The organism is Flavobacterium chungangensis (assembly GCF_042654045.1).
Taxonomy (GTDB): domain Bacteria; phylum Bacteroidota; class Bacteroidia; order Flavobacteriales; family Flavobacteriaceae; genus Flavobacterium; species Flavobacterium chungangensis.
The window spans coordinates 1-57,671 of sequence record NZ_JBHSFY010000009.1 but is presented as its reverse complement, the minus strand read 5'-3'; the positions used below and the strand labels follow the sequence as shown (position 1 = coordinate 57,671).

52 protein-coding genes and 1 tRNA gene (1 of these 53 running past the window's edge) are annotated in these 57,671 nt (G+C 33.9%); 22 read left to right on the top strand and 31 right to left on the bottom strand.

Translation table 11 applies throughout. The features are described from left to right. Positions 1–1,698 carry the 3' portion of a RecQ family ATP-dependent DNA helicase gene (locus ACFO3N_RS15235; protein WP_379799029.1) on the top strand. 3,159 nt of this gene lie to the left of the window's left edge, so 1,698 of the gene's 4,857 nt are visible here — the last part of the coding sequence; the start codon falls outside the window, past its left edge; it ends in the stop codon at positions 1,696–1,698. Positions 1,699–1,898: 200 nt separating this feature from the next. On the opposite strand, the gene ACFO3N_RS15230 is transcribed toward ACFO3N_RS15235, so the two are convergent. Continuing rightward, a complete protein-coding gene (locus tag ACFO3N_RS15230; protein WP_379799027.1) occupies positions 1,899–2,711 on the bottom strand; it encodes a formylglycine-generating enzyme family protein in 813 nt (270 codons plus the stop codon). A gap of 366 nt (positions 2,712–3,077) precedes the next feature. Between ACFO3N_RS15230 and ACFO3N_RS15225 the strand changes: the two genes are divergently transcribed. The 9 genes from ACFO3N_RS15225 (at position 3,078) to ACFO3N_RS15185 (ending at position 11,319) form a co-directional block, all read left to right on the top strand. Then, the gene (locus tag ACFO3N_RS15225; protein WP_379799025.1) at positions 3,078–4,214 is read left to right on the top strand and encodes a helix-turn-helix domain-containing protein; all 1,137 of its coding nucleotides are present in this window, start codon (positions 3,078–3,080) and stop codon (positions 4,212–4,214) included. A gap of 88 nt (positions 4,215–4,302) precedes the next feature. Then, positions 4,303–4,857: a porin family protein gene (locus ACFO3N_RS15220; protein ID WP_379799023.1), complete on the top strand. Its 555-nt coding sequence runs from the start codon at positions 4,303–4,305 to the stop codon at positions 4,855–4,857. A gap of 233 nt (positions 4,858–5,090) precedes the next feature. Next, positions 5,091–5,630: a DUF3575 domain-containing protein gene (locus ACFO3N_RS15215; RefSeq protein WP_379799021.1), complete on the top strand. Its 540-nt coding sequence runs from the start codon at positions 5,091–5,093 to the stop codon at positions 5,628–5,630. A gap of 271 nt (positions 5,631–5,901) precedes the next feature. Further along, the gene (locus ACFO3N_RS15210) at positions 5,902–6,999 is read left to right on the top strand and encodes an exopolyphosphatase (protein ID WP_379799018.1); all 1,098 of its coding nucleotides are present in this window, start codon (positions 5,902–5,904) and stop codon (positions 6,997–6,999) included. A gap of 227 nt (positions 7,000–7,226) precedes the next feature. Then, complete coding sequence (locus ACFO3N_RS15205; protein WP_379799015.1) at positions 7,227–8,627, top strand: DUF1254 domain-containing protein; 1,401 nt, start codon at positions 7,227–7,229, stop codon at positions 8,625–8,627. A gap of 58 nt (positions 8,628–8,685) precedes the next feature. Beyond that, entirely contained in the window at positions 8,686–9,786 is a 1,101-nt protein-coding gene (locus ACFO3N_RS15200; RefSeq protein WP_379799013.1) for a DUF1214 domain-containing protein, read from the top strand. 122 nt (positions 9,787–9,908) lie between these two features. Beyond that, a complete protein-coding gene (locus ACFO3N_RS15195) occupies positions 9,909–10,235 on the top strand; it encodes an ArsR/SmtB family transcription factor (RefSeq protein ID WP_095928690.1) in 327 nt (108 codons plus the stop codon). A gap of 59 nt (positions 10,236–10,294) precedes the next feature. Continuing rightward, positions 10,295–10,768, top strand: a complete 474-nt coding sequence (locus tag ACFO3N_RS15190; RefSeq protein ID WP_379799010.1) for a DUF6428 family protein — start codon at positions 10,295–10,297, stop codon at positions 10,766–10,768. Between the two features lie 131 nt (positions 10,769–10,899). Continuing rightward, positions 10,900–11,319, top strand: a complete 420-nt coding sequence (locus ACFO3N_RS15185; RefSeq protein ID WP_379799008.1) for an arsenate reductase ArsC — start codon at positions 10,900–10,902, stop codon at positions 11,317–11,319. Between the two features lie 390 nt (positions 11,320–11,709). Here the strand turns inward: ACFO3N_RS15185 and ACFO3N_RS15180 are convergent, their stop codons facing one another. The 10 genes from ACFO3N_RS15180 to ACFO3N_RS15135 form a co-directional block, all read right to left on the bottom strand. Then, a complete protein-coding gene (locus ACFO3N_RS15180; protein ID WP_379799006.1) occupies positions 11,710–12,015 on the bottom strand; it encodes a hypothetical protein in 306 nt (101 codons plus the stop codon). 424 nt (positions 12,016–12,439) lie between these two features. Beyond that, on the bottom strand, positions 12,440–13,507 hold the full coding sequence (locus tag ACFO3N_RS15175; protein ID WP_379799004.1) for a hypothetical protein: 1,068 nt from the start codon (positions 13,505–13,507) through the stop codon (positions 12,440–12,442). Between the two features lie 76 nt (positions 13,508–13,583). Continuing rightward, positions 13,584–14,063 (bottom strand): hypothetical protein, encoded by a 480-nt coding sequence (locus ACFO3N_RS15170; protein WP_379799002.1) that lies wholly within the window; start codon positions 14,061–14,063, stop codon positions 13,584–13,586. A 54-nt stretch (positions 14,064–14,117) separates the two neighbouring features. Further along, positions 14,118–14,597, bottom strand: coding sequence for a YybH family protein (locus tag ACFO3N_RS15165; RefSeq protein ID WP_379799000.1), 480 nt, complete (start codon positions 14,595–14,597; stop codon positions 14,118–14,120). Positions 14,598–14,679: 82 nt separating this feature from the next. After that, positions 14,680–15,969, bottom strand: a complete 1,290-nt coding sequence (locus ACFO3N_RS15160) for a hypothetical protein (RefSeq protein WP_379798998.1) — start codon at positions 15,967–15,969, stop codon at positions 14,680–14,682. A 50-nt stretch (positions 15,970–16,019) separates the two neighbouring features. Then, on the bottom strand, positions 16,020–17,120 hold the full coding sequence (locus tag ACFO3N_RS15155) for an amidohydrolase family protein (protein WP_379798996.1): 1,101 nt from the start codon (positions 17,118–17,120) through the stop codon (positions 16,020–16,022). A gap of 52 nt (positions 17,121–17,172) precedes the next feature. Continuing rightward, on the bottom strand, positions 17,173–18,186 hold the full coding sequence (gene glsA / locus ACFO3N_RS15150) for a glutaminase A (protein WP_379798994.1): 1,014 nt from the start codon (positions 18,184–18,186) through the stop codon (positions 17,173–17,175). A 55-nt stretch (positions 18,187–18,241) separates the two neighbouring features. Next, positions 18,242–19,309, bottom strand: coding sequence for a type II asparaginase (locus ACFO3N_RS15145; RefSeq protein WP_379798992.1), 1,068 nt, complete (start codon positions 19,307–19,309; stop codon positions 18,242–18,244). A 25-nt stretch (positions 19,310–19,334) separates the two neighbouring features. Further along, positions 19,335–20,783, bottom strand: coding sequence for an aspartate ammonia-lyase (locus ACFO3N_RS15140; protein WP_379798990.1), 1,449 nt, complete (start codon positions 20,781–20,783; stop codon positions 19,335–19,337). Between the two features lie 36 nt (positions 20,784–20,819). After that, the gene (locus ACFO3N_RS15135) at positions 20,820–22,046 is read right to left on the bottom strand and encodes a DcaP family trimeric outer membrane transporter (RefSeq protein WP_379798988.1); all 1,227 of its coding nucleotides are present in this window, start codon (positions 22,044–22,046) and stop codon (positions 20,820–20,822) included. Positions 22,047–22,474: 428 nt separating this feature from the next. On the opposite strand from ACFO3N_RS15135, the gene ACFO3N_RS15130 reads away from it, so the two are divergent. Continuing rightward, positions 22,475–24,055: a tetratricopeptide repeat protein gene (locus ACFO3N_RS15130; protein ID WP_379798986.1), complete on the top strand. Its 1,581-nt coding sequence runs from the start codon at positions 22,475–22,477 to the stop codon at positions 24,053–24,055. Between the two features lie 81 nt (positions 24,056–24,136). On the opposite strand, the gene ACFO3N_RS15125 is transcribed toward ACFO3N_RS15130, so the two are convergent. Next, positions 24,137–24,382, bottom strand: a complete 246-nt coding sequence (locus ACFO3N_RS15125) for a hypothetical protein (protein ID WP_250833938.1) — start codon at positions 24,380–24,382, stop codon at positions 24,137–24,139. Between the two features lie 294 nt (positions 24,383–24,676). Here ACFO3N_RS15125 and ACFO3N_RS15120 point away from each other — a divergent pair, with 294 nt between their 5' ends. Together ACFO3N_RS15120 and ACFO3N_RS15115 are read left to right on the top strand one after the other, a co-directional pair. Beyond that, a complete protein-coding gene (locus tag ACFO3N_RS15120; RefSeq protein ID WP_379798984.1) occupies positions 24,677–25,933 on the top strand; it encodes a putative DNA modification/repair radical SAM protein in 1,257 nt (418 codons plus the stop codon). 5 nt (positions 25,934–25,938) lie between these two features. Continuing rightward, positions 25,939–26,715 carry a TIGR03915 family putative DNA repair protein gene (locus tag ACFO3N_RS15115; protein WP_379798982.1) on the top strand — a complete coding sequence of 259 codons (777 nt, stop codon included), beginning with the start codon at positions 25,939–25,941 and terminating at the stop codon, positions 26,713–26,715. Positions 26,716–26,863: 148 nt separating this feature from the next. Here the strand turns inward: ACFO3N_RS15115 and ACFO3N_RS15110 are convergent, their stop codons facing one another. Then, complete coding sequence (locus ACFO3N_RS15110; protein WP_379798980.1) at positions 26,864–28,330, bottom strand: glycoside hydrolase family 130 protein; 1,467 nt, start codon at positions 28,328–28,330, stop codon at positions 26,864–26,866. A 177-nt stretch (positions 28,331–28,507) separates the two neighbouring features. Here ACFO3N_RS15110 and ACFO3N_RS15105 point away from each other — a divergent pair, with 177 nt between their 5' ends. After that, positions 28,508–29,047 carry a helix-turn-helix domain-containing protein gene (locus ACFO3N_RS15105; RefSeq protein ID WP_379798978.1) on the top strand — a complete coding sequence of 180 codons (540 nt, stop codon included), beginning with the start codon at positions 28,508–28,510 and terminating at the stop codon, positions 29,045–29,047. An 89-nt stretch (positions 29,048–29,136) separates the two neighbouring features. Beyond that, positions 29,137–30,075, top strand: coding sequence for a hypothetical protein (locus ACFO3N_RS15100; protein WP_379798976.1), 939 nt, complete (start codon positions 29,137–29,139; stop codon positions 30,073–30,075). Between the two features lie 11 nt (positions 30,076–30,086). Here ACFO3N_RS15100 and ACFO3N_RS15095 read toward each other — a convergent pair whose 3' ends face one another. Beyond that, the gene (locus ACFO3N_RS15095) at positions 30,087–30,344 is read right to left on the bottom strand and encodes a hypothetical protein (protein WP_379798974.1); all 258 of its coding nucleotides are present in this window, start codon (positions 30,342–30,344) and stop codon (positions 30,087–30,089) included. A 420-nt stretch (positions 30,345–30,764) separates the two neighbouring features. On the opposite strand from ACFO3N_RS15095, the gene ACFO3N_RS15090 reads away from it, so the two are divergent. Then, entirely contained in the window at positions 30,765–31,313 is a 549-nt protein-coding gene (locus tag ACFO3N_RS15090; protein WP_250833945.1) for a DUF4494 domain-containing protein, read from the top strand. 67 nt (positions 31,314–31,380) lie between these two features. On the opposite strand, the gene ACFO3N_RS15085 is transcribed toward ACFO3N_RS15090, so the two are convergent. Further along, positions 31,381–31,800 (bottom strand): hypothetical protein, encoded by a 420-nt coding sequence (locus ACFO3N_RS15085; RefSeq protein ID WP_379798972.1) that lies wholly within the window; start codon positions 31,798–31,800, stop codon positions 31,381–31,383. 230 nt (positions 31,801–32,030) lie between these two features. On the opposite strand from ACFO3N_RS15085, the gene ACFO3N_RS15080 reads away from it, so the two are divergent. The 3 genes from ACFO3N_RS15080 (at position 32,031) to ACFO3N_RS15070 (ending at position 34,244) form a co-directional block, all read left to right on the top strand. Then, on the top strand, positions 32,031–33,563 hold the full coding sequence (locus tag ACFO3N_RS15080; RefSeq protein ID WP_379798970.1) for a glycosyltransferase family 39 protein: 1,533 nt from the start codon (positions 32,031–32,033) through the stop codon (positions 33,561–33,563). Further along, on the top strand, positions 33,556–34,080 hold the full coding sequence (locus tag ACFO3N_RS15075; RefSeq protein WP_379798968.1) for a DUF4269 domain-containing protein: 525 nt from the start codon (positions 33,556–33,558) through the stop codon (positions 34,078–34,080). Before ACFO3N_RS15080 ends, ACFO3N_RS15075 begins: the two co-directional genes overlap by 8 nt. Positions 34,081–34,171: 91 nt before the next feature. Then, a tRNA-Met gene (locus tag ACFO3N_RS15070) sits at positions 34,172–34,244 on the top strand. A gap of 146 nt (positions 34,245–34,390) precedes the next feature. On the opposite strand, the gene ACFO3N_RS15065 is transcribed toward ACFO3N_RS15070, so the two are convergent. From ACFO3N_RS15065 to ACFO3N_RS14995, 15 genes are all read right to left on the bottom strand, one after another. Further along, positions 34,391–34,822 carry an SMI1/KNR4 family protein gene (locus tag ACFO3N_RS15065; protein ID WP_379798965.1) on the bottom strand — a complete coding sequence of 144 codons (432 nt, stop codon included), beginning with the start codon at positions 34,820–34,822 and terminating at the stop codon, positions 34,391–34,393. A gap of 672 nt (positions 34,823–35,494) precedes the next feature. After that, positions 35,495–36,094, bottom strand: a complete 600-nt coding sequence (locus tag ACFO3N_RS15060; protein WP_379798963.1) for an REP-associated tyrosine transposase — start codon at positions 36,092–36,094, stop codon at positions 35,495–35,497. 44 nt (positions 36,095–36,138) lie between these two features. Further along, entirely contained in the window at positions 36,139–36,492 is a 354-nt protein-coding gene (locus ACFO3N_RS15055) for a hypothetical protein (protein ID WP_379798961.1), read from the bottom strand. Positions 36,493–36,651: 159 nt separating this feature from the next. Further along, positions 36,652–37,098 (bottom strand): hypothetical protein, encoded by a 447-nt coding sequence (locus ACFO3N_RS15050; protein WP_379798959.1) that lies wholly within the window; start codon positions 37,096–37,098, stop codon positions 36,652–36,654. Positions 37,099–37,815: 717 nt separating this feature from the next. Further along, complete coding sequence (locus ACFO3N_RS15045; RefSeq protein ID WP_379798957.1) at positions 37,816–38,268, bottom strand: hypothetical protein; 453 nt, start codon at positions 38,266–38,268, stop codon at positions 37,816–37,818. A 2-nt stretch (positions 38,269–38,270) separates the two neighbouring features. After that, positions 38,271–39,038, bottom strand: a complete 768-nt coding sequence (locus tag ACFO3N_RS15040; protein ID WP_379798955.1) for a hypothetical protein — start codon at positions 39,036–39,038, stop codon at positions 38,271–38,273. After that, on the bottom strand, positions 39,038–44,371 hold the full coding sequence (locus tag ACFO3N_RS15035; RefSeq protein ID WP_379798953.1) for a DUF6443 domain-containing protein: 5,334 nt from the start codon (positions 44,369–44,371) through the stop codon (positions 39,038–39,040). Before ACFO3N_RS15035 ends, ACFO3N_RS15040 begins: the two co-directional genes overlap by 1 nt. Positions 44,372–44,381: 10 nt before the next feature. Beyond that, complete coding sequence (locus ACFO3N_RS15030) at positions 44,382–47,600, bottom strand: RHS repeat domain-containing protein (RefSeq protein WP_379798951.1); 3,219 nt, start codon at positions 47,598–47,600, stop codon at positions 44,382–44,384. A gap of 36 nt (positions 47,601–47,636) precedes the next feature. Then, positions 47,637–49,253, bottom strand: coding sequence for a T9SS type A sorting domain-containing protein (locus ACFO3N_RS15025; RefSeq protein ID WP_379798949.1), 1,617 nt, complete (start codon positions 49,251–49,253; stop codon positions 47,637–47,639). A 423-nt stretch (positions 49,254–49,676) separates the two neighbouring features. After that, a complete protein-coding gene (locus ACFO3N_RS15020; RefSeq protein WP_379798947.1) occupies positions 49,677–51,125 on the bottom strand; it encodes a serine hydrolase in 1,449 nt (482 codons plus the stop codon). Positions 51,126–51,196: 71 nt separating this feature from the next. After that, positions 51,197–52,030 carry a helix-turn-helix domain-containing protein gene (locus ACFO3N_RS15015; protein WP_379798945.1) on the bottom strand — a complete coding sequence of 278 codons (834 nt, stop codon included), beginning with the start codon at positions 52,028–52,030 and terminating at the stop codon, positions 51,197–51,199. A 293-nt stretch (positions 52,031–52,323) separates the two neighbouring features. Continuing rightward, positions 52,324–52,701: a nuclear transport factor 2 family protein gene (locus ACFO3N_RS15010; RefSeq protein ID WP_379798943.1), complete on the bottom strand. Its 378-nt coding sequence runs from the start codon at positions 52,699–52,701 to the stop codon at positions 52,324–52,326. Between the two features lie 267 nt (positions 52,702–52,968). After that, complete coding sequence (locus ACFO3N_RS15005) at positions 52,969–53,154, bottom strand: bacteriocin (protein WP_379798941.1); 186 nt, start codon at positions 53,152–53,154, stop codon at positions 52,969–52,971. 240 nt (positions 53,155–53,394) lie between these two features. Next, positions 53,395–54,096 (bottom strand): M23 family metallopeptidase, encoded by a 702-nt coding sequence (locus ACFO3N_RS15000; RefSeq protein WP_379798939.1) that lies wholly within the window; start codon positions 54,094–54,096, stop codon positions 53,395–53,397. Between the two features lie 2 nt (positions 54,097–54,098). Beyond that, complete coding sequence (locus tag ACFO3N_RS14995) at positions 54,099–54,803, bottom strand: hypothetical protein (protein WP_379798937.1); 705 nt, start codon at positions 54,801–54,803, stop codon at positions 54,099–54,101. A 369-nt stretch (positions 54,804–55,172) separates the two neighbouring features. Between ACFO3N_RS14995 and ACFO3N_RS14990 the strand changes: the two genes are divergently transcribed. The 3 genes from ACFO3N_RS14990 to ACFO3N_RS14980 all read left to right on the top strand — a co-directional run bounded on the left by ACFO3N_RS14990 (position 55,173) and on the right by ACFO3N_RS14980 (position 57,504). Next, positions 55,173–56,327 (top strand): helix-turn-helix domain-containing protein, encoded by a 1,155-nt coding sequence (locus ACFO3N_RS14990; protein WP_379798935.1) that lies wholly within the window; start codon positions 55,173–55,175, stop codon positions 56,325–56,327. Positions 56,328–56,401: 74 nt separating this feature from the next. Then, a complete protein-coding gene (locus ACFO3N_RS14985; protein ID WP_379798933.1) occupies positions 56,402–56,944 on the top strand; it encodes a DUF3575 domain-containing protein in 543 nt (180 codons plus the stop codon). Positions 56,945–57,099: 155 nt separating this feature from the next. After that, positions 57,100–57,504, top strand: coding sequence for a helix-turn-helix domain-containing protein (locus tag ACFO3N_RS14980; protein WP_379799228.1), 405 nt, complete (start codon positions 57,100–57,102; stop codon positions 57,502–57,504). Between the two features lie 74 nt (positions 57,505–57,578). Here ACFO3N_RS14980 and ACFO3N_RS14975 read toward each other — a convergent pair whose 3' ends face one another. Further along, a complete protein-coding gene (locus tag ACFO3N_RS14975; RefSeq protein WP_379798166.1) occupies positions 57,579–57,665 on the bottom strand; it encodes an IS3 family transposase in 87 nt (28 codons plus the stop codon). Positions 57,666–57,671: the final 6 nt, after the last annotated feature.

Here is a 57,671-nt window from a genome sequence, read left to right as displayed (position 1 = left end):
AAATTCAGACAGTTATTTGGAGAACTATCGCCAACACAATTAAAAATTATAAAAGACAATGAAACACAGCATATAGTTGTTGCTGCTGGTCCTGGCAGCGGAAAAACAAAAGTTTTAGTCCATAAACTGGCTTCGCTATTGTTAATGGAAGATGTGAAACATGAGCAGTTATTGATGTTAACATTTTCAAGAGCAGCTGCTACTGAATTTAAAAAGCGTCTTCTAAAGTTAATTGGTAACGCTGCCAACTTTATTGAAATTAAGACATTTCATTCTTACTGTTTTGATCTTTTAGGCAAGGTTGGCACGTTAGAAAAATCTACGGATATTTTAAAAAGTACAGTTGAAAGAATTAAGAATGGGGATGTTGAGGCTAATAAAATCACTAAAACTGTTTTAGTAATCGACGAAGCCCAAGATATGAATGCAGATGAATTTGCCCTTATAAATGTATTATTGGAACAGAATGAGGGAATGAGGGTCATAGCCGTGGGAGACGATGACCAAAATATTTATGAATTTAGAGGTGCGAGTTCTAAATATTTGGAACAGTTTATCTATGACAACAATGCAATAAAACATGAATTAATCGAAAATTATCGTAGTAAAAGTAATTTGATTTCATTTTCGAATCAATTTGTGCAACAGATTCAACACCGCCTAAAAGAAACACCAATTATAGCGAATCAAATTGATAATGGAAAAATCAAAATTATTAATTACCAAAGCAACAATCTGATTACGCCTCTCGTAACGGATGTTGTTAACGCAGACCTTTCTGGAACTACGTGTATAATAACAAAAACTAACGAGGAAGCTATAAAAGTTGCTGGACTTCTTTTAAAAAATGGTGTTGTGGCAAAACTAATACAATCTAATGATGGTTTTAATTTATATAATCTTGTTGAGGTTAGATTTTTATTGAATAAAATAGATTCTGGCCCTAATATTTACACAATTAGTGATGAAATTTGGGATAATGCCAAAATAGAGCTAAAGAATACTTTCAATAAAAGCAGTAAACTAGAGATTTGCGAGAATATTATCAAAGATTTTGAAACCACTAATCCTAGTAGAAAATATAAATCTGACTTAGAGGTTTTAATTCGTGAATCTAAGTTGGAGGATTTTTATAATGAAAATGGCGAAACAATTTTTGTATCGACCATTCATAAAGCTAAAGGAAAAGAATTTGATAATGTATTCCTTTTACTAGAGAATTTTAACATAACTGCAGATGAAGCCAAGCGACAATTATACGTAGCAATGACTAGGACTAAATGCAATTTAAATATTCACCTAAATGCAAACTATCTTAATCATCTTTCTGCAGAAAACCTTGAACAAATAAACGATTTTGAAATCTATACCTCACCTGATAAAATTGCTATACATGCCACTTTCAAAGATATCTGGTTAGACTACTTTATTAACAGACAGACCTTAATTTCACAACTAGTCTGTGGAGAAACGCTATATGTTGAAGGTAATGAATGTTTAAACTCAAGTGGTCAATCTGTACTGAAATTCTCAAAGCAATTCATTGAGAAAATTGAGATAATGAAATCAAAAAACTATGAACTAAAAAGTGCAAACGTGAATTTCATATTATATTGGGTTAAAGAAGAAACTTCTCAGGAAATCAAAATAGTTTTACCAGAGCTTTATTTTGAGAGTATAAGGCATAGTAAAAGTTAGCTATTTGTCCCTATATTTCTCATTGCAATACGAAACCTATTTCGTCTTCATATTCTTAAGTGTTTTCATATAAACAAATTGCCTGATTTCACAAAAAGAATTAAGATGCAGATGCGCTAATTTTATAATCATCCAATTATAAAGCTATTTTCCATTAAGGATATTACCTAAAACTATTGTAATAACTGTTGCCCGTAATTTTATTTGTCTTTTGCGATTCTAAATCCAAATCCATCGTTTCGTGTGTCTTTTGGAGATTGGTATCTCACTTCCGGCATGTGAATTCCGTATTCTAATGGTTTTCCATCTGCACTTTGGGTTTCGTAAAACCAACTTACACCTTTCGAGATTTTATATGATCCTTCTCCTTCTGGTGGTCCTTGAGGATTGTGTTTGCTTACTAAGCTATCCTTTTCAGGATTGTACCAATCAGAAACCCATTCCCCAACATTCCCAGTCATATCATAAATTCCTAGTTCATTAGGTTTAAGAAGTCCCACTTTATGAAAAATACTATCTGAGTTTTCTTTTACCCAACCAATTTCAATTGGATTATTACTGCCGCTATATTTGTAGTTTTTAGTTTTCTTTCCACCTTTTGCAGCGTACTCCCACTCTGCTTCTGTTGGTAATCTTCCTCCTGCCCATTTTGCATAATCATTTGCTTCATCCCAAGTGGCAAGCATCGGATTTTCGTCTATCCATTTATAATATACTTTTACTCCATGTGCATTTTCTATAGGTGCGTCTGGCATTTTTCTTCCCGTTTTTTCACAAAACTCCCTAAACTGCTTAACCGTTATTTCATATTTACTTATATAAAAATTATCTAGTTCAACCATTCGGTGCGGACTCGTAAAACCATTTATGGTGTCTCCTTTGGGGCTAATGACCATTTGGTTTTTGCCTTGTTCAAAAGTGCCACCCTCTACGAAAATCCAGTCAGCATTATCCTCTTTACAGGAAGTAAACACCAAAAGTCCAAGAAAGATTATAAGTAATTGTGTTTTCATATGGTTTCCTTAAAATTACTGTCACTATATCTGACAACTACACAAATCTATCCAAATTTAGATAATACTACAATACTTTAAAGAAACAAAACTCCATGCTACAAAGGCAAAATCTCTTAAAAAAATCCTAAACTTTTTTGCCTTTTCCAAATAAAATTTTTCCAATAAACCTCCCTGTCACCCTAGACCAAAATCTTATAATTCTTTCATAATTTTAGTTAATCATTTCTTAATCTGCTAAGAAAACAATTTGCATTACTATAAATTCGTCCTGTCATTTAATATGAAATTAGCTATATTTTAAAAAATAGCGTCATTCGAATTACAATCCAAAAACAAAACTTAAAAACAACTAAATACCAAAACGTGATTTATACCACACTTTTAAATATTGCGGTTTTTCAGGGAATAGTTTTAGGCTTTATTATTTTAAAGTCTTCCATTTTCAATAGTAATTCAAATAAATATCTGGCAGGTTTGCTTTTTACACTTTCCATTATTTTACTGAATCATGTTTTTGAGGTTGAAGATGCATTTACCCCATATCCTTTCCTTCGCTTTATTGATCATATCGAATGGACATTTCTAATACCCGCTTTTATATTCCTGTTTATTATAAACCGAATTGATGATTCTGTAAAAAGCAAGCAAAAATCTTATTTGTATTTTATACCCTTTGCGTATACCGCTATCCTTAATATTGCGTGCGACCTGGATCGTATTGCAGGACTTTATACTATTCCAGAATCCGGCTCTGGCCTGCTCAAAATACTTGGTCTGATTCATCTTGTGTTAGCCATTACATTCATGCCTTTTTTGCTGTGTTACTCTTATTTTATGCTAAGACATTTAAAAGATCCTCAGGAGAAAAATTGGATCTTTATCCTATTAACAATTGTTTCTTCATCATTATTCGCTTTTCTTATTATTGCCCTAGCCAACAAGATTTTTCCATTTGACCTTTCTGCAACGATGAGCATCTTGGCTTTTTTTGCCACATTCATAATTCATTGGACTGCTTATATCGGTATTTACAAATACAAACTGGCCAAAGACCATGAAGCAGTTTACAATTTTTTAAACAGAGATTTAGCCATTTCGCCCGCCCATCTTCAAATTATAGAAAATGACACTCGAGAAGAATATAGCGAATCTATCACGGCAGATAATCTTTACTTTCAAGAACTAGAACTTTTTTGCAAGGAACAACACATTTATACTGACAGTACATTAAACAGAGAAAAAGTTGCCGAAAAATTAGGTATAAGCCCAGGATATGTTTCTCTAATTGTAAACACAATAACAGAAGATAACTTTGCCAACTACATCAACAAATATCGGGTTGAAGCGGTTAAGGAAATGATTTCAAATTCTGAATATGAAAACTATAATTTGCTTGCAATGGGTCTAGAATCTGGCTTTACATCCAAAACCACTTTTTATAAAGCTTTTAAAAAAGTTACTGGCCAAACACCAAATGAATATAAAAACAACCTCAAATAAGTACCAATTTATCCACTTTTAAGCTTTTGAAACCTCATCTAATTTTGCTTTTTTGAATTTTGGCTTCAAATAATTCAAATCAATTTTTATGAAAAAAATTTTATTGCTAGCTGTTTTTACAGTTTTAGGATTTGCAAATGTTAATGCCCAAGAAATTAAATTTGGAGGTAAAGCGGGTTTAAACTTTGCAACTATCAGTGAAGATAATACCGAAAATGCTGATTTTGTAACATCGTATAACATTGGTGTTATGTCAGAAATTCCAATTTCTGAAAAATTTTCTTTTCAACCCGAAATAATGTATTCTCGTCAAGGATATAGTTTTAATAATGATGTTGTTGCTATGAATTACCTGAACATTCCTTTAATGGGAAAATACTATGTGACAAAAGGATTGAGTCTTGAAGCTGGACCGCAAATAGGTTTTTTACTTTCTGCTAAAAATGAAAAAACAGATGTAAAAGATTCCTTCAATACTTTTGATTTTGGCGTTAATTTTGGCTTAGGCTACAAACTAGAAAATGGACTAAATTTTGGCGTAAGATATAATTTGGGTCTAACTAATATTAATAATTTGGAGAACTCGTCTGATAAAAATAAAAACGGAGTATTTCAAGTATCTGTTGGTTACTTCTTTTTATAAAACATCATAATCTTAAAAAAGACACCGCTTTCGAGTGGTGTCTTTTTTGTTTATTAAAGTCAGAAAAGCAAAAAATGCATTCTAATAATACTTCGTAAATATCTCTGGATTTGTTATTAACTATCAAATATAATCTCGTAAATAAGTGCCAATTTATCCAATTTCGAGTTTTTGAAACCCTTCCTAATTTTTCTTATATGATTTTTGGAATCAAATAATTCAAATCTCTTTTTATGAAAAAAAACTATTTACTCCTTATCATTTTGTTTGCTTTTTATTCGGTAAATGCCCAAAATGAAATCGATCCTTATCAGAAAAATAATGAAATCAAATTAAATGCAATTGCTCCTCTATGGCAATCTTTTCAGACCACTTACGAAAGACATTTAAATCATAATTCATCATTAGGACTTTCTTTTTATTATGTGTTTGATAATACAAAAAATGAAAAGGATTTAAATTATGCAATATCTCCATACTACAGAAGATATTTTGGTGAAAAATACGCGTCGGGCTGGTTTGTTGAAGGATTTGGAATGCTGGCTTCAACAGATGGCAAAAAAATATACGCTTCAGAAGATCACTCGATATATACCGAGAATCCCGACGTTATTAATTTTGCTCTCGGTGCTGGCGGAGGCTGGAAATGGGTCAGTAAAAGCGGATTTCTTTTTGAAGCAAATCTTGGCTATGGCGGTATATTAATCAATGCTGATAAAACAGATCATACTATTGTTGCAAAATTTGGCTTGAGTGCTGGATATCGGTTTTAATAAAATATAAACCTACTAAAAGCTTCGGAGAAATCTGAAGCTTTTTTTATAAATATACTTTATCTATATAAAACCCGTTATTTCTTTACAATAATTTAATATCATGTTTTCTTAATAACTGATTTTATATTATTAAATGTTTTCTTAAATTTGCAATTCCGTAATGAAACGATTAGTTTTTATTCCAAAATTGTGATTTTCATATCAATACCACAAAAACAACTTTAAAATTTCTTAAAAACAAATTATATTATAATTACAATTCAATACAATGCAAAACAAACACAACCCCAAATTCTTATTTTTTGCCGTTTTAGCCTTATTTTTTTCTGTCAATTTATTTTCTCAAAAAAGTGTTTACGCTGGAATCGAAATTGGACGTAGAGCCATAAAAGTTTCTGTAATTGATGTAAATAACATCAGAAAAGCTGATTACAAAATTCTTTCTTTCTGGACAGAAAGAATTCCGTTTGCTGACCATATTACCGCTAACGGTGAACTTACACAAGAAGATATCACTAGAACTAGTGTTATCGTTACTAACCAATTGCAAAGAATTAAAGCTGAAAACAAAATTCTTGAGGAAAACATTTTTGTTGTAGCGGCTCCTGTTTTTGCTTCTGCACGTAACTTAGATGTTTTAAAAAATAAAATTGCGATTTTAACTGGAAAACAATTAGAAGTATTAGATGTTAACGAAGAAGCAAAAACACTTGTAAAAGGTGCTATACCGCCTGTTGACTTTGCTAATGCTTTCCTTCTAGATATTGGTGCTCAAACTACAAAAGGAGGTTATATTGACGAACTTAAAGACGGTAAATTAGAATTTATTCCTTTAGAGCTTAGTTTTGGTACAATGACACTTACTGATGCTGTAGAAAAAACGGTAGTAAACAAAAGTCAGGTAAACGATATGTCTACTTACCAAGAGAAATCTTTTGATTATAATGTAATTCTACGTAAAAAGACAAAAGAATTATTTGATGCGAATCCTCCTTTGGCTAAAAAGGATAAATTATACTTATCTGGTGGCGCTGTTTGGGCGTTTTCAACTCTTTTCTATGACGAAAATGTGAATAAAGAGCATTATGTTGCCTTAACTCTTCAAGATGTTATCGATTATGATGCTATTCTTAAAAACAACTTTAACAAGTTTACTAATCTTGCCAAAACAAATAAAGAAGCTGCGAGAGTTTTAAGCACTTACGACCAAAAATACTTGATTTCGGCAAACAACATCCTTGTAACTTGTCTTGAAAGTATTCCAGACTATGCAACAAAGAAAATTTTCTTTGTAAAAGAAGGACAGGTAATCTGGTTAATCTCTTATATTGCAGATCGTTCTAAAAAAATAAATACTAATTTCTAAAAAGTATTTTTTTCAATATTATAAAGCCTCAGAGAAATCTGAGGCTTTTTTTATTGCTTCTCATTTCAATTTAAAACATACTGGTATTTTTAACTTGTACTATTTCAAAATGGTTGCAACTTATAATTTGCAACCACATTTACCATTCAAAAAAGCCTAGTTTTTCTTTTAAACTCTAATTTTAAAAATCAGGAAAAAATCTTACACAACATAAAAATCTCCCGATTATGAAAAATTTAACCACTTTTTTTATCGTAACTCTTTTGGCAGTAACTGCCTGCAAGAAAGAACCATCAAAAGATAATCAAGAAACAGCAACTGCACTGTCTACTGACTCCATAACTGCTATTGCAAAAGAAGCCTGGATATACGGCTATCCAATATTTTATAATTACAAAGCTATTTACTCCAGTGCAATCAATAAAGAAGCCAAAGAATATTCAGGATTTAACAAATTCAAAAGCGTCGCTACAAGCGCAACTCCCGCAGATACTTTAATCATAACCATCAATAACGATACTCCGTATTCAATGGCACCGATTAATGTTTCAGACGAGCCTGTTATTCTTGAAGTGCCAAAAATAGAAAACGACCGATATTATGTAATGCAGTTGGTAGATCTCTACACCTTCAATTTTGAATATGTAGGATCAAGAGCAACTGGCAATAATGCAGGTAAATACCTCATTGCAGGACCAGATTGGAAAGGAGAAACTCCTAAAGGCATTGATAAGGTTTTACATTCTGAAACCAATTTAATATATCTCGTAGGCCGTACTCAGTTGCACAATCCAGCCGATGTATCAAATCTTAAAAAAATACAGGCACAATATAAATTAATTCCGTTGCATGAATATACAAAACAGCCTGCTCCTCCTATAAAAAAATACAATCTCCCTCTGCCAGTCTGGAAAGAAAGCGATTATGGTTCACTTCAATTTATCAGTGCGCTAAATGCTTTATTACAATATGCAAACGAAGATAGCAGCGAAAAAGAACTGAGAAAACGTTTTGCCAAAATTGGAATTGTGCCAGGACAACCTTTTGACAATTCAAAATACTCGCCAGAAACGATAAAAGCAATTGAAAAAGGAATTGCCGAAGCCAAACAAGAACTGAACTCTAAAATAGATAATGTCAAAGATGCGGGAAGCCTTTTTGGCACGCGCGCAGAACTTAAAAACAATTTTCTGAACCGTGCAATTGCCGCAGCTGCTGGAATTTATGGAAACACCAAAGAGGAAGCTGTTTATACTGGAAGTAACGTTGATAAAAACAATCAGCAGCTTTTAGGAAACAATAAATATGTATTAAAATTTACTAAAGATCAGTTGCCTGAAGCCAAATACTTTTGGAGCATCACCATGTATAATCTTCCAAAACGTTTTCTGATTTCAAACCCAATTAACAGATATTCTATTGGCAATAAAACCAAAGGTTTAAAATATGAGTCAAACGGAGATTTAGTTATTTATCTGCAAAGTACTTCTCCTGGAAAAGATAAAGAAAGCAACTGGCTTCCAACACCTAAAGATGAAAAATTCATGTTTGTAATGAGAATTTACGGTCCGCAGCCAAACGTTATTAATAATATCTGGAAAATGCCTCTTCCAGAAATTGCAAAATGAAAATCATAATTTCAGAAATAAAATCATAACCATTTTTCTAATTTTAATTTCAAATAACATGAAAAATTACAAATTACTATCAGGAATATTTCTAGTTACGATATCATTATTGATTTCTTCCTGCAAACAAAATAATGACAAATCAGAAACAGATTCTTCTACATTAAAAGATTCTACTGCTGTGACTTCTGATTCAGTCGCACAAAAAAATAGTGTTCCCGTTACTGCTGCAAATTTTAACCGCGCAGAAACAGATCTCTACTTTACAACTTCGGTTAAAGATGCTGGTGGTATTGGAAATATACATCATTATAGAACTTTAATGCCAATTGACAAACAAGCTGTAATTCGTGCTAACCGAGATGTATTGTATTCTTCTGGAGTTTATGATCTCGATGCTGGACCAATAACCGTTACACTGCCAGATCCCGGAAAACGTTTTATGTCTATGCAGACTATCGACGAAGATCAATATTCTGAAACGTATTACGCTCCTGGAACTTTTACTTTTACAAAGGAAAAAATCGGAACTCGTTATCTGATGTTAGGAATAAGAACTTTTATTGATCCTAACGATCCTAATGATTTACCGAAAGTTACAGCATTGCAAGACGCAATTAAAATTAGCCAAAAAGATAAAGGAACTTTTTCGGTTCCAAATTGGGACCTTGTGAGTCAAAAGAAAGTTAGAGATTCTTTAATTGGTGTTTCTAAAAAATTAACTGATACAAAAGGAATGTTTGGCTTAAAAGGTAAAATTGATGAAACACGCCATTTATTAGGAAGTGCAACAGGATGGGGTGGAAATCCAGAAAAAGATGCACTTTATCTTTCTGTTTATCCTAAAAAAAATGACGGAAAAACGGTCTATAAACTTAAAGTTAAAAATGTTCCTGTTGATGGATTTTGGTCTATAAGCGTATACAATAAAGAAGGTTATTTTGAAAAAAACGATCTTAATATGTATACCTTAAATAACATTACAGCAAAAAAAAATGCTGACGGATCGATCACTATTCAGTTTGGAGGCTGTGACGGAAAAACACCAAATTGTATTCCTGTTGCTGCAGGTTGGAATTATTGGGTTAGACTGTATCGTCCGCACAAAGAGATACTTAATGGCTCATGGAAATTTCCTGAAGCGGTTGAAGTTAAATAAATACCAGCATCAATAAAATTACGGCTTCAGAGAAATCTGGAGCTTTTTACTTTAAATTAACCTCTTAAAAGTTTCATCATTTAAAAACTATATCGTAATATTGCAATATTAATATGTTTATTATGGGAGCAACTAAAACAGAACATTTTACAGACGCACAAAATCAAATTGCTACAATTGCTAAAGCATTAGGGCATCCTGCAAGAATTGCTATAATCGAATATTTACTGCAAGTAAATGAATGTATTTGCGGCGATATTGTAAACGAATTGCCTCTTGCCCAGCCTACCGTTTCTCAGCATCTAAAAGAGTTGAAAAACGCTGGTATCATTAAAGGAAATATTTCTGGAAATGCAATTTGCTATTGTATTGATGAAAAAACAATTGATATTTTAAACTCCTATTTTTTAAACATCACACAAACCATTTCAAAATCAAAATGTTGCTAAAACATTTTTTTTGACTAACTATATCGCAATATTGCAATTAACAAATAAATGAAAACAAGATGAAATTATCAGAAATAAAACAGATTTTACCAACATTAGATAATGTTGAATTTCAATTAGAAAATGGAACTTTTGTACCAGAACATTTTCATGTGACAGAAGTTGGGGTAATTACCAAAAATTTTATTGATTGCGGCGGCGTAATCAGAAATGAAAAAGCAGTAAACTTTCAGCTTTGGGATGCTAACGATTTTGAACATCGTTTAAAACCTAATAAACTATTGAACATCATTCAGCTGTCTGAGGATAAACTAAACATCGAAGACTTAGAAATTGAAGTAGAATACCAAAGCAATACAATTGGTAAATATGATTTAGAATTTAATGGAAAAACGTTTATTCTAAAAAATAAAACAACGGCTTGTTTAGCACAAGATGCGTGTGGTATTCCAGCTGAGAAACAAAAGATCAATCTTACTCAACTAACCAATGACAATGCTTCATGCTGTACTCCAAATTCAGGATGCTGCTAAAAAATGAAAGAACAAATCTTTAAATACAAGAAACCAATTATAATAACCTCATCTGTTATTTTACTGCAGCTCATTTTCGGTTTTGAACCCAAATTCTGCATCATAAATATCATTTGGTTATTTGTTTAATTATGAAAAAGAAAATATTAATACTTTGTACAGGCAATAGCTGTAGAAGTCAGATTGCTGAAGGCTACATGAAATTTTTTGCAGGAAATAAAGCTGAGGTTTACAGCGCTGGTGTAGAAACTCATGGCGTTAATCCAAAAGCTATTTCCATAATGAAAGAGGATGGAATAGATATTTCAAATCATACATCGAATAAGATTGATGAATATACTGATATCGATTTTGACTTTGTCATTACGGTTTGTGATAATGCTAAAGAGCGATGCCCGTTTTTTCCAACCAACGCTGTTAAATATCATTACAACTTTCCTGATCCTGCAAAAGCAACAGGAACAGATTCTGAAATCATGGAGCAATTTAGAAGCGTTAGAGAGCTGATAAAAGAGTATTGCAAAAATTTTGTCGCAGAAAATTTAAATTAACATTATTTAATATTCCGTTAGGAATATCTCGTCGGTAGAAAAAAAATAATATTGTTTTGCAGTGTGTCCTGTAGGGACACCTGATTTTAGGGAAATAAAAAATACGTTCAATTAATCAAACGTTCCTACGGAACGTATAATCATGGTTCATATTTAATTTTTACCAACGAGACGTTCCTACGGAACGTATATTTCTGATTCAATCTTATTTCTACCAACGAAACATTCATATGGAATCAACATAATTTAATGTCACTCCTCTGGAGCTTTTTGATCATGGGGTTTGGAATTTCTACAAATATTTTGCTCCGCTGGAGCACAATTCAAATTCATTTCTACCTATGAGACATTCCTACGGAATGAATAGCTTCAAATGTATTTGGAGCTTTTTTACTTAACCTCAACACTAGATTCTTTAATCTGCATTTCATTAATGATATCCAACAATTCCATTTCATCTGTTGGAAATAATTGAAGCGCTTGTTCCAAAACCAATCCAACATCTATAGACAGCTTTTGTCCATTATCTTGTTCTAATGCCAAAATACACAGTTTTAGCATATTTGTTATTACACAGCCTAATTCGGAGTAATTTAAAACATTGATTTCTGCGTTGTAACCTTTATCAGCCGATTTTAAAATATTTAAATATTGAGCTGATTGTTTTTTTAGGTACTCTATTTCTACCGCTTCCATTCTTTGAATTTTATATCATTTTCAATAATTCAAATGTCATAATATATTTTCACTAATCGGTTATCTTATATGATAACAATGCTTAATATTCCGTTAGGAATATCTCGTCGGTAGAAAAAAAAATAATATCGTTTTGCATTGTGTCCTGTAGGGACACCTGATTTGCGAAAATTTTACCAATCAAACGTTCCTACGGAACGTATAATCATGGTTCATATTTAAATTCTACCAACGAGACGTTCCTACGGAACGTATATTTTTGATTCAAATCTCGTTTCTACCGACGAAACATTCCTACGGAATGAGTTGCTTCAAAAATCTGGTTTGTATTTTTAAACATGACTTCATTATATATAAAAACCAAAAATGCGCAAATCCAAAAGGACTTACGCATTTTCTGATGAAACATTATAAAAAACGTCGTTTATCTTCTTCTTCCGCCGCCTCCGCCACCGAAGCCACCGCCTCCCATACTACGAGATCCGCCTCCCATTTGTCCTGCGCTTGGTCTTGATGAAGCACCTCCTCCTCTATTAAAATTGGAGTTTGAAGAACTTCCTCTATTAAGATTTGAAGTCCCGGCACTTGGTGATGCACTCTGGCGGGTTCTTCCAGATGCACTAGTATTTCCTGCCCGATTGGTGTTTCCTGTCGATGGTCGTGTGCTTGCAGAATTACGCGAACCTCCACGATTGGTATTATATCGGTTATTAACAGAATTGTCTCGCACTGTATTAGATCTCATTTTATTATTGTTGTAATTATTGAAGTTGTTTCTGTTATTAATAATCACATTATTACCGCCATGATAATGCCCGCCATGATAACCATGATGATGGTAGTAATGGTTGTGACGATAAATTCCAACCGCCATTACGGTAAAAGCGGCGAAGTAAGGCGGATAAAATCCGTAATAATATGGAGGATAATAGGGTACATAAGCTGGTGAATATACATATTGTACAATGGGCACCGTTTCTACTACAACCGCAGTTACGGCTGGCGCGCTTTGTACGGGTTCATCTCCTGTATAGGCAGGATTTGCTGTTTTTGCTGGTGAAGATTTAGCAACTGGCTCAATGACATAATCTTTTCCGTACAGCAGCTCATCGCCTACAATCTGCATTTTTACCTTTCCATTTTTGTCTTTATCAACCAAAATAACGGCAACATCTTGATTTTCTTTTTTGTTTACAGCAACTTGAAGAACGAAAGTAAACGAATTACCATTTTTCTTTGTGACTACTTTTATAAAGTCCACTTTTTTATCCAGATTCAAATCCAGATTATTGATTCCTGTTTTCTCCAGATTCAGATTTTTTTCAAATTCTTCAATGGTTTTTGATTTCTGAAACAAGCTCATCACAGCATAAAGATCAAGATTGTCTCCAGGAAGCCCTAGTTCTGGTCCATCTTTATCGGCTTGACAAAAAATCAACTGGGCAGACATGATTAATGCAACTGTCAAATATTTTGTAAATATCTTTATCATAGTAAGAGTATAAAATATTAATAAGAAGAGTAGAAAATCATTCTTTTAAACTTTCTATTCTGTACCCAGAAATTTTCTAATTTACTTTGGTTTTATCCAATTCGCCAATAAAAGGAATGGCATTCTGAATTTCGGCTCGTATGGTTACTTGCAGATACTGTTCGAGCTGTACAAATTTTGCAGCATTGATTCCGCCAATAGCTTTAACCAATTTAGAATGTGTTTTAGCAAGCAGTTTTTCAGCTTCTTGATTGTACTTTAAATTGGATGAGGTTAATTCTGTGGCTTTAGCATCGCTCAAAGTGGCATAATTTTTCGCATAATCTTCTAGAATTTGAATCTTCTTCTGACTTAAAGCTTTACGTTCTGTTTCGTATTTGTCGTAAATAGGCTGAAATGCAGCTGCCTGTACATCGGTCAAACCCAAATATTCTTTAACCACTTCTGCCTTAGATTTTCCGTAAAGGTCTTGTATTAATTTAATCTCATCAACAGAACCTTGCGCATTGGCATTTAATCCAAAAGCCAACAAGAGTATAAATAGTATCTTTTTCATAATTTTTATTTTATAATTTATTATGCCGAATGTTGTTTTAAAGGAAATCCTTAATTATTCTACTAATCCATCAGAAGCACTCATGTCTCTTACGCACACATATTTGCCATCTCTTTTTTCAAAATAACTCATATAGTTTCCCGTATTAATTGGTGTTTTGGTAGAATCTGTCACTTTATAATAGCCTACTTCTAAAACCATATTACCATCGCGAGAGACAAAAACTTCTTTGGTTTCAAATGATATTATATTGGTATTATTGGCCAAATCTGATTTTAAAAATTCGTATCTCGCTTCTTTACCAATTAGTGGAGGTCTGTTTTGATAAAATGTAATAGCATCATCTGCATAGTAACCAATCTCTTTTAGCTGGCCAGCATTGTATGTTGCCGCATATTCATTTTCTTTTGCCTGAATTTCTTTCTTGACCTGTTTTAAATCAATCACAACATTCTCTTCTTTTTTTGTATTGCAGGAAACCAATAAAAAACAGAACCCTGCGAAAACCGCTCTTGTTATTATTTTATTTTTCATATGCATGTAAATTTTCAAGTTGATATAAATTTTATTTTCCACTACAAGCCACTCAAAAAATAGGTTTGTAAATACAGTTTTTTTAATAATTCAATTCGACGTTCAGCATCCCAATTACTCCTTTTGATCCCACTTGAGTAGGATAACTTAAATATCCTACTGGCGAATGACTTTCGTACATTACTTCTGGGTTTATGCGGAAAAATTTGGTTTTAAAAGGAAACCAATTCAATCCGCAGGTTACTTCCCACGGTTTACCGTAATCTCCATTTATATAAGAATAAGTGCTGTACAATTGCAGTTTTTTATCCACAAGCATTGCAGAACCTTGAAGCGAAAAACCAGAATCATAGAGTTTGGTTACCGGAATTTGTCCAGATGTTTCAAAATCTGACAGCCAGCGCATAAACAATTCTACATCAAAAGAAAAACCGTTGTATTTAACTCCAGTATTAAAAGATGCCATCTGATACTTTGCATTGATTACCTGCGTATTTGGAGCAAAAGCATTTAAAGAAAAAATACCTGTACCATCAGATAATCTTATTTGAGAGTTTTCGGGTGCGTCTGTATCAGGCTGAGACTGGCGATTTTCGGTGCTTCGCGTAAAAGCTCCTCCTAGAATAGTGGCCACTTTATCGTGTTTTTCGTAATCGCCGTAGGTTGGTATTTTCCCGAAATTATGGGTTGTCCACCAGATGGCTCCACTCCAAGTATCTAATTTATTGTCTAACTGACCAGCATCTACACCTAACTGGCTAAGGTTGTTGCCTAACATTACTTTATAGTAAACATTTTTTGCAATTTCACCCTGTGCATAAATACCAGTTGTAAAAGAACCTCTGAAATATTCATCAGCAATTGGTCTGGCATCAGATCGGAGCCATTCTGGCCATTGACCTAAAATAGAACGAACAGACGGCAGACCATTAATGCCAATTCCTAATTCAAAATATTTATTAAACTTATATTGTAAATTTCCTGCTACAACAACCTGTGCACCTTGTCCTAAAGTTGCGTTTGAGGTCCAGACGAAAACCGTATATCTTATTTTTGGATCGGCAACCCAGCCTCGAAAATAAAGGTTGGCCTTTTGAAACTGCATGTCTTGACGTCTATCAATAGCAATAACGTCTCCGTTATGATTGGTATAACTGTCATCTATACCCATTTGATTTAGATATCGGCCTAAAACATAAAAAGAAAGGGTCATTGAACCATATTTGCCGTCTGCGATCTTAAAACCAGTGCCTCCGCGATGTCCTTCATCGGATTCTTTTACAATAGTACTATCTGGCATGGTGGTATTCATAATTTGTCCCCACGAAAAATGGTATACAAATAATACTATTAGAATATATCTTGATTTCATATTAATGGCTTTTAATTATTTTTAAGAAAACTTAACTTTACAAATAAAAATTACTGCTTAACATTGACCGCTTCCCAGGCACGTACTTTTTTACGCGCGGCATCAAAAAGTTTTATATAATTCTGTTTTCTAATTTTTTCGCTTGTTTCAGGTTTGAGAGCTTTCCAAAGTGGCTGGTACTTCTCGTAAACCGCCATGTAAAATTTTTGATCTGGAGGCGCAACGACATCTGTTCCAAATAAAAAACGGTCGGGATATTGATCCATTAACTCGGCGCATTTTTTAATGATTTCTGGCGATGATACGATGTATTTGGCAACCTCATCCCAAGAAATATCAAAATAAACGTTTGAATACGCTGGATCGTCCAGTATGCTTTTCACAATATCCGTATGATTTGGCGGTCTATCAGTTGAAGAATCAGATCCGTAACCTGCAGGATAAACAATTCTTCCGAGCCCGATGTGCGCCCAGATTATGGTGGTTTTAGAATGACGTTTGAGCAAATCTCTCATATCACTCAAATAAACTGGCTCTGTTTTTTGTTTGGCCATTGGCATATCCATATCGTTATGCAGAATAACTACCAGACCAACTTTTCCAGCAAAATCCATAATGCTGTCTAAAGCAGGATTTGTTAAGCTGGCAACTTCGCCCGATACTTTTGCAGATACAAATTCTTTGTGTATCGAAAATTCTCCAATTCCTGTAAAAACCCCTGGAAAAGTTTTCAGCACACGCTCAATATGTTTGTACGCATACATATCTGACGGATTAAATCCTGTAATCATCGGATCAAATCGAGCCTGTTTCTCTTTACTTAACGATTTATACTGCATGGCAATAAAGGCATCAGTAAAAGAATAATAGTACAAAGGAGCATCGGTCTGCAAATAATACGTCGGACTATAATTACCCGAATTTTGGTAAGACCATTGCTGCTGCAACGGAATACCGAATAAGGTAGAACGCCCGACCTTGTTTCCCATAATTTCCAAGAACTTATCAATAGAAATTCCTTCTTGTATATAATTGGTCAAATGAAAATGACTGTCATTAAATAAATAGTCCTCTTTTTTTTGTCCAAACAAGACAATAGACTGTATGCATAAAAGAAACAGCGTCAAAATCAGTTTTATTTTCGTCTGCATACTTATTCGGGTTTTGATTTAACTTAAGTTGTGATTCCAAATCATAAAAGACTTATTTTTTTGGAGTAACGATATACGGGTTTACACCCAGGTCTTTTGCTATATCAAAAATGGCTTTTTGAGCTTTTACACTATTTCCTGCTGCATTAAGCGGAGGCGAAATAACTGCAATTCCGAATTTACCCGGACAGACTGCAATAAGGCCACCACCAACACCACTTTTTGCGGGCAGACCTACAGCGTAGAGCCATTGTCCAGAATCGTCATAAAGTCCGGCTGTAGACATAATTCCCATTGTAAATGCGCAAGTTTCTGGCGAAACTACTTTCTCTTTCGTAATTGGGTTTACACCTCCATTGGCCAAAGTTGCTGCCATAACCGCAAGTTCTTTTGCATTAACATTAATAGCGCATTGTTTGGTGTAGATATCGGTAGATTGAACAGGGTCAAAATACATTCGACCATACGCCAATAATAAGTGCGCAATAGCTTGATTTCGCAAATTGTCTCCTGCTTCACTAATATAAACAGGCATATTCAATTTCAGTTTGGTTCCTGCAAAAGCATTATGTGTATCTAAGATGTTTTTCCATTTAGCAAGAGAATCATTTCCTTTTATAAGACTCACCGCTGCAATTGCTCCCGGATTTACCAAAGGATTAATTTCTTTTCCTTTCTGAAGTTCAACGGCTACAATCGAATTAAAACGAAGACCAGTTGCATCAACTCCAATTTTGTCTGCCACAACTCTTGCCCCTTGTTCTTCTATAAGACGCGCGAGCGTAAATACTTTTGAAATAGATTGGATAGAAACACGCTGGTTTAGATCGCCTTTACTATACACTTTACCTTCAGCTGTTACAATAGCAATTCCAAAAATGTTCGGATCTACATTGGCCAATTCTTTTATATAATCTGCATTTTTACCTTCTTTCAGATCTTTGAATTTATCATAAGCGCGATCAATAACGGCCTGATAGGATAATTCTTTCTGAGCAGCTGCTTTAAACGATGGGTTTATCAGCATCAAGAGTATTAGGATTACTAATTTTAGATTTGTTTTCATTTTGTTTTTTTTAATTGGTTTGTTTTTTTAATCCTTTCAGAATTAAAAACAATGCTTAATATTCTTCAAATATCTTTTGAAGTTCAGCAAGACTTCTCTGTTTCAGCAATGCTATTGACAATAAGATTCTAGATTTCTGCGGATTCAAAGCGTATGAAGCAATTAATCCAAGTTCATCATCATTGCATTCCACATTACGACTTACAAGTCCAGTCGCAACGCGTGTGCTTCGAACTACAATAATTCCTTTTTTACTGGCTCGTGCGCAAGCATCTAGAGAAGCTTTGTTCATATTTCCATTTCCTACACCCGCTATAACAATTCCTTTAGCCCCTCGTTCTATCGAAGCATCAATTAAATCTGGTTTCATATCGGCATCGGCATAAATAATATCGACGCGTGGAAAAGTGCTAACGCCTTTCACATCAAACTCTGAAGATTTCCCAAATTTTTGACTAGGATAATTAAAGAAATCATTGGTTCCGTAAGAAGTAATACCGATAAGTCCGCGAAGCGGAGACATGAAAGTCTGAACGGCTGTTGTGCTCACCTTTGTTAAAGATTGTGCCGAATGAATCCAATCGTTCATTACTAAAAGCACTCCGCGTCCTTTTGCTTTAGGATCACCAGCCACCGCGATAGCATTATAAAGATTCAAAGGTCCGTCTGCACTAATGGCTGTTGATGGGCGCATCGACCCTACAAGTACTATTGGTTTATCTGTTTTTGTAGTTAGATTTAAAAAATAGGCCGTTTCTTCCATTGTATCGGTTCCGTGTGTAATTACAAAACCGTTTACATCATTGCTATTGGCCAATTCGTTAATTCTATTGGCTACTTTCATCATAATTTCAAACGACATGTCTTGAGATCCGACATTTGCAATTTGTTCACCTTTTATATCTGCCACTTTTAAAGCATCTGGAATTGCATTTACCATTGCATCAATGGTAACTTGACCCGAAGTATATCCTGACTGTACTCCAGTTTTAGCAGAACCCGCAATTGTTCCTCCTGTTGCCAAGATTAGAACTTTAGGTTTAGTCTGCCCGAACATGCTAATACTAAGTGACAACATTATCACTAAAAATATTTTACTGCAAAAGTATATATTTAATTTCATGGGTATTTTAGTTTAAGTTTGATGGTTATTTTTGACCTGTTAAGGTTGCTGGATCAAGAAGTTTCTTAATCTGATCTTCTGTCAGCAATTTCTTTTCGCGTATCAGCTCCAAGATTCCTTTATTGGTTGCCAGTGCTTCTTTGGCCAGTTCAGTTGTTTTTTCATATCCTAAAATAGGATTCAGTGCCGTTACCACGCCAACGCTTCTGTCCATATAATGCGCTAAAATGTCTTTGTTTACTGTAATACCATCGATACAGTTTTTTCTAAAGAGAGGCATTGCTTTAAAAAACAATCCTTGCGATTCCATCATGGCAATGGCTTCAACAGGTTCAAAAGCATTTAATTGCAGTAATCCAGATTGGGCAGCCATTGTTACCGTCAGATCATTTCCTATCACTTTAAAGCACAACTGATTCATAAGTTCTGGCATAACCGGATTTACTTTACCTGGCATAATCGAAGATCCTGGCTGCAGTGCTGGCAAATTGATTTCGAAAAATCCTGTACGTGGTCCAGAAGCCAAAATGATCAAATCACTGCTTATTTTTGCCAATGCAACGGCCATACTTTTAAGTGTCGAAGAATACATTACAAATCCCTGCTGACTTGTTGTGGCTGCAATAAGGTCTTTGCTCATTACAATTGGTTTTCCTGTAATTTTCGCAAGATGTGCTGCCACTTTTTCAGCATAACCTGGAGAAGCGGTAATTCCAGTCCCTATAGCTGTAGCTCCCATGTTCTGTTCGCACAAGAAAGACTCAGATTTTTTTAAAGCACTAATTTCTGCATCAAGCTGATTTCCGAAAGCATGAAACTCCTGCCCAACCGTCATCGGTACAGCATCCTGTCCTTCGGTTCTTCCCATTTTTAGGATGTCTTTAAATTCATCACCTTTTTTATGGAAAGCTTTAGCCAAAAGGTCGGCCTCTTTAAGCAGTTTATCATTATGAAGCAGTAAGGCTACTTTTATAGCTGTTGGGTACACATCGTTTGTAGATTGCCCCATATTAAGATCATCATGAGGTTCAATGTATTGATATTCTCCTTTTTTATGACCGCTTAGTTCAAGCGCAATATTGGCCAAAACTTCGTTCACATTCATATTGGCAGAAGTACCGGCTCCACCTTGATACAAATCGACCAAAAACTGATCATGATATTTGCCGTCGATTACCGCTTGACAAGCTTTTTCTATAGCAGCCAACCTGTCTTTTTTAAGTCGGCCCACATCAGCATTGGCACGTGCAGCGGCTAGTTTAACCATTGCAAAAGCTTTTACATAGTCAGGATAAGATTGCGTAGTCAAGCTACTTATCTGAAAATTTTCTAAAGCGCGAGCAGTTTGCACACCGTAATAAGCATTTGCTGGGATTTGTTTTTCTCCTAGAAGATCTTTTTCAGTTCGAGTCTGAGCATTCAAAGTACTTACAGACAATCCGAACAGTATCAGGTATTGTACAGTTTTATACATAATTTCTTTTTTTAATGGTTTAAAAGCAGGAGGCTTTTATTGATTCTTTTTATAAAATGATTGTGAGAAGTTATATTTGAAAGAAAACTGCAGCTTGTTTATAGAAGTGCTCCATCCATCGTTAAAATTTTCACGATTACCCCACTGAAACTCCACTCCTACCATACAGTTTTTAACGGGCGTATATAAAAGATTTCCTAATATATATTGTCCCTTTTTAAAAGCATCGTCTGTCTGTCCGTCTGAATTATCGATATCAATCATAGAATATCCTATTGCGGTACTAAATTTTTCGCTCCAAGTATGATCTAAAAAAGCTACAACACCAATTAAAGGGAGCGTAACACCTTTTACAGGCGTTACCGGATTACCAAAATTGTTTTGAATACCAATATCGACTGGAGCGTCGTTCATGTAGTTTTGTATTCCTTCTCCGTACACAACCTGTCCTCTAAAAACATCATTTTTACTAAAATTGATGTTCGTGCTTAAATTAAGCCCCCAGCCTACAGCATCTCCAGACAAATCATACTGATCATTATTTAGATCTTTCCATTCGATTTTTCTTACGATACCTGCTAATTCCACATAACCCCATTTTGTTCCAACATGATATTCTGCTGAAAGATCTGGCAATGGAAATCTCGCTTTTACATCTTGCAGTTCCACACGATTGGCATAATCTCCCTGATCGGCACTTGCTCCGGGTCTTTCTAATGCAATGGTTAAACGGGTATCGCCTTGAATTGGCATATAGCGTATTTGTATATTTCTAAAAAACACCATTCCAGTTGGTCCCCAATATTCTAGCGAATTTGGGAATACGCCAATATCCATAAAAGGGCTCCAGGTTTGTCCTGCTCCAAATTTTCCTAACTCCGCATAGGCATGACGCAAACGAAAAGTAGTCTGACCAGCATCGACACCCGTACCGAATAATTCAAACTCAAACTGTGTTTTTAATTCGCCAATTCCTGTATCAAAGTAATTTTTAAAACCTAATCTGGTCTGGCGTACAGAGGCGTAGTAGCTGCCATCTGGTCCGTATTGATTTTCGAAGGCTGGCAGTTTAGTAGGCCTCACCACATCGTACCAATCTGGCTGTATCTGATTGAAATTATAACCAATATCGGTCATAATAAAACCGTAAATTTCCATGCTCTTATTTCCTTCATCTTGAGCTTGGGCAAAAGTTGTTATGAGAAAACAAATTATAATGGCCAGATGCTTCATCTTCGCCATTTGCAAAAACTTTTTTTTCATAATGATTATAGTTTGTTTAGTATGGGATATAACCTTAATCTGATTTTTGCAGTCCTGGCTTAAAATAAAAATCACATTATTTTAAAAAATCGATATTGTCAGTACAATTTTTTTTCGCCTCAAAATCTTTTATCTGATCCTAAAAGTTTTAACGTAGAATGCAAAAACTCCAACCTTAATAATACAGTCTTTTTTTGTTAAAAAAAGAGAACAAACGCAGTTATTACCTGATTGTCAAACAAATGTAATTAATACAAATGCACCATTAGAGTTATTAACGGTTACATTTAACGGTTAAATTATCAGATAAATAATACTAACATGTTAAATATTTTCATAAATTTATAACTTCATAACTATTAGGTCTTTAACATTTTTATACGCCTCAGTGACTTTTTTTTGACATTAATAATTTTTAATAATTTATTATGGAGTCTATAAAAAAAATCCCCACGGATAAAATCTATAATGAGCTGGAAAATGTTTTAAAATTTTACTCTTTTAAGAACTCTACACTTTTAAGCAATTTTCTACGCTATATTGTCACAGAAACTGTAGATGAAAGGCAGAAGCATATTAAAGAATATTCTATAGCTGTAAATGCATTAAGTAGACCTTCCCATTTTAATCCTCATGATGATGCAATGGTTCGCATTCATGCAGGCCGATTACGAAAACTACTTAATGAATATTATTCTTCTGAAGGAAAAGATAATTTGGTTATTATACACGTTCCAAAAGGCGGCTATATTCCTGAATTTATTCATAACGATAAAAAGAAACACGTTGAGGTTTCTATCAGCATTAATAAAACAAATCCAGTTATTACGGTTTTCCCTTTTAAATCATCTGTTGAGAGACCCGATTTACAAACTTTTGCCAAAATTCTATCTGACGAAATAAGCGCAGAACTCTCCCGATTTCAGGATATATCAGTAATTGGTCATTTTTCTTCCGATGTCATTTCGAAAATTAATGAAAATGTTCTGGAAGCAGCCAGTGTACTTGGAGCCGATTTTATTATTACCGGTCACGTTCAGGTCATTGGCAGCAAACTGCAACTACGTGTAAATCTAGTAGATTCATCTTCTGGAAAATACTTATTAACTCAATTGTTTACACCAGCCACTGTCGATGATGGCATTAAAATTCAAAATGAAATTGTAAAAGATATTGTATCTGCTATAGGTGGTTATTATGGCAGTATTTTTAAAGAAATTGCAAAGACTGCACCTTCCAAAATATCAAACAATGCAGCTATTTTAAAAGCGATTTGCAGCTATCATGAGTATCAATGTTCTTTTTCTATAGAAAATTATGCTAATGCATTATCCAGTTTAACCGATGCAGTAGAATTAGCTCCAAACCATGCTCTTACTTGGGCTATGCTGGGCGAAATTCATCTGGCTTCTTTAGGTCTAGGAATAGACAATTCGAAAAAAAATATTGAAAAAAGCAGCCATTGTGTCTCGAAGGCTTTAAATATAGATCCGCACTGTCAGCAGGCTTGGTATGCGCAGGCACTAATACATTGTTTTAGAAAAAATCAGGACAATTGTCTTTATGCAGCAGAGCAATGTATCAAGATGAATCCGAATTCATCGGGTATTGCTTCAGGAATAGGCTGTATGCTAATTTTTGCCGGTTATTTTGAGAAAGGCTTTAATTTATTAGAGAATGCCAGTCGGCTAAATCTTTCACATCCATGGTGGATTAATATTGGCTATTGGTATTACTACATGCATAAAAAAGAGTATCAAAAAATGCTGTACTGGGCAGAGAAAATGGATTTTAACGAAACCATTTGGGATCCTTTGCTAAAAGCAGTTTCTCTATCGCTGCTCAATGAAGAAGCTGCCGCAAAAATACATTTAAACAACCTTGTAGAACTACAACCTCTAATTGCGACTGAAATAAAGGAAATCCTTTCCAACTTTATGTTCTCTGATGAAATCGTATTCAGGATTGTAAACAGCTTAAAAAGAATTGGTTTAAAAGATGAGGTTTGATTTTTTTATAAAACAAAACCACTTTATAGCAATAAAGTCCTTTAAATTGCAATAGAAAAACCGTCGCATATATTGCGCGCGCTAAGCCGCTTTCTTTGCTGCTCGTTTTTTCTTTTCTAATAATTTAAGATGATTTTCGGCACACAAAATTTTCTCGGTCGTGCCGTTCTTTTGTATTTCGATGAGATAATGAAAATCTCTTTCTTTTGAAGTAGATTTTATTATAAGCCCCTTTTTAAAATCCATTTTTCTTTCGATAATGGTTCCCTTGTAAGATCTCCCACTCAATGCTGTGTAGGAAACATCTTGTCCTTTTACAAATTTCATTGTTTTAGCCTTTTGTTCCTAATATTTGCTAACACTTCTAAATTTGAAAAACCAATGTTAAGGGGGGAAATCAGTTTTTCTATTTCGGCGAATGTATAAAGTTTTGACAATTTACAACCCCGTATTTATACCTGTTTTTTGAATTTTAAATATAATTAATTTTTTAATGTAAAAATTACCTTCCAAAAAAAAATTGATACAATTTAGAACAGCTTCTTTTGCTTCTTTTTTAGCTTGAATTCCTAGTTTTGAAAGAATGAATTTTTGTTTCAAAAACAACTAAAAAAGAGCAAAATGGTACAAGAAAGAGTGATGGAGAAGTTGGCAATTTTAGCAGATGCCGCAAAATATGATGTTTCTTGCTCATCGGGACAAAGCACGCGCAAAAATAAAAATAAGGGATTAGGAGATACTGGAGGCGGAATCTGTCATGCCTTTACAGAAGACGGACGCTGTGTTTCTCTTCTGAAAATCCTTCTTACCAATCATTGCATTTTTGATTGCGCTTATTGTGTAAGCCGAAAAAGTAACGACATCAAACGGGCTGCTTTTACCGTACAAGAAGTTGTAGACTTAACAATTGGTTTTTACAGAAGAAATTATATTGAAGGCCTATTTCTTAGTTCTGGAATTTTTGACAATGCAGATTATACGATGGAACGTCTGGTTAGAATTGTCAAAAAACTTAGATTGGAAGAAAATTTTAATGGCTATATTCATCTAAAAGCAATTCCAGGTGCCAGCGAAGAATTACTAAAAGAAGCTGGATTATACGCCGACCGTTTGAGCGTAAATGTCGAAATGCCGACAGAACAAAGCCTCAAATTACTTGCTCCAGACAAAAACCATAAAGATGTGATTAAACCAATGCAATATCTAAAAAATGAGATTATTGGTTATCAGGAAGAGAAAAAAACGAATTATAAAACACCGCTTTTTGCTCCTGCAGGACAAAGCACGCAAATGGTAATTGGCGCAACAAAAGAAAATGATCTGGAAATTCTCGGAATGGCCAATTACTTTTACGAACAAATGAAAATGCGTCGGGTCTATTATTCTGGCTATGTACCAATAAGCTACGACAACAGGCTTCCTGCAATTGGGACTCCTGTACCTATGATTCGCGAAAATCGTTTATACCAAGCCGATTGGCTCATTCGCTATTATGGATTTAATGTAAATGAAATTGTTGGTTTTGATCAACCGAATCTTGACTTGGATATTGATCCAAAATTAGGATGGGCTTTGCGAAATCTTCATCAGTTTCCTGTTGATATTAATACGGCCGATTTAGAAATGATCCAACGTATTCCGGGAATAGGATTTTTGGGCGCGAAAAAGATTGTTGCTGCTAGAACTTTCAAAAAATTACAGCCTGATGATTTAAAGAAACTTGGCATTTCGTACAGTCGGTCGAAGTTTTTTTTGGCTTTTTCTTCACCTTTTTATTTACAAAAAGATTTGACTCCGATTCAAATAAAAAGTCAGATTTTGAACTTGCAAAACAGTAAATACAAGAATAATTTTTCGAATCAGCTTGCTTTATTTTAATTCAAATGACACAAATTCTTTATGATGGAAGTTATGAAGGCTGGCTTACAGCTATTTTTGAAATCTACGAGTACAAACTTAAAGATGTTGTTTTTGCCAAAGAAGAGACTTCAAACACTTTGCTTTTCTCCAATACACATTCTGTAACGACTGATGAGGTAAAAGCTAATCGGGTTTTGAATGGTTTGCAGGAACGTCTTTCTCATCATGGCTTCCACAATCTTTATTTTGCTTTTTTATCTGAATTGGATCAGATTGAAGAAATTTTGTTCCGATTTACAGCCTATGTTTTTGCAAGTAAAATTAATGTTGAAGGAGATTTAAGCCGAAGCGAAGTATTGAATGTAAAAAAAGCGGCGCATTTAACGGGAAAAGAAAGCCATAGAATGAAGGCTTTTGTTCGTTTTAAACTAACAAAAGACGGATTATATTATGCCATTATAGAACCAGATTGCGACGTTTTGCCACTTATCGAACAGCATTTTAAAAACCGTTACGCCGACCAGCGCTGGCTGATTTACGATTCTAAACGCAAATACGGAATTTATTACGACCTTGAAAATGTTTCTACGGTCGAAATGCAATTTGAGTCAAATCCGTCCTCTAGTTTTCTAGCGGAAATCAACGATGAAAACGAAGAATTTTTCGAGAATTTATGGCGTAATTATTTCAAAAGCGTCAATATCGAATCTAGAAAAAACACCAAACTTCATATCAAACACATGCCAAAACGATATTGGAAAAACCTGACAGAGAAAATACCAAACCTCAACAAAAGATAATGTCGCCTAAGCTATTAGTCAAAATCAAAAAATTACTCTTTAACACATAGAAACATAGATAAACTGTGCATTTAAATTAGTGAAGCGCCTTTTTTTAAGTCTCCAAAAACTATGTTTCTATGTATTAAATACTTCAAATAGAGTGTTATTATTTGCTTTTCTTAAGCGCGTCCAACAACTCTACCATATCTACCACAGCATAAGTTGAGCAATAATCTGATACGGCATAAGGCAAAATTAAGCTGTTGTTATGAATAATCGCTCCGCAAGAATATACTACATTAGGAACATAACCTTCCCTCTCGTCTTCCAACGGAGAAAGCAACGGTTCTGTCAATCTTCCTATTTCTTTAGACGGATCATCCAGATCAAACAACGAAGCGCCAATACAATAGCGTCGCATTGTACCCACTCCATGCGTGATAACAAGCCAACCCTCTTCTGTCCATAATGGTGAACCGCAATTTCCTATTTGAGTCAATTCCCAAGTAAACTTAGGCTTTTGCAATAAGATTGGTGTATTCCATTGTGTGACACGCTCAGAATACATAATGTAATTATTAACGCCATCGATTCTGGCCAGCATAGCATACTTGCCTTTTATTTTTCGAGGAAACAAAGCCAGATTTTTGTTCTGTGCGCCTTCTCCATGCAATGGCATAACTCTAAAACTATAAAAATCTTCGGTAGAAATTAATTTAGGAAGAATGGTGTGTCCATTATAAGCCGTATAGGTTGCCATAACTCTAGCCGAACCATTGTCCTCCACAAAACGTACAAAACGCGCATCTTCTATTCCGCGGCTTTCAGAATCAGAAATTGGGAATATGACACGTTCTGTAATATCAGAATCGTGTTTAAACTGCAAATCGTAAAAAGAATTGGCCAGCCACAAAATTTCTTCCAGCGCCACTTTTCTTTCTTCGCGAATTAAAGGATCTTTTAAAGCTTCAACCAGCATATTTTTAAGAATAGCAAATTCAAATTCTTCTGGAAGATCTTGCATAATCTGGGCGATATATTTATCAGTAGTATGCATTTCATACAATTTGCTCAAAAATCGTTCTTTATTAAACAGCGTTTTATGCTCAATTTCTGCCTTATCAATATGATTTCCTATTTTCATGATATGCAGATTATTATCGCGATCTAAAATTGCTCTTCTAAAAACAATCGACGAAATATGTCCTTCTCCCGTTGCACGAAAAGAAATAATAACGCGTTTCTCTCCTGCCTCTAATCCCGTCTGATCAAAATCTTCTACAATTGAAGGATTAAAAATCGCCGCCGATTCTATGGCATATTCCATTGTGCAATACGATCCAATGAGCATTTTTCGATCTAGCGACATCCCTTCGTAATCGATTTGCATTCCTTCTATTATAGGTCTGATTCTTTCGCAGTGTCTAAAGAATACTGCCGAAATATTTCGATGTCTTCTGGCAAATTCTCTAAGCGTCTGTTCCAAAGTCTGCAACACCTCCTTTTCGTCTAGCATCATAATCCGAAGTACCATTTGCTGGGTTCTTTCCTGCCCATTCATAAAATATCGGGCAACAACTCTTTTGGAATCTGGTAATAGTTTTATATTTTTTCGGACTACGGATACTCGCATAATTGGAAATTTTATGATAAAGAATTATTTATTTCCAACAAGTTAGTGATTTTTGTTAAAGTAAAAAACTTAATTTTTTATTAAAACTTAGAATTAGCCTATAATACTAGGTTCTTTTATACCGATTTCATCAAAAGTTTTTTCATAATTTCGTCTCTGAACATCCACCTTAAAACAATGAAGAATAAAGTTAAATTTTTGAGAGAAGAGAAAAACATGACTCAAAATGAACTTGCCGAAAAATCGGGTCTTTCATTGCGAACCATTCAGCGAATTGAAGCAGGAAATATTCTGAAAGGTTTTACCTTAAAAACAATTGCCGAAGCTCTAGAAACCAATCCCGAAAATCTCATCATCAAAAAGGAAAATATCCAAGTCGAAAGAGCCAAACTCATTAACCTTTCTGTTTTATCTGGACTTATTATTCCGTTTGGAAGCGTTATTTTTCCTTTAGTTTTAACCTATAAAACACAAGATGCAATAAATAAAGAAATAGGAAAACAAATTATAAGCCTTCAAATTGTTTTAAGTCTTATTCTTTCGGTTTTAATGATTGTGAGTCCGTTTATTCAAAGTTTATTTACTTTCAAATTTCCGCTTTTCATCATTCCTTTAATTGCCTTTCTGAGCATAAAATTTCTGATCGTTGTTTTGAACGGAATCAGTTTAAACCAAAAACAAGAATTAGCTATAAAACTGAAAAACAAATTCTTATAATACAAGTCATAAAAATGGCGTAAAACTGTCGTATTATTTTTTCACGAAAATCGGAATCGAAATCCGAATCTTGCAGAAAAAAATAAACCATGAAAGTATTTAAGAAAATTGCAACCGTATTTTTAGTCGTTATTGTTTTATTTTTGTTGGGAGGATATTTTTATTTTCAAAAGAAATTCACTCCGCCAGAGAACTATTTGAAGGTTTCGGGAATTGTAGAAAATATTCCGACAAAATGGATTTCGAGCGACGGAAATCCCCATTCTGCTTTGCTTTTGCCCATAAAAGTAAACGGAATAAACCACACCTTTTACATGCAATTTGATTCGGGTTCTGCTATTACGGTTTTCTATAAAAAATCATTGGAATCTATTGCTCAAAAATTTCACAATCAGATTACAATTGATGCTACAAATAATTTCATTTCGACTGCTTTTACAATCGGAAATATGAAAGTTGCATCCAATACTTTTGAAGTTTTGAATTATGGCGAAAAAATCAATTTTGATGATCCAAAAGCAGCCAATATCATTGGAACAATTGGAACCGATTTATTAGAAAAACGAATTACGATTTTAGATTTCAAAACCAATCAATGTTCCTTCATCGAAAAAATTAAAGAAGATGATTTTACCGATTTTGAATTTAAAAAACGTAAAATTTTAATTCCATCAAATATCGAAAATGAAAAACTAAAACTGCTTTACGATTCTGGATCGAGCGGTTACGAATTGATTACAACAAAAGAAATCTGGCAGCAATACCGTAATAAAAACAGTGCTGTAAGAATGGAAAAAGGAAATTCGTGGGGAAATACTTTGAGCATTTACTCTGCTTCTGCGAAAAAGAAAATACAATTTGACAAAGTGATTCTAGACCTCTCTGAAGTTACGCATATAGAAGGCACTTCTGACCTCCAGAAATTCTTAATGAAGCGTTCGGGAATGCAAGGAATGATTGGCAACAAACTATTCCTGAACCACAAATTGATTCTGGATTGTAGAAACGAAAAATTTAAATTGAAATAAAAAGTAAAAATCTACAATAAAAAATGGTTTAAAGAATTGATTTTGATGATATTTTTGACATTTTCGATAAAAGTTTCCGTGTCTTTGATTTCTTGTTTTATCAATTGATGATGATCAGATAAATCGTGCTGTTCCATCATATCTTTTTTTAAATATTTAATCATTGATTCTAGACTTCGCGTATCGCTTTGATTTTGTTTTTTTAATTCGCGCTGTTTGCTTTCCAAGTATTTTAAAGTCTCTTTTAACTTCTGAACGTTTAATTTCACCAACCTATTCTTTTAATAATTATAAAAACAATAGCTGGAAATGCGACAAAATTCAATATGCTCCAAAAACCAATACCATTTGAATTCAACTCCGTTCCCAGCCATTGTTATTGGTACTTACGAACAAATTGATTTTTTGGATTTAAAAATTTTCTTATTTTTTTACTAATTTTTAAATCAAGAAAACAAATAATTGAATTACAAATATTTACATAAAAAATAGGCTTGAATTATTTTTAATTTTAATCAAAATAGAAAAGAATGAATGTGATTACAAATCATTTTTACCAGTAAAAACACAACTTTCAGAATCTCAAAACATTAGAAAAAATCATTTAAAATTGTGAATATCTATTTGAAGATTTAACTATTTATTTTGCAGTAAGATTTATCTTTGGCATCCTTAAAATTTAAAAAGAGATGAGTGCAACTTGGTACGAATGCAAAGTAAAATATAGAAAGACAGATGAAACTGGTGGACAAAAAGTTTTAACCGAGCCCTATTTGGTTGATGCTTTGTCTTATACAGAAGCTGAAAAAAGAATGACCGAAGAAATGGCCGCGTATACGAGTGAAGAATTTAAAATCACGGCTATTAAAGTGGCAAATTATGCTGAAATTCATCCTTTTGAGAATGCAGACAGATGGTTTAAATCTAAAATCACCTTAATAGCTTATGATGAAGAAAGCGGTAAGGAAAGAAAAACAAGCATGTATATGCTGGTTCAGGCAAATGATGTTCGCGAAGCCTTTGACAATACACTTCACATCATGAAAAATACAATGGGCGAATATTCTATTCCGGCCATTTCAGAAACGGCAATTATGGATGTTTTTCCTTATTTCAGCGGTGAGGAAGGCGAATCTGAAATGCTGGAAAGATTCAATGCTTTGAAAGCGTCTAAGCCAGAAAAACCTGAGGCAGAAATGATCGATCACATGGAATTTGAAACGGCTGTAGAGGAGTAATGTCCCAAGCTTCATAAAAAAACGAAAAGCTTCAGAATGGTCTGAAGCTTTTTTATTTTAGACTCTTTCAATAAAGCATTTTGGTCAAAGGTGTTACTGCCGATGCCGATTTTGGCAGTAAAGACGTAAGCGCATCAAATTGTGTTGGACTTATATTTTTTTTCATTTTGGCTATAAAAGATTCTCTGGTGTTGGTCATTTTAGAAGTATAACCTGCTTTGTCTGTAGCCATTGTAGGCAAAATGTTTTTCTTTTTATTTAGCGTTTCATTTACCAACGAATTCACGATTGGTTTTTGAGCATCGGTTAATTTCAATTTTGGAGACAGTACGCCCATAACCTGATTTGCAACACTAGCAACATCAAAAGCAGGCACTGCTGTTGTCGATGCCTTACTGGCTGCTTTTGTCACGTCTCCTATGCTTTGTGCATTTGCAAATGAAATTGTCCCTAAAAAGACAGCTAAAATCAATAATTTCTTTTTCATGATATTTTCTTTTAAAGTTATTTGCTTGATACTAAAGGTAATAAAAATGTGAACTCATCTGACATTTTAAAACCATAAACATCTAAAAACCTGCACTTTATACTATTTCAGCAAGAAACATTGCGAATCTTCATAAATCAAAATAAGTCCTATCTTAGCTACAGAATTGCGCGTTGATTTAAAACCACTTACAGCACCAAAGCCAAAAAACCTAAGAAACCAAAATCTATATGACCAGAAAGAACCTGATTTTAGTCGGATTTATAATTTTAAAATTCATTTTGCAATATGTATTAATCAGTCCCGAATACAATTTACAGCGCGACGAATATCTGCATCTGGATCAAGCAAATCATTTGGCTTGGGGCTATCTATCTGTTCCGCCACTTACCTCTTGGTTTTCGTATATCATTTTACTGCTTGGAAATTCGATTTTTTGGGTTAAGTTCTTCCCTGCCCTATTTGGCGCTTTAACACTTTTGATTGTCTGGAAAGCTATCGAACTTTTAAAAGGCAATCTATACGCGTTAATTCTTGGTGCTTTATGTGTTTTATTTTCATGCTTATTGCGTTTAAATATGCTTTATCAGCCAAACTCATTTGATGTTTTATGCTGGACTGCATTTTATTATTTTCTCATACAATATCTTACTTCAGAAAATAAAAAATGGTTTTATTGGGCAGGCATAATTTTCGCTTTGGGTTTCTTGAACAAATACAATATTGTGTTTTTGTTACTCGCATTAATTCCTGCTATTTTAATTTCTAAACAGCGAAAAATACTCGCAAAAAAAGAGTTTTACTTTGCTCTGATTTTAGGATTAATTTTAATTCTTCCTAACCTTTATTGGCAATACAGCAACCATTTTCCAATTGTACACCACATGAAGGAATTGGCAGAAACGCAATTGGTGAATGTTGATTTAGGTGATTTTGTAAAAGATCAGATTCTATTTTTTATTGGTGGATTATTGGTTATTTTGACTGGACTTTTTGCGGTTTTATTGTATAAACCTTTTCAAAAATACAGGCTCTTTTTTACCTCTTTCGTTTTTACAATGCTGATCTTTATTTACTTTAAAGCAAAATCGTATTATGTAATTGGTTTATATCCAATTTATATTGCTTTCGGAGCTGTTTTTCTATCCCAAATTTTAAATAACGGATGGAAACGATATTTAAAACCTTTATTTATAGCGCTGCCCTTATTGTTTTTTATTCCGATGTACGAAATGGCTTTTCCTAATAAAAGTCCAGAATATATAGTGGCGCATCCTGAGAAATACAAAAAAATGGGAATGCTGCGATGGGAAGACGGAAAAGATCATCATCTTCCACAGGATTTTGCCGATATGCTAGGCTGGAAAGAATTGGCCAGAAAGACAGATTCGCTTTATGCTTTAATGCCTAATCAAAAAGAAACTATTGTACTCTGCGATAATTACGGACAAGCAGGAGCGATTAATTTTTATTCTAAAAAAGGAATCAAAGCGGTTTCTTTCAATGCCGATTATTTGAACTGGTTTGATCTTAGCATTCCATACAAAAACCTGATTCGCGTTAAAGAGTATGACGAAAACAATGAAGAACTTAAAGAAACGAGTCCGTTTTTTGAAACGGCAACAATTGGCGGTCAAATAACCAATCAATATGCGAGAGAATACGGAACTACGATTTTTGTTTTCACGAATGCTAAAATCGATATCAATAAAAGATTAGAACAAGAAATCAACGAAGAAAAAAACGATATCATAAATGATTAATTTCAAAGACCTATCATATTTAGAAAATGGAAATCTTAAACAGCAAGCCGCATTTCAAGTTTTAATTAAACATCAAGTTTTGGAAAACCTTGCTGCGTTTGATCCTATTTTGGTTGGCACGATTCCGATAAATATTGATATTGAAAATAGCGATTTGGATATTGCCTGTTATTGGCAAAACAAATTTGATTTTATTGAAAGAATTAAATCTTTATTCGAAAAAGAAAGCAATTTTACCATTCAAGAAATCGTGATTGATAACCAGGAATCTGTTGTGGCAAACTTTTTTATTGAGACTTTCGAAATAGAAATCTTTGGACAAAATATCCCGACCGAACTTCAAAATGGTTACAGACATATGCTCATTGAGCACCAAATTCTAAGCTCAAAAGACGAAAATTTTAGATTAGAGATCATAAAACTGAAAGAAAGTGGTATAAAAACTGAACCAGCATTTGGCTTGCTATTAGGCTTAAACGGAAACGTTTACCAAGAATTACTGGATTTTAAATTATAAGAAAAACCGTCTTTTCTAAAAATTATAAAAAATAAAGTACTAAAATTGTTTGCATAACCGTATTTAGTGTGTATCTTTGCACCCGAAACATCGCGGGATAGAGCAGTAGGCAGCTCGTCGGGCTCATAACCCGAAGGTCACAGGTTCGAGTCCTGTTCCCGCTACTAAGAACAAAGCTTCAGATTTATCTGAAGCTTTTTTTGTTTACGATAACTGGTAAAAGTCTGGAGACTTTTGCAAAGTCAGCCCTGAAAGATTTCGGAATTACGCAGCGCTCAAAGAGAACACTTAGGAGAGCGGCAGTACACTTTTATAGAGAAATGGCAGTTTCTTCTCGCAAACCATTTATAAACTCTTCAAAGCTATTGGCTACTAATTCAAAAGCATCATTTTTTGTTTCCCACTCCATTTCCATTTGATACAGTAAAATTTTATCCATCGATTCTTCATCAAATGATATACAAAATATCCAGCCTCCATTATCAATAGCAAAGGGCAACTTTTTTCCCAAACCTTCTTCTTTGAATTCTTTAATAAAATCGTACATCATCCTATAAGTTATGAATTGTGAAATCTCAAACAACTTTCCGTCATTATTTATAAACTTATTTTCCTTTACCGACAAATCAGCATATTCTGAAATAAAATCTTTAATGTTATCAGATATTTTGATACCAACTTCATTTTCAATTCTAATATGTTGATGTGGTAAAAACCTATCACCTAAAGTTAACTTTCTCATTTTTTTTAATCACTAATTTTCGAATAATCCTTTTCTAATTGAGCCACTACAACAGAATATCCCCTGCTCCGCATAATCTTCTTCATTAGTACTGCGTAAATGTCTCTGACTTTGCGCTACTCAAAACAAATATATCTAAAAAATATAAGCGTCTCAAAGTCTCCGACTTTAGAACAAAACTCCTAACAAGAGATAAACAAAAAAAGTCAGGAGACTTTTGAGACGTTTTTGTATTCAATATGACGAAAAAAATGCGCAAAGTCAGAGACATTTACGCAGCTTTTTATGAGGGACTCTTTGGAGAGTGGAGAGTTATTTCATTAGCAATTTATATTTTAATTTAGCATCATTATCTTCTGGCTCTTTTTCAATGTATAACTTTAGATATTCAATCGCTTGCTTTTTTTGACCTGAAAACCTATACGCCTCACTTATATAATAATAGCCATAGGTTGAGTCTGGAAAAAGGTGATTATTTAACTTAAATAAATCTATTGCCTGATTCGTCTTTTTTTCGAACAATAGCTTACAACCATATCTTTCAATAAGATTTTCCCCTGCTCCGCAAAGTGTTCTTCACTAGCGCTGCGCAAATGTCTCTGACTTTGCGCCACCTCATCTTCGTCTTAAAAACCGTAAACTTCTAAAAGGTCTCCGACTTTAAAGCTAAACTTAATACAAGTTATAAAGATTTACCGATTTTGAATCTAATACGTCAATTACTGGATTATCAGCTTTCACAATTTCTAATAATCCCGAATCATTTGCATAATTACTTGCACTTGAATAAATGTAATCTGAAGCTTTTGCCACCAATCCAGCTCTAACAGGATTCAAATGTATATAATGGAGCTTTGACCACATAAAATTTATTGCATAAATTTCTTCTGCATGATTTCCATATTGCCAAAATTGATATTTTTTATTTCGCTGATGGCTTTGCGTGGCAAGTTCAAATCGCTGTAGCATCCATTCTCTTCTGCTTTCAGGACTGCTTTGAATTTTTTCTAAGATACTTTTTGCTATAAACTTTTTAAAATCTCTAATTAAATCTGACAATTTTCCATTCTCCGATTGTATTACCAAATGCATATGATTACTCATAATCACATAACCATATAAAATCATTCCCTTATTTTTAATGCAGTAATCTAGACATTCAATAACTATGTCGCGATAACATTTACGCGTAAAAATATCAATCCAGTCTACAACTGTTGGGGTAATAAAATGGGGCAAGTTTTGATCTCGAATAATATAACCTTCTTTCATTTCTTTTTTGCTTAAAAGTAATAATTTTCTTTCTTATTTTATTTTTAAGAAACAATCGTAAAAAGTCGGAGACTTTTATCACGTTTACAATTTCTAAGGCAAAAAAATTGCGCAAAGTCAGAGACATTTGCGCAGCTTTTCATTAGGAACTCTTCGGAGAGCGGGGGATTTTCATCAACTAAATAAATATTTTCTATATAATGTTTATACTCTTCAATGTGATGTTTCCAATTATCTGTTTGGTTATCCTTATTTAAGTCTTCTTTAAAATCACTGTATGTATCAATAGATTTAATAGTAAGTGCAGAATCTATTAATCTTTTGAAATCATCTTTTTTTTCTTGTGAGTATATATTTATGTATGTTATCAACAATCCTAATAATATAAACTTTTTCATAATTAACTATTTATAAAGACAAATCTATCTAAAAAAACCTAACACTAGATTCATCATCAAATGTTAGGCTTTATTTATTCACTTTCACAGGATTCAGTAATACGATTACTCATGATGTGGCTGTGTTATATTGTTCGTTTTATATGTCGGAACAATTCTTTATTTTTCTTGTTCAATATATTCTTTAGAATAAGGTCCTGTATGATTTGCTTTTGCATTTTGGTCCATTAAGTAAACTGAAAAAATTAAACTTGCAATAATTAAAGCTACAATACCCAAAACTATAAAACGTCCTATTTGATTTGTTTTTTTAGGTAATTTATCAAATTCCTTTACAATTTCTTTCCATTGAGCTTTATGCTCAAAAATAAAATAATTAGGAACACATATTATAGCAATATAAAGTATAATACACCATTTTCCATCTCCTATATTAAAACCTGGCTCAATAAAAGTTCCGTAAATGTTTAAACTACTAAACCCTATAAATATAAATAAAACATCTAAATATAAACTTGCTCTAAATGAACGCGGAAAAATAGAGGAAGGATTTGTTGATTTATATAATTGATAATAAAAATAATAATACGCTTTCTTTAGTAACATTGTCTTTTAATTTTTTAATATTAAATATAATTAGTGTTATAAGCCACCACAAGGTCTTGGACTCCAACTTGAACCTAAAATTGCCCTATTTCCCTCTGTATTTCTTCCGGCAGCTTCAATGGCAGCAGGGTCTTTGGAATACAGATGAAACATCTGGAGAAATATTTAGTTTGACAATCAGGACAACTGATAATGTCTTAGTTGTAAATAAAACATACAATTTATACACAAAAAAACACCTATTACTTTTTACCTCTAAATGACTCATCGCTTTGTTATAAAGAAGTAAGCCTTTGGGATACAGACGAAACATCTGGAACAATAAAAATCACTAGTTTTGATGGAAAAACCTTAAAAGGCGAATTCAATATTAGTAACTTAACCAATGATAATGGTTTTCCATTAGGTTACTGTGACGGTACTAAAATAGTAGAAAAAAGATTCAATATCACCACAGGTACATTTACGGCTATTCCGTAATAATATCGTTTCTTATTAACTAAAAGCCACTTCGTAATAGAAGTGGCTTTTTTATTGTAATATGTAGCTCTAAAACACTATCAAAGTATAATGTGACGATATAAGTATCAACAATTTAAAATTTTGATAAAGTCTTATAAAGTAAATATCCGTCGATCCTGCGGAGCAGGATTAACGGATATTTGTTATAAAATGATTAAAATATTTGCTAATTTCACCAACACAGCTGAAATATTATTAACCACAACGAAGATTAATTTCTACAATTAATTGATTATAATTTTTAAAATTTGATGGAGATATAATCAATTCTTTATCATCTTCTAAGCTAAATTTATAATCGTAATACCCAGGAGTAATTTGACCAACCTCGTAAATATAAGAACCGTCTATAAATTCTTTGTCTAAACTTTTGATAGATGTATAAGGAATACTTTCTTTCTTTCCTGATAGAACATAGATTTTTGTGATTGTCTTTTCATCCAAAATGAGTTTATAAATAGAATTTAAGTTAAAGAATAAAACTGTCACCCCAACGATTAAAAGAAAAATGACAGGAAAAACGACATCAGCATCTTTTTTATAATACATCTTAACATCTACAAGCAAAGCACTTAAACCAAAACAAATAATCGGTACAAAAACATTTCTTAAAAGGTAAAGCTTTTCAAATTTTGAAACTACTATCATTTTTATTTTACATTAACATCAAAAGTAACTGTATCATTTTTTACTCGCGTAACATTATCATTAAATGTGTATTGGGTTATTGCTTTGATTCGATTAAGTCCTTTTTTGGTTAAAACTTCTTCAACAACTATGCGTGTTGGCACTTCTTTAGTAATGGTTCGTTTAACCTTTGAATTATCAATACCTTCCGTTTCTATTTTAAAAGTTCTTTTGGCATTTGGAATATTGGCTAGTAAATATTCATATTTTATAACATCACCAACTTTTAGAGTATCTCGAGTATGGATTTCATACTTTTTTTCTTTTTCAATTTTATATTGATTTACTGGATAGGTCGCATAACCATCATACTTTTTTACTGTTTTTCCATCAAAATCGATAATAAATTTCGCCTCTCCGATATCATTATACATAATATATTTCCTAATTAAACCATCAGAATTGTAAAAAATACTTTCTTCTGTAACTTTACTGTTTTTTCTATAATGAACAGATTCTATTTTACCATTGTCAAAATAATAAATACTTTTTCCATTAGGCTCATTATTTACAAAATTACCTTCAGCTATTTTAATTCCTCTTTCATTATAATTTACAAACTTTCCGTGCTGAATTGAATTACCGTTTCTAATCACATATTCGTTTGTGCCGATTAATTTTCCTGAGGGGCTGTATTCTTTAAAAGTATATACTTTTTCATCTTTAAAATAAAAAAACAAAACTATCAGACAAAGTAGTACGGCAAGTACTATTATATATATTTTTTTCATTATTTCTTTTTTTCTTGTGCTTCTAAAACGTCTCTTCTCACCTGTACATTTTTATTTGGGTCTTTAGCATCAGTAACGACCTGAACCATATCCGATGGGCTATTTCCTTTACCTGAATTTTCTTTAATAACATCCTTAACGCTTTTTATTGCCTTATCCACTTTACTAGATAATTTCCCTAAATCAGCTGCTCCCTTCATTATATCTTTATTACTTTTAAGATTATTCCCGTTTTTTGCTGCACCAGGAGCACCATCAAGAAACGCATCGGCACTAATGTTATCTCCAACTTTTTTTCCCGTTGATTTTTCATTTTCACCTCCGCCTTTTTTAGAAGTTGCAGTAGTCGTTATTTCTTTATTGCTCGGCTCTTCCTGTTCTCTTACGTATGTATTTATACTTTCTAAGAAGTCAGCTGTGGCATAGACTACCAATTTAACCAAATCCGTATTACCAGTTTTTGGATTATATGCTCTTTGCGTCGGAGTTTGTTTATTTAAATCATTAGAACTTTCTAAGCCTTCAAGTTCCTTTGCATGAACTGGTTGATTTGAAGAAAATTGATATGGTGTGTAATCTTCATATTTTTCTGTCAAAGGGTCAACACTCATAAATCTTCCAATAGCTGGGTCATAATTTCTCCATTTATAACTATACCAGCCAAGTCCCAGCTCGTCTTGCAATTCTTGACCTTGGAACTTATACTTATTTGCTGTCGGCAGATAATCATTATATCCCTTGTGTTTTAATCCAAAAGGATAATAATTATTCTCTTCAATAATTTCAAGAACCTGTGTTGTCGGGTTTTTAGCATAGCTAACACGAACGTTTCCTAAATGGTCTTTATATTGGAAAACATACGAAAGCGCTCCTGCAGTATTCTTTACATAACCTTCTGCTGTCGGGAAAAACTCCAAAACATTGTCTTTGTACTGGTATCCGCCTAAATAATTAGTCACAGCAGTAACAGTACCTTCGGTAACCTGTTTTTCTAGTTTTTGTCCAGACGCATTGTAAAAGTATTCAATACTTCCCGTTGTTCCAAATGTTATTTTCTTTGGCAGGTTTAAATGATTGTATGTAATGCTGGTAATATTTTTGTTTTTATCCGCTATCATATTTCCGTTATCATCATAACTATAATCATCATCGGTTTTATTCACATCATTAAATCCGCTGCTGTTGTTAGAATTATCTGCAACTTTAGACAATTGGTTTGAATTTGCCGGATACGTATAAACCAAATCGTCTATATCCAGATTGCCTAATTGAGGGTCGTAATCTCCTTTACGGCTCAGTGTCTTGATATTTCCGTTTTTGTCGTAAGACAGGTTTTCATCATAAGCACTAGTAGTCAAACCATTCTTCTCGTATACAGCATTTGTAAGACGGTTCAGGTTATCGTATTTATAGCCATAGGCTCTTTCGTTTAAATCTGAAGCCGTTTTCCAGAATGTTTCAGAGATGTTTCCATTGTATAAAGCTTTTACATCTGATATATCGGTCTGTGTGGTTTCATAATTAATCTTGAAAGCAAATAAATCTGCAGGATCGGTATCCTGCTGCAGATTGCTTGTTTTATTAATTTCTTTTAGCCAGCCTCTAATATTGTATTGAAAATCTACTTTTTGAAGCGGGCTTCCAACGCTGCTTCCTACTTTTTTGCTCTCAAGCTGCCCTAAAGCATCATAGCTATTATAAGTCAAAAGTTCGACTGTTCCGCCGTTTATCTGGTGCGTGTGTGTTAGCAGTCGATCCTGAGGCGAATACGTAAATTCTTCTCGTACCACAATTTCAGCATCGCCAGATGTTCTCTTGTGTTTGGTAATGGTGTACAATGTTTTTCCTGCAAAATCAATCTTGCTTTCGCTTGAAGTATAACCGCCCAAATGATTCTGAAGATAGTTTTTTATTGGTCTTGCCTTATCATCATAAAATATTGTGCTGGTTTCTCCTGCTGTTGAAGATGCTGTAGTGATAGCTCTTGTCCAGCTTCCTGTCGCTAGAGTTTTAACATTGGTTAAAACAAGTTGTTCCTCAATAGTAGATGGGAGAGGCTGTGCGTTTGGAAATGCATAACCATCATAATAATTAACGGTTAAAAGCTTAAAGCTTGTCGGTGCTAATACATTACTGTAATGCGCTTCTATTCCATCAATTGAACCAGAAGTCTGTCTGCTTTCAAAAACAACAGTTGCATTGTTCTGAGCATCCTGCAGAGATTTTCGCGTTGCAGTATTTGAAGCCTGATTGCTCCATCCTGTATAAATTGGTCTGCCAAATGCATCGTATTTGGTAATGATCCAGCCTTCTACATTTTCATCTTTAAAAGGCGAAAATGCAGGTCCTGTTGCTACAGCACGGTCTAATTTATCGTAAACAATAAATTCCCATTGTTTGCCAGGAAGTTTTTTCTCTGCCAAACGGTTCTTATTGTCATATTTGTATTGGTAGCACAAACCATTCAAGATATCTTGATTAATGCTTCCTTCTGCTTTTGGCGGAATCACATAGGTAAGATTTCCGTAAATATCATAAACATAATACGTATCATGTTTTTCTCCTGCATCGTAGGTTCTCTTTAATACAATCTGCCCTTCTTTGTTTTTAAACTCTACTGTAGAACCCGATCTTTCAGCAGGGCTTGCCGAAGTGTTTTCATCATAAGTAATATTTTTAAACAATTCTTTAGGCTCATAATATCCTGAATCTGAAAGGGAAATGTCATAAAGTCCAGATCCGGCATTCCAAGCAGCCGAAGCTTTATACAATTTTACTTCATCTGCTGCATTCGCCCCGTAGTCAAATTTAATTTCATGGCTGCTATCCATAGCCCAAGGATTTCCTGGTGCCGCCTGTCTTAAAATCCTGCTTAAAGGCGACGGTTCCAATTTTTTCTGAGAAAAAGGGTTTGAAGTGTTTTCGTATTTTTCCGTATTATAAAACGCATTTGTCGCGTCTTTAGCATCTGTCGCATAAGACATATCTGTAGAAGAAGCTTCATATGGGAGAAATTCCTGCACCTGCCTTCCAATACTATCATAAGTGATGTGAGTTATGATGTCTTTGCCTGTAAATGACTGTCTGTTTGCAATTTGCTGTATAGCTCTGCCAAGACCATCAAAATATGTTATGTTTGTTTGAACCTCATCTAAAGCTGGTGACTCAACTATTGCTTTTTTAGGTTTTTTATACACTTTGCTGATAATATAATTGCGATCGGCAGACGGAATTAAAATATCTGAGCAATCTGAACTTGATCCCGCTAAAGATGGGCAATTGTCTGAATTATTTCGAACATAATTGCCATTAGGAGCAGTACATTGCTGCACAAAAACAGAAGGGTCTCCGAGACCATCCAGATCACTATCTGCATACCATTTTGTATAAGGATTTAATGATGTATCACTATCATTACAATCCCAGTTATTTGTAACATAGCCTCCTGGCTGATAGCTGTAAATTACATAAACATTAGAATTTCCGTAACCATCACCATCAGCATCCCTATAAAAATATTGGGGCTGAATATTGGTAATATTTGCTGTACTGTCATCTATATCTGCGGCATTTCTAACATAACCTTCTGGCTTCAGGCACTGCTTTACTGTTAAGGTTGATGTACCAAATGTATCACCGTCAGCATCGCGATACCATACGGTATTAGGATTCAATGATGCATCGCTATCGTTACAATCTAAATTATTCGTAACGTAACCTCCTGGCTGATAGCTGTAATATACATAAACATTAGGATTACCGTAACCATCGCTGTCACTATCATAATAAAAGTATTGAGGAGCTACATTGGTAATATTTCCTGTACTGTCATCATAATCTGCGGCGTTTCTCACATAACCTCCTGGCTGCGTGCAACTCTGAACTGTTAAATTAGCATTTCCAAAACCGTCTCCATCTGCATCTCTGTACCACACCGTGTTCGGATTTAGTGAGCTATCGCTATCATAACAATCCCCATTATTAGCAACATAGCCGCCTGGCTGATAGCTGTAATATACATAAACATTAGGATTACCATACCCATCACCGTCTGCATCTCTATAGAAATACTGAGGCGCTACATTGGTAATATTTCCTGTACTGTCATCATAATCCGCAGCGTTTCTCACATAACCTCCAGGCTGCGTGCAGCTGTTAACGGTTAGTCCTCCATTTCCGAAAGTATCTCCATCGGCATCTCTATACCATACCGTATTAGGATTTAATGAGCCGTCACTATCATTACAATCTAAATTATTAGCCACATACCCTCCTGGCTGGTAGCTGTAATATACATAAACATTAGGATTACCATAACCATCACCGTCTGCATCTCTATAGAAATACTGAGGCGCTATATTGGTAATATTTCCTGTGTTATCATCATAATCTGCAGCATTTCTAACATAGCCATCAGGCTGGTTACAGCTTCTCGCAGTTACATTTCCATTTCCATAACCATCTGCATCTGCATCTCTGTACCATATAGTAGTAGGATTCAATGATGGATCATTATCATTACAGTCTAAATAATTTGTTACATAGCCTCCTGGCTGATAGCTGTAATATACATAAATATTATGATTTCCATACCCATCTCCATCTGCATCTTGATAAAAATACTGAGGCGCAACATTGGTAATATTTCCTGTACTGTCATTGTAATCTGCGGCGTTTCTCACATAGCCTCCAGGCTGCGTGCAGCTGTTAACAGCTACGCCGCCATTTCCGTAACCATCCCCATCAGCATCTCTATACCATACCGTATTCGGATTTAATGATGCATCGCTATCATAACAATCCCAATTATTAGCCACATAGCCACCTGGCTGAAAGCTGTAATATACATAAACATTAGGATTTCCGTAGCCATCACCGTCTGCGTCTTGATAGAAATACTGAGGTGTAATGTTTGTAATATATGGTGTTGAATCATTAAGATCTAATGCGTTTCTAACATAACCTGCTGGCTGCAAACACTGTTTTATTGTTAAAGCTGACGTACCAAAACCATCGCCGTCTGCATCTCGATACCACACGGTATCAGGATTAATCGTACTGTCCCTGTCATTGCAATCGGCTTGATTTGCAACATAACCGCTAGGTTTTGTCCAGCTATATACATGGTAGTTTGGATCTCCATAACCGTCATTGTCCAAATCCCTGTTCCAATCGTAGCCAAGAGGGCAGTCATCGCAAGGAGGGTCCTTTATAGCTGCTGGTGCCATTACAGGAGCAGAAATCGATTTTTTAATCGCAGGAATAGTATCTTGAGCGTAACTGGAAAAAGCCGATATTAGAAATAATAAAATCAGCTGTATTATCTTTTTCATATCGTGCATTTTAGTTTTTATAATGGTAAATATTCTCAGAAATAATTTCTCCATTATTGTTTTTTATCAATTTTAATCTGTTAAAATCATCATATTCATAACTTGTAACCATTCCTTTCGGATCTGTAATCGTACTGATTCCTATTAAAGGTTTGTACGTGTAAGTGGTTACCATAGCATTTGGCAATGCTGTTCTCAAACCGTTAAGCCCTCCTATAAGAGCACTTTCATTCGCAGTATTCGATTGGTCTTGAATAGTTGAAACATAGCCCGATACTTCTGCATAAGAAGCGTTTTCTATTTTTGCTACAGGCTGTGTCTTGTTGTATCCCCAGATTATGCACACAGGCATTCCCCCTTCAAGGGTATACTGCAATACATTGCCTTTCTCATCATACTTGTTAAATGTTATTTTTAAATCTTGTGAAACATCTATTGGATTCATCCCTTTATTAGCATACACATATTTTGGAACTAATAGGCTGCCAGTTTCCGAACTCATTTCATAGACATTCAGCTTTTCCGATATTTTATCATCTCCGTTAAACGTTAAAATATTCAGCGGAACTTCAACAACATTCTTCGCTATCATCTCATTTATAAATGGCTTACCATTCATTTCCGGATCCAGTGCATAGAAAAATTTTGCCTTCGTTTTTTCTCCTTTTGAGTTTGTTGTGCTTTGGGATGTCAGCTGCAGATGGGCAGGATTATCATAAGAATAATCCACTACTGTTGTAATGCCATTTTTCCCATTCAAATCATAAACAGTTGTTCTTTTCTGAGCCAGATAATGCCATTCAATCCTTGTCTGGTAAATATTAAAGTCAAAAAATGGTTCCGTGGTAATTCCAGGCCCATTAAGACCTCCATCACCACCAGTTCCTATAGCTACAAGCGAGCCTGCCACGCCTCCGTAGAAATTATTAAAAGCGACGTCTAAAGAAGGGTTATGTCCATAAAACATCTCTTCCAGCATAAGCGGCACTGTTATAACCCCTTCTTTTCTAAATTTAAAAGTGCTGACCTCGCCATTGGAAAAACCGTTAGAAAATGAAGCTCCTCTTAGGTATTCATAGCAGACTGGTGCTGGCTCCTCATCCATATTATTGTCAAAGACATGCAAAACGCCACCATTTGCATAATTTATCCCTTCTGACTCAATCACTTTTCCGTACGATACGACAATCCCATCAAAAGAAGAAAGAGGTTTTTTGGGGCTGGAATGCATGGTATACTGGGCATTAGCTCCAGAAACTTTCAAATCTACATTATTGACTCCTGCTGGATTTGAGGTAGCAAAATAGCCACTGCTGCAGTTATCGCAATCCAGATCATGATAGTAGTATTCTTTAACCACTTCATGGTTATTATCATCATGGTCTACAGTCCTCTTTACTCTCACTCCTGCAACGGGCTCGAGTACCCTTACTGTACGCATCGGTTCATTATAATAGCTCAGCCTCCCTTCTGCATTCATGCAGGATACCATTGTGGTAATTTTAATTTTGTAGGTCACCCCAGCTTTTAGGCTTACCTCCATGGAGAAAGAAGGATCTGCCGTAACAGATTTGACGACTTCGCCGGTCAGGACATTAATAAGCTGTACGGTACAGGATGCACCTTTAGCTATAACATTTGTACAACGTTCACCATCAATTAAATTTTCTTCAGCCCAGCCATTTAAAACAGCTGTCTGATCAAATTTAATCTGTATCGGGTCAGATTCTTTTTCTACCCTTTCTCGATCGCCCGCTTCTGCCTGATGATTGGCAGATACAGGAATTGCCTGAGGAAAAATCCTCTTTTCTACCTCCACATAATTAGGCTCATAAAAAATTTCCGTATAGCCTTTTGTCGGATATGTAATGCTTTTTAGCATGCCATACTTCACTGTATTAACATTGGCATCCCTATTTGATTTTACTGTTGAGAATGGCTGGTAAAGCAGCGGATCTAGCGGGCCTATATTGTTATAGACAAAATTAGAATTTCGGGCAGCATTGTAATACCCGTAAATATCTTTTGAAAATGAGAATCTTGGAGGAAGCATCTCTGGACTGTAATACTCAAATGAATATTTAGGGATAAAAGCGGAACGATCTGAAGTATATTCTTTAATTTCTTTCAGGAAAATAAGCTTGTTGTTTACACCAGAACTTGTGGTATATGGATTTAAAACGTCTGAAGACGTATTTCTAGACAGCAGGTAATACGAAAAATCAAAACTTTTAAAAACTTCTGTGTCATTTTTAAAGACAGTCATTTTAGTCAGCTGATCGCTATCTCTTATAGTGAGATCAAGCTTTTCATATTCAAATACAATCCTTTTGTCATTTATCCTTATTTCTTCAAGAAAAGGAACGGAATGATTCACAACGCTGCTTACGCAAGGTACGCTTACGCTTGCAGGACTAAGTACAACTTCTCCCTGGCTTCTGGCCATCTGGCTATATGCTTGATTGAAGCTATAGCTTTTTATCGTATATTTAAAGGACGCAACCGTACCATCTATTTTTTTTATCTTAGTCAGATACCAGCCTGTCTGTCCCGAGGTCTGTATCGAATTTCCGCAAAGATTTTTATTGTTTGATATTTCAATCGCAGTATCAGCATCGCCAAAATAAAACTCCGTGCCGTTTGTATCTGTTATTTTAAAATACTTTAGGACAGATCCATTTACACCAGATGCATATAATAATTCAATTTTATTCTTGGTTGGACGGATTTCACGAATATTATCTCCATCAAAAATAAATTTGCCTGAAATTCCAAAGGCACTGTAACTGTAAATATCCTTCTCAGTATTACTTTTTGCTGTTGTAGATGCCAATTGTGAACGAACCATACAAAATTCGCTAGTTTCGGGATCAGGGGAAAAAAAATCTGTTCTCAAATCATCAAAACCGTTAATCTGCCGGCTTACTACTCCCGATGATATTAAGTTCCATTCAAGACCTAATTGCGAACTTACTGCATCTACAGCAACTCCACTTGAACTGTAACTTATAGAAATTGGAATAGATATGCTCCCTTCTTTCAGATTGTATATTTCTAAATTAATATTTGGTTTTCCCGTATTCAGTCCTACAGGTATATTTCCAAAACTCCCTAAACTGGCAGTTGCTGGTGATGGCGGTGTATAATTTGGCTGAATTTCGTCTGTATCGTTCTGTGCATTAACACTTATAGAGAACGTGATCATAAGCAGGCATAAAAACTTTAGCATGCTTTGTAATTTTATAGAATGCATTTATTGTAGGTATTAAATCTTCTTAATTATTTTAACTGATTCCGTTTTCACATCTGTTTGAATCTTAACTATGTAAACCCCTTCAGCATAACCATTTAAGTTTACGGGAACAGTTCTGCTATTAATCTTAAAATGCTGCAAAATTCTTCCCAGCATATCAACTAGCGTTGCAGTGCCTTCCGTATAATCATAACCTATAATCACGTTGGTGTATACATTCGCTGGATTAGGAATTGCCTCAATACTAGCTTTTACCTTTTCAACCTTCTGTTTATCTTTCAATTTGACCACCCAGAAATCATTGCCTCCGATGCTCGAATTTTTGTCTTTTGATGAACCATTTGAAGTTCCCGCCATTAGATAGCCACCATCTCTGGTCTCAACAAGTTTTCTTAAAATATCTTCACCTCCGCTACCTACGGTTCTATTCCAAATTTCATCACCTTTATCACTAATTTTTAAAGCAACATAATCGTTTATTCCATCTTTTTCCTTGGCAATTAATCCAGCAGCTTTTGAAACTAGACCATTACCTGATCTAGGAGCTGAATTGCGTGCATGACCACCAACTAAATAGGTGCCATCTACATTTTCGACCAATGAGGTTAAGATATCCACTTTACCAAAATCGAAAGTTTTGCTCCAAATTACGCCACCTTCTTTATCTAGTTTAAGAATCCAATAGTCTGTTCCGTTGGCAACAATTCCGCCTTCTGTAGTTAATGCATTAGAACTGTTTGAGTTTCCGCCCAAGATGTATCCTCCATCTTTAGTCTGATGTATTACATAAGGCTGATCATCTCCGTCTCCTCCATACGTTTTCTGCCACTCAATTGCTCCTAAATCATTTAGCTTAAGAATCCAATAATCGCCGCCTCCTTTACTAGATTCCGTTTTATCACCTGAAACTAGAGAATTAGAATATCCGGCAAGAATGTAACCGTTATCTGCAGTCTGTTCCATACTCCTCAAAATATCGGAATATTCCCCTCCATAAGTTTTCTGCCATTGGATAACACCTTCTTTATCCAATTTGACAACCCAATAATCCATGCTGCCTCTGCATTTTTCTGTTTTAGAATAAATGTCTGGAGCAAAAGAGTTTTCATCAATCTTAGAACTTGATATAGAAATCGGGCTGGAACTTGAAGAACCTCCTAAAATATAGCCTCCATCTTTAGTTTGAAAAGCACACAAGAGTTCTTCTTGACCATTTCCTCCTATAGTTCTCTGCCACTGTTCGTCTCCAGCAGCATTTAGTTTTATAACCCAAAAGTCTGAAAGACCTTTGCAGTTATCCTTTTTCTGAAAACTTTTCGAAGAGCTTGAAGTTCCAGCAAGAATGAATCCGCCATCTCGGGTATTTTTAATGCTTTGGAGAAGATCAAACCCTGATCCTCCATAGCTTTTCTGCCAGTCGAGATCTCCATTTTCTTTCATTTTCCAGATCCAGTAATCCAGATCACCATGATTGTCATCGGCTTTGCTTCCCGTTTTGCCCGAAACCGAACTTCCAGCCAGAATAAAGCCATAGTCAGCCGTTGGCTGGGCATCAAAAAGGTAATCGGCATGTGTCCCTCCATAGGATTTCTCCCAAAGAATATCTTGAGAATGGGTAATAAATGACACTAAAAAAAAGAGTAGTAAGTAAAATTTCCACATACGCATTTTTAATAAATTTGAGGTTATTAGTTGAGTGCGGCGAAAATAACGCAATGTTTTATCGATTCCTTACGGCTTTCCGTAAAGACTTAACTTTTGTTTAACTTTTAACTTATTACCTCTTTTAGATTGAAGTATTCGGAGATAATTGATGGTTTTGATTGCTGAAAATAAATGAAGATTTACTATGAAACCAAAAAAAGCTTCAGATTTCTCTGAAGCTTTTAATTTAATATTTATTTTTGAAATTTTTGAAATTTGAACAGCTTTTTGCCCCCGAATGTGCCATCGAAGGAATAGCAAACAGACGAAGCAAATAATTCTAAGCACAAAAACCTTTTTACCGTTAAGCCAATTGCCCAAATCCGTTGGAGAAGCTGTTAATTGAAGCTATCTCATTAGCAATTTATATTTTAATTTAGCATCATTATCTTCTGGCTCTTTTTCAATGTATAACTTTAGATATTCAATTGCTTGCTTTTTTTGACCCGAAAACCTATACGCCTCACTTATACAATAATAGCCATAGGTTGAGTCTGGAAAAAGGTGATTATTTAACTTAAATAAATCTATTGCCTGATTCGTCTTTTTTTCGAACAATAGCTTACAACCATATCTTTCAATAAGATTTTCTCTTAATGAATACTTCTTCGAATTATGTTCTATTTCTTTAATGCCAGCTTCATAACCTTTATAGCATACTATCTTAATTATATCTTTAGTATAAAAAAAATTGTCAATTGATGGTGCTGAACCCACTAATTGTTTTTTAATTAGATTACTTACTTCCCAATAATTTTCAACTTCTCCATTTGTTAGAATAACAACAGTATAACCCAAATCCGGATAAATCATTAGTTCACAAGCAATACCATCATGCCCACCGGTATGTCCAAAAATTCGGTGTCCGTTTATTTTGTTTTCTTCAAATCCATATCCATACATTCCTTCTCTATACTTCACTTTACCCAATGTACAAAGAGCAATATTTTCTTTACTAAGTAAACGACCGTTTTGTAAAGCATTGGCAAAACTCAGCAAATCGTCAACTGTTGAATAGCCGCCACCTGCAGGAGTTCCTTTTGCTAAATTTACGAAAATATTATTTTTCCACAGCCCTGGTTCTTCTAGTGACATTGTATAGCCAGTAGCTAAATTTGGAATAACATTATCCAATTCGTAAGCATCAGTATTAATCATTTTTGAAGGTTTGTATATATATTCTTTTACATAATCAAAATAATTTTGACCCGACACTTTTTCTATGATTAATCCTAAAACCATGTATCCAGAGTTGCTATACGAGAAGCTGATACCTGGAGCAAAGGCTAGTTTTTTATTGACAAACAAAGGAAGGTAATCAGAAACCGTTTTGAATTTTTCTTTTGCAAGCTTATCGTATTCCTCCCAAAAACTGTTCATTCCTGAAGTGTGCGTTAACAATTGGTAGATTGTTACAGAGTCGGCAACAGTTTTATTGGGATAATCTGCAAGATATTTACCTACTTTGTCTTGAAGCGAAATTTTGCCAGATTCTACCAATTGCATAATAGCTATTGCTGTAAACATCTTGTTTATAGAAGCTAAGTTGAACTTTGTGTCTGGCTTATTTTTTATACTGTCTGGCAAATTGGCAAAACCAAATGCTTCCCTATATATTGGTTTGCCATTTTTTGCAATAAGAACCACCCCACTTAAATTATTTTCTTTTTCAAGGTTTTTTAAGTGAGACCTTATCGGATAAACTACACTTTCCAAATTTTGTGATTTGACTGCGATAGGTTGCAAAAGCGCTACAAAGAAGATCGATGTAATAAAATATATTTGACGGGTTGTCATATGGTATCATTTTATGATTAAAGAGACAAAACTACTTTAACCATAAAACGAAAAATTGTATAAATGTAAACCTATAAAAACAGCCAGTGTACTTGTTTTCTTTCTAGCGCAGTTGTTTTTTCAAAAAAAACTTTAGGAGAGAACCCTGTCAATGATTTGAATTCTCTTATCATATGGGACTGGTCAAAATAATCAACACTATATGCAATATCCGTTAAGCTGTTTCTTGTATTGTTTGATGAGTATTTATTAACCGCATTTCGAAATCTTAGTATCTTTTTGAATTGAGATGGTGTTTTGCAGATATGCCTGCCAAAGTGTTTGTTTAATGTTGTGCGTGAAATAGCATTTTTTTTGCACAGTTCTGTAATTGTTAGAGCATCATTTTCCTCACTCATAATTTCAGACAAAATAGTTTCAAGAAAATCATGCTGAAACCCTATTAATTTGGATAACCAATAACTTTCAACAGCTTGAATTTTTTCGATGTCATTTTGCAAGGAAAGAATTTCAATCATAGCTTTTCTATAATCTTCAAAGGGTGAAAATTTAGAAAAATTTGAACTATTATAATGGCTCAATTCATGCTCCAAAAATGAATTAATAGCTAACGGCTTAAAATAGATAGTAATTTCTTTTATTTCTCCTTCGTATTGAACATAAACCGGCTTATTGAAATTGGATACCAAATTTGTTTCAATCTTATTGTCATCGCATTGCCCAATTATTAACTTATTTCCTTTATTAATAGTTTTTGATTTTTCACTTATTGATACAATGGTAAAAATAGATGGAAAGGTTATGTATTGGGCAGGTTTTTCTTCAGATGTATGCGTGAGTATATAAATACACTCTATGTATTTTTTAAGTAAAGGATTTAAAGGGGAATAAACTTTTATTTTCATAGTTTATAAAAATTGGATTCACCAGCTGTCAACGAGACTTTTAATTGGTTATGCACTAACAGGCCTTTTGCCGTTTGGTTCACTAAAATTACCGCTAACTTATTTTATAAATGTGGTTATGCAAACAAAAAGAAGAGAAAAAGTTAAGATGTACATTTTAAAACATTGTAATAATCAAAGATAATCTGGTTAGATGTTTGAATGCTTCTCCTTACTAAATAAAAAAGCTCCAGATTTCTCTGAAGCTATTTTATCTATATTTTTCACATTCACAAGTGTGATGTTTCAGACACCTAATTCTTTTCCAACTCTGTTTCAGTATGCATCAGGCATAACCACTTGCTGTTTTCTTTAATCCAGGTAGAAGTGCAAACACACTTTATAGGTTCTTTTTGACTTTGATCTACTATCTCAAAATCGAGACGATATCCTATTACCGCAGTATTTTCGGCAATTAGTTTTTCTTTTACATCATAGATGTTCAGCACTTTTATTTTATTGGTTTGCCCAGAATCGAACATTTTTTTTAACTCGGTCTCGCTAATACTCTGAACACCATTTTTTCCTGCCACTATGCAAGGAAACGACGTCAGATTTCTTACCGTTTCATAGTCATTGTTTTCAACTCCGTGCCAGTATTTTTTTTCCAATTCTATAATTTGCCCTTCCATATTATCTCGTTGTTAATTAGACATTTCACAAATTTCACATTAATATTGAAATAAAATTGCTCTTTTAACATAGATTTAATTTCGTGAGAAAGCTTCTTGATAATTATCTTATTTAAGACAATCATAAATCAAATCTTCTCTTTTGATTATAAAAAAGAGAGAAACAAGTTTCTCTCTTCTTAAAAATATAACTCTATTATCGAAGATTGTTTTTTATACAATCAACAGAGCAAGAGTATTAGTTTATTTTTTTTATAAAATTAACTATTACAATGAGAAGCAACAACCTCCACCTGCTAAAGGATATTCAGGAGGACATGCACCATTTTTTAAGATTGCTTCTCCACTTATAAGCGCTTTAGCGCAAACTTCTGTAACTCCTCCTTTTACTGCTTTTAGCTCATTTTTAGTTAATTCTTGAGCTCCTTCCAATTTTAAAATTTTCTTAAACATAATGATAAAGTTTTTAAAATTCAGTTAATACCCCAATCATTTAAAGACACTTGAGATTTTTGTCTATCCTCGCGCAGAATGTTTTCTATATTTAATAATAAATAAATGTAAAACCTAAAAACTTGTACGAATATACTTTATTTAAGTGGTTGATTTTTACGGTTTTCCTCATTTTTTCAACTTTTATTTAATTATTAACTTTAAATTCCAAGAATACTTTAATTTATTGAATGGTAGTTCTCAATTTTTCCTTACTGTCTGACCTGTAAGAGGTTCTCCTCTTTCTGTAAAAACATCGTTAGTATAGTAGTTCACAAATTGCATCGGAATACCAATACCTGTTGCCAGCGATGGAGTTGTCTGCAAATGATAATGCAAATGTGGCCCAGTAGAATAACCGCTGTTTCCCGCCAAGCCTACTTGCTGTCCTCTCACTACAGTATCTCCCACTGCAACTATTATGGAGTTCTTTTTAAAATGAAGCATAAAGGAATATTCCCCATTCAAATGATCAATTACAATGTAATTGCCAAATGTTTGTTTTGTGTTTTTAACTCCAGGAACATTGTCTTCTATGGCATTTTCCATCGCAATAATTTTTCCGTCACCAGGAGCATTCAAGCGTTTACCAAAACAATAATAATCTTCATTTTTGGTTCCGTCTCCTGTTCTACCGCTATTGTTTATTACTTGAACTATATCAAGAGCATATCTCTGGTGTCGATTAGGCGTAAAATGATGATTTTCTTCTAGCGATTTTCCGCCTGCAGCGATATACCAGTCGTCTTCAAAAGGCAGTTCTAATACTGTTTTGGTTTTGTAATTTAAATAGATTTCTTCATCGTTTTTTCCTTCGTCTCCCATTAGCATATCCGCACAAGATAGGAGTGAAAAAGAAGATGTGAATATAAAAACGTAAACTGCAGATTTGATATATTTCATGATTAGAATTTATAGTTAATACCAAGATTTAATTGATGCTGTAATTCTCTATAAGAACTTGGAGTTTGAAGTCGAGAATAATTAAAGTTATAAGTTGCCTTTACGTCAAAATGGTTTGAAAGCTTGTAACCATATTCTAAATCCCAAAATACACTCTGATAATTATCTAAAGTGTAAAATTTACCTTCGGCATTGGTAACTCTAAGAAGCATAAAAGGAAGGGTTAATTTTGAAGACAGATATTGCTTTTCATTTATCTGATAACTGAATCTGCCTACAATTCCAAATTCCTGATGAAACGTAATGTAATCTCCATCATGATAAGCAGCCAAAGAAGTTCGCGATTGCAATCCTGCGTGTATCGAAAATCTATTTCTGTCGTACACTCTTTTTAGATACGAAAAGTGCATTCCGCCTTTGTAATAATCTGTGTTGAGATTGGATAACTTATCTGTTTTTAATTCTGATGACAGATAATCGAAATTTACCTCAAATAAATTATCATTTTTACTGGTACGCGTATAGTTTAATTTATACACCAAACCCTCATAATCATACGTTGCTACAGGAGCAAATTCGAGATTTTTCAAATATCCCCAATTGTTTCCAACAGAGAATTCGAGCTGATTCTTTTTTTGTGTCGTTTGAGATTGAAGAGATACCGCAGACAAAATCGCAGCACTAAACAAGAGTCGATTTAATTTCATATAATTTGAGATGATTAAGTTGATTATCATTGGCCAAAACTATATGAATTGCAAATTGACGAGGTTTCAAAATCTTAACACTGGAGAAATCCGAACTCGTGAAGCTTCAGTTTTATAAGATGGAAATTCAAAATATCTTTCAAAAATCCTTTATAAATCAACCAACTAAAGAAAAGTTTTTCGGTTTGATTTGTACAGAAATCATTTTAGTTAATCATTTCTTAATCCGTTTAGAAAATCATTTGCGTTACCATAAATTCGCCTTGTCAATTCGTATGAAATAAGCTATGTTTTTACAAATAACTGATTATTGCAATTGTCAAGAATAACCAAAAAGCCGAATCCAAAAAACAATTTTATACTAAAAACTTGATTTATACGACACTTCTAAATATTGCGATTTTTCAGGGAATAGTATTAGGCTTAATTATTTTAAAGTCTTCATTATTCAATAGTCAATCAAACAAATATCTGGCCTATTCGATATTTACGCTTTCATTACTTCTACTAAATCTGGTTTTCGAGATTGAAGACACTTATACAAGTTTTCCTTTTTTACGCTTTTTTGACGATGTTGAAACTGCTTTTCTTTTGCCTGTTTTCATCTTTTTATTTATTATAAATCGAGCCGATGATGCTGTAAAAAGTAGACAAAAAGTATATTTATTTTTTATTCCGTTTGCTTATTCGGCTGTTGTTAATATTACAGCTGACCTTGATAGTGTAACAGGTTTATATAAAATTCCTGAATTTGGGCTTAAAATAATTGATGTGTTAAATCAGATCGCACTTATTTTAGCGCTTACATTTATCCCCTTCGTGTTGCTTTATTCTTATTTTATGATAAAGCACTTAAAAGATAAACAGGAAACAAAATGGGTAATTATATTATTAAGCTTAGTTTCTACATTATTATTTTCGTGGGTTATTACCATCCTTATCGCTTTGTTTTTCCAATTTGACATTTCGGCTATGATGAGAATTTTAGCTTTATTCGGAGCATTTTTAATCCATTGGACTGCTTATTTCGGCATTTACAAATACAAACTGGCTAAAGACAAAAACAGTATTTACAACTTTCTAAATACAGATTTAGCAATTGCAGATAACACCACATTTTCCATTTCAGAAAATAATTGTAAAGAAGAAAACAGAGAACTAATAACGGCTGCTAATCTTTATTTTCAAAAACTGGAACTTCTTTGTAAACAAGATCATATTTATACTGATAGTACATTAAACCGAGAAAAAGTTGCTGAAAGACTGGGTATAAGTACAGGATATCTTTCGCAAATTGTAAACGCGATAACGGGAGATAATTTTGCCAATTACATCAATCAATATCGTGTGGAAGCTGTAAAAGAAATGATTTTAAATGCTGAATTTGAAAATTACAATCTCTTAACAATGGGGTTAGAATCTGGATTTACTTCTAAAACGACTTTCTACAACGCTTTTAAAAAAGTTACCGGCCAGACGCCAAACGAATATAGAAATACTCAAAAAATAAGTTCCATTTTGTAAAGTTTTAAGCTTTTGAAACCTCATAAAATCTTTATTATTTGATTTTTGACATTCAATAAATCAAATTCCTTTTTATGAAAAAAAATTATTTACTACTTATTATTCTTTTTGCTTTTTCTTGTGCGAAAGCTCAAAACGAAATCGAATCAAATCCTTATCAGAAAAACAATGACATTACCATAAATGCAATTGCAGCATTTAACGAGTCTCTGAATATAAGTTACGAAAGACATCTAAATGCAAAATCATCAATCGGAATTTATTATTATCAAGTGTTAACCACAGACACTAGTAACGATATGAATTACTCTGTTTCTCCTTATTACAGAAGGTATTTCGGCAAAAAATATGCTTCTGGATGGTTTGCCGAAGGATTTGGAATGCTGACTTCAATAGATGGTAAAAAAGTATATACATCTGAAAATCCTTCTACATATACAGAAAATTCGGATGTCATTGATTTTGCTCTTGGAGTAAACGGAGGCTGGAAGTGGGTCAGCAAAAGCGGATTTTTACTTGAAGCTAATATTGGTTATGGTGCTTTGCTCTTTAATGCAAATAAAACCGATCATAATATGGTTATGAAATTTGGTTTGAGTGCGGGATATCGATTTTAAAGAAGTTCCATTAAAAAAAAAAACAAACTATTCCATATTATATATAATATCTGACAAAAAAGACGTTTTATGGGATATTTTTTTATCTTTGAAATTCAGATTTTTTAATCGAAATGGCTTTATCTTTGAGCCTTAAAGAAAATCAAGATTCATTTATGGAACAGAAAATTCATCAGGGAAGAAACGTAAAACGATTCAGAGAAATGCTTGGCATCAAACAAGAAGCATTGGCTTATGATCTGGGCGAAGATTGGAACCAGAAGAAAATTTCTATGCTGGAGCAGAAAGATATAATCGAGGATTCTCTACTTAAACAAATCTCAAATTCTTTAAAAATTCCTGTTGAAGCTTTTCAGAATTTTGATGAAGAAAAAGCTGTGAATTTAATTTCATGTAATTTCTCGGATAACGCAATGTTCAACAATAGAATTGATGTGTTTAATAACAATCCGATTGAAGAATTAAAAAAACTTCACGAAGAAAAAATTGTATTGTTTGAGCGTATGCTGAAAGAGAAAGATGAAATGATGGCAAAACTGGAGAAGTTAATTAATAAATAATCATATATAAAAGATATATTAAAAAAAAAAGAGACTTTTGTAGACTGCACCCAAAAGTTTAGACAAATTAATAATTAAGTTTTATAATAATGAGCTCGATATTGTATCGGGCTCATTCCTTTTAGATTAAGTTTAATTCTGTCATTGTTATAATAATTTATATACTC

What these genes read in the sequence shown, in the direction of transcription:
- ACFO3N_RS15110 (WP_379798980.1), bottom strand. Translation starts at nt 28,330, where the DNA reads ATGCGAGTATCCGTAGTCCGAAAAAATATAAAACTATTACCAGATTCC.
- ACFO3N_RS14985 (WP_379798933.1), top strand. Translation starts at nt 56,402, where the DNA reads ATGAAAAAAAATTATTTACTACTTATTATTCTTTTTGCTTTTTCTTGT.
- ACFO3N_RS15230 (WP_379799027.1), bottom strand. Translation starts at nt 2,711, where the DNA reads ATGAAAACACAATTACTTATAATCTTTCTTGGACTTTTGGTGTTTACT.
- ACFO3N_RS15100 (WP_379798976.1), top strand. Translation starts at nt 29,137, where the DNA reads ATGAAAGTATTTAAGAAAATTGCAACCGTATTTTTAGTCGTTATTGTT.
- ACFO3N_RS15085 (WP_379798972.1), bottom strand. Translation starts at nt 31,800, where the DNA reads ATGAAAAAGAAATTATTGATTTTAGCTGTCTTTTTAGGGACAATTTCA.
- ACFO3N_RS15145 (WP_379798992.1), bottom strand. Translation starts at nt 19,309, where the DNA reads ATGAAATTAAATATATACTTTTGCAGTAAAATATTTTTAGTGATAATG.
- ACFO3N_RS15050 (WP_379798959.1), bottom strand. Translation starts at nt 37,098, where the DNA reads ATGTTACTAAAGAAAGCGTATTATTATTTTTATTATCAATTATATAAA.
- ACFO3N_RS15080 (WP_379798970.1), top strand. Translation starts at nt 32,031, where the DNA reads ATGACCAGAAAGAACCTGATTTTAGTCGGATTTATAATTTTAAAATTC.
- ACFO3N_RS15130 (WP_379798986.1), top strand. Translation starts at nt 22,475, where the DNA reads ATGGAGTCTATAAAAAAAATCCCCACGGATAAAATCTATAATGAGCTG.
- ACFO3N_RS15160 (WP_379798998.1), bottom strand. Translation starts at nt 15,969, where the DNA reads ATGAAATCAAGATATATTCTAATAGTATTATTTGTATACCATTTTTCG.
- ACFO3N_RS15030 (WP_379798951.1), bottom strand. Translation starts at nt 47,600, where the DNA reads ATGCTAAAGTTTTTATGCCTGCTTATGATCACGTTCTCTATAAGTGTT.
- glsA (WP_379798994.1), bottom strand. Translation starts at nt 18,186, where the DNA reads ATGAAAACAAATCTAAAATTAGTAATCCTAATACTCTTGATGCTGATA.
- ACFO3N_RS15040 (WP_379798955.1), bottom strand. Translation starts at nt 39,038, where the DNA reads ATGAAAAAAATATATATAATAGTACTTGCCGTACTACTTTGTCTGATA.
- ACFO3N_RS15165 (WP_379799000.1), bottom strand. Translation starts at nt 14,597, where the DNA reads ATGAAAAATAAAATAATAACAAGAGCGGTTTTCGCAGGGTTCTGTTTT.
- ACFO3N_RS15005 (WP_379798941.1), bottom strand. Translation starts at nt 53,154, where the DNA reads ATGTTTAAGAAAATTTTAAAATTGGAAGGAGCTCAAGAATTAACTAAA.
- ACFO3N_RS15170 (WP_379799002.1), bottom strand. Translation starts at nt 14,063, where the DNA reads ATGAAAAAGATACTATTTATACTCTTGTTGGCTTTTGGATTAAATGCC.
- ACFO3N_RS15090 (WP_250833945.1), top strand. Translation starts at nt 30,765, where the DNA reads ATGAGTGCAACTTGGTACGAATGCAAAGTAAAATATAGAAAGACAGAT.
- ACFO3N_RS15055 (WP_379798961.1), bottom strand. Translation starts at nt 36,492, where the DNA reads ATGAAAAAGTTTATATTATTAGGATTGTTGATAACATACATAAATATA.
- ACFO3N_RS15215 (WP_379799021.1), top strand. Translation starts at nt 5,091, where the DNA reads ATGAAAAAAAACTATTTACTCCTTATCATTTTGTTTGCTTTTTATTCG.
- ACFO3N_RS15020 (WP_379798947.1), bottom strand. Translation starts at nt 51,125, where the DNA reads ATGACAACCCGTCAAATATATTTTATTACATCGATCTTCTTTGTAGCG.
- ACFO3N_RS15115 (WP_379798982.1), top strand. Translation starts at nt 25,939, where the DNA reads ATGACACAAATTCTTTATGATGGAAGTTATGAAGGCTGGCTTACAGCT.
- ACFO3N_RS15010 (WP_379798943.1), bottom strand. Translation starts at nt 52,701, where the DNA reads ATGGAAGGGCAAATTATAGAATTGGAAAAAAAATACTGGCACGGAGTT.
- ACFO3N_RS15125 (WP_250833938.1), bottom strand. Translation starts at nt 24,382, where the DNA reads ATGAAATTTGTAAAAGGACAAGATGTTTCCTACACAGCATTGAGTGGG.
- ACFO3N_RS15035 (WP_379798953.1), bottom strand. Translation starts at nt 44,371, where the DNA reads ATGAAAAAGATAATACAGCTGATTTTATTATTTCTAATATCGGCTTTT.
- ACFO3N_RS15195 (WP_095928690.1), top strand. Translation starts at nt 9,909, where the DNA reads ATGGGAGCAACTAAAACAGAACATTTTACAGACGCACAAAATCAAATT.
- ACFO3N_RS15205 (WP_379799015.1), top strand. Translation starts at nt 7,227, where the DNA reads ATGAAAAATTTAACCACTTTTTTTATCGTAACTCTTTTGGCAGTAACT.
- ACFO3N_RS15210 (WP_379799018.1), top strand. Translation starts at nt 5,902, where the DNA reads ATGCAAAACAAACACAACCCCAAATTCTTATTTTTTGCCGTTTTAGCC.
- ACFO3N_RS15185 (WP_379799008.1), top strand. Translation starts at nt 10,900, where the DNA reads ATGAAAAAGAAAATATTAATACTTTGTACAGGCAATAGCTGTAGAAGT.
- ACFO3N_RS15045 (WP_379798957.1), bottom strand. Translation starts at nt 38,268, where the DNA reads ATGATAGTAGTTTCAAAATTTGAAAAGCTTTACCTTTTAAGAAATGTT.
- ACFO3N_RS15175 (WP_379799004.1), bottom strand. Translation starts at nt 13,507, where the DNA reads ATGATAAAGATATTTACAAAATATTTGACAGTTGCATTAATCATGTCT.
- ACFO3N_RS15135 (WP_379798988.1), bottom strand. Translation starts at nt 22,046, where the DNA reads ATGAAAAAAAAGTTTTTGCAAATGGCGAAGATGAAGCATCTGGCCATT.
- ACFO3N_RS15180 (WP_379799006.1), bottom strand. Translation starts at nt 12,015, where the DNA reads ATGGAAGCGGTAGAAATAGAGTACCTAAAAAAACAATCAGCTCAATAT.
- ACFO3N_RS15065 (WP_379798965.1), bottom strand. Translation starts at nt 34,822, where the DNA reads ATGAGAAAGTTAACTTTAGGTGATAGGTTTTTACCACATCAACATATT.
- ACFO3N_RS15015 (WP_379798945.1), bottom strand. Translation starts at nt 52,030, where the DNA reads ATGAAAATAAAAGTTTATTCCCCTTTAAATCCTTTACTTAAAAAATAC.
- ACFO3N_RS15190 (WP_379799010.1), top strand. Translation starts at nt 10,295, where the DNA reads ATGAAATTATCAGAAATAAAACAGATTTTACCAACATTAGATAATGTT.
- ACFO3N_RS15060 (WP_379798963.1), bottom strand. Translation starts at nt 36,094, where the DNA reads ATGAAAGAAGGTTATATTATTCGAGATCAAAACTTGCCCCATTTTATT.
- ACFO3N_RS15155 (WP_379798996.1), bottom strand. Translation starts at nt 17,120, where the DNA reads ATGCAGACGAAAATAAAACTGATTTTGACGCTGTTTCTTTTATGCATA.
- ACFO3N_RS15105 (WP_379798978.1), top strand. Translation starts at nt 28,508, where the DNA reads ATGAAGAATAAAGTTAAATTTTTGAGAGAAGAGAAAAACATGACTCAA.
- ACFO3N_RS15075 (WP_379798968.1), top strand. Translation starts at nt 33,556, where the DNA reads ATGATTAATTTCAAAGACCTATCATATTTAGAAAATGGAAATCTTAAA.
- ACFO3N_RS15200 (WP_379799013.1), top strand. Translation starts at nt 8,686, where the DNA reads ATGAAAAATTACAAATTACTATCAGGAATATTTCTAGTTACGATATCA.
- ACFO3N_RS14980 (WP_379799228.1), top strand. Translation starts at nt 57,100, where the DNA reads ATGGAACAGAAAATTCATCAGGGAAGAAACGTAAAACGATTCAGAGAA.
- ACFO3N_RS14995 (WP_379798937.1), bottom strand. Translation starts at nt 54,803, where the DNA reads ATGAAATTAAATCGACTCTTGTTTAGTGCTGCGATTTTGTCTGCGGTA.
- ACFO3N_RS15140 (WP_379798990.1), bottom strand. Translation starts at nt 20,783, where the DNA reads ATGTATAAAACTGTACAATACCTGATACTGTTCGGATTGTCTGTAAGT.
- ACFO3N_RS15220 (WP_379799023.1), top strand. Translation starts at nt 4,303, where the DNA reads ATGAAAAAAATTTTATTGCTAGCTGTTTTTACAGTTTTAGGATTTGCA.
- ACFO3N_RS15000 (WP_379798939.1), bottom strand. Translation starts at nt 54,096, where the DNA reads ATGAAATATATCAAATCTGCAGTTTACGTTTTTATATTCACATCTTCT.
- ACFO3N_RS15120 (WP_379798984.1), top strand. Translation starts at nt 24,677, where the DNA reads ATGGTACAAGAAAGAGTGATGGAGAAGTTGGCAATTTTAGCAGATGCC.